54 protein-coding genes, 1 tRNA gene and 1 other RNA gene (2 of these 56 running past the window's edge) are annotated in these 57671 nt (G+C 37.2%); 26 read left to right on the top strand and 30 right to left on the bottom strand.

Going from position 1 to position 57671, the window contains the following annotated elements; translation table 11 throughout:
• Positions 1-32: the beginning of a carboxypeptidase-like regulatory domain-containing protein gene (locus RUH60_RS01965; RefSeq protein ID WP_313804617.1), read on the bottom strand. Its footprint begins 2437 nt before the window's first position; the window shows 32 of its 2469 coding nt (coding positions 1-32); it begins with the start codon at positions 30-32; its stop codon lies off the left edge, out of view.
• A 6-nt stretch (positions 33-38) separates the two neighbouring features.
• Positions 39-1736, bottom strand: a complete 1698-nt coding sequence (locus tag RUH60_RS01960; RefSeq protein WP_313804614.1) for a M23 family metallopeptidase — start codon at positions 1734-1736, stop codon at positions 39-41.
• A 191-nt stretch (positions 1737-1927) separates the two neighbouring features.
• Here RUH60_RS01960 and RUH60_RS01955 point away from each other — a divergent pair, with 191 nt between their 5' ends.
• From RUH60_RS01955 to rny, 4 genes are all read left to right on the top strand, one after another.
• Positions 1928-2218, top strand: coding sequence for a hypothetical protein (locus RUH60_RS01955; RefSeq protein ID WP_313804611.1), 291 nt, complete (start codon positions 1928-1930; stop codon positions 2216-2218).
• A gap of 3 nt (positions 2219-2221) precedes the next feature.
• Entirely contained in the window at positions 2222-2515 is a 294-nt protein-coding gene (locus tag RUH60_RS01950) for a cell division protein ZapA (protein WP_313804608.1), read from the top strand.
• A 53-nt stretch (positions 2516-2568) separates the two neighbouring features.
• Positions 2569-2674: non-coding RNA, 6S RNA (gene ssrS / locus RUH60_RS01945), on the top strand.
• 49 nt (positions 2675-2723) lie between these two features.
• On the top strand, positions 2724-4286 hold the full coding sequence (gene rny / locus RUH60_RS01940; RefSeq protein WP_313804605.1) for a ribonuclease Y: 1563 nt from the start codon (positions 2724-2726) through the stop codon (positions 4284-4286).
• A 56-nt stretch (positions 4287-4342) separates the two neighbouring features.
• On the opposite strand, the gene xerD is transcribed toward rny, so the two are convergent.
• Positions 4343-5245: a site-specific tyrosine recombinase XerD gene (gene xerD / locus RUH60_RS01935; RefSeq protein ID WP_313804602.1), complete on the bottom strand. Its 903-nt coding sequence runs from the start codon at positions 5243-5245 to the stop codon at positions 4343-4345.
• Between the two features lie 91 nt (positions 5246-5336).
• On the opposite strand from xerD, the gene RUH60_RS01930 reads away from it, so the two are divergent.
• A complete protein-coding gene (locus tag RUH60_RS01930; protein WP_313804599.1) occupies positions 5337-5933 on the top strand; it encodes a porin family protein in 597 nt (198 codons plus the stop codon).
• A gap of 46 nt (positions 5934-5979) precedes the next feature.
• On the opposite strand, the gene RUH60_RS01925 is transcribed toward RUH60_RS01930, so the two are convergent.
• Together RUH60_RS01925 and RUH60_RS01920 are read right to left on the bottom strand one after the other, a co-directional pair.
• Positions 5980-6537, bottom strand: a complete 558-nt coding sequence (locus tag RUH60_RS01925) for a porin family protein (RefSeq protein WP_313804596.1) — start codon at positions 6535-6537, stop codon at positions 5980-5982.
• Positions 6538-6684: 147 nt separating this feature from the next.
• Positions 6685-7299, bottom strand: a complete 615-nt coding sequence (locus tag RUH60_RS01920) for an outer membrane beta-barrel protein (RefSeq protein ID WP_313804593.1) — start codon at positions 7297-7299, stop codon at positions 6685-6687.
• A gap of 336 nt (positions 7300-7635) precedes the next feature.
• On the opposite strand from RUH60_RS01920, the gene aroQ reads away from it, so the two are divergent.
• Together aroQ and RUH60_RS01910 are read left to right on the top strand one after the other, a co-directional pair.
• On the top strand, positions 7636-8049 hold the full coding sequence (gene aroQ / locus RUH60_RS01915; protein ID WP_313804590.1) for a type II 3-dehydroquinate dehydratase: 414 nt from the start codon (positions 7636-7638) through the stop codon (positions 8047-8049).
• 54 nt (positions 8050-8103) lie between these two features.
• Entirely contained in the window at positions 8104-10587 is a 2484-nt protein-coding gene (locus RUH60_RS01910; RefSeq protein ID WP_313804587.1) for a DUF5686 and carboxypeptidase regulatory-like domain-containing protein, read from the top strand.
• 50 nt (positions 10588-10637) lie between these two features.
• Here the strand turns inward: RUH60_RS01910 and RUH60_RS01905 are convergent, their stop codons facing one another.
• From RUH60_RS01905 to RUH60_RS01880, 6 genes are read right to left on the bottom strand one after another with little or no spacing between them, the layout of a single operon-like run.
• Positions 10638-11081 (bottom strand): hypothetical protein, encoded by a 444-nt coding sequence (locus RUH60_RS01905; protein ID WP_313804584.1) that lies wholly within the window; start codon positions 11079-11081, stop codon positions 10638-10640.
• Positions 11082-11087: 6 nt separating this feature from the next.
• The gene (locus tag RUH60_RS01900; RefSeq protein WP_313804581.1) at positions 11088-11852 is read right to left on the bottom strand and encodes a TSUP family transporter; all 765 of its coding nucleotides are present in this window, start codon (positions 11850-11852) and stop codon (positions 11088-11090) included.
• Between the two features lie 46 nt (positions 11853-11898).
• Positions 11899-12339 carry a hypothetical protein gene (locus tag RUH60_RS01895; protein WP_313804578.1) on the bottom strand — a complete coding sequence of 147 codons (441 nt, stop codon included), beginning with the start codon at positions 12337-12339 and terminating at the stop codon, positions 11899-11901.
• 2 nt (positions 12340-12341) lie between these two features.
• A complete protein-coding gene (gene murA / locus RUH60_RS01890; protein WP_313804575.1) occupies positions 12342-13652 on the bottom strand; it encodes a UDP-N-acetylglucosamine 1-carboxyvinyltransferase in 1311 nt (436 codons plus the stop codon).
• 9 nt (positions 13653-13661) lie between these two features.
• Complete coding sequence (locus RUH60_RS01885) at positions 13662-14384, bottom strand: DUF4290 domain-containing protein (RefSeq protein ID WP_313804572.1); 723 nt, start codon at positions 14382-14384, stop codon at positions 13662-13664.
• An 8-nt stretch (positions 14385-14392) separates the two neighbouring features.
• Positions 14393-14677: a DUF493 family protein gene (locus tag RUH60_RS01880; protein ID WP_313804569.1), complete on the bottom strand. Its 285-nt coding sequence runs from the start codon at positions 14675-14677 to the stop codon at positions 14393-14395.
• A 149-nt stretch (positions 14678-14826) separates the two neighbouring features.
• On the opposite strand from RUH60_RS01880, the gene RUH60_RS01875 reads away from it, so the two are divergent.
• From RUH60_RS01875 to RUH60_RS01855, 5 genes are all read left to right on the top strand, one after another.
• On the top strand, positions 14827-15366 hold the full coding sequence (locus tag RUH60_RS01875; protein WP_313804566.1) for an AAA family ATPase: 540 nt from the start codon (positions 14827-14829) through the stop codon (positions 15364-15366).
• 27 nt (positions 15367-15393) lie between these two features.
• The gene (locus RUH60_RS01870) at positions 15394-17286 is read left to right on the top strand and encodes an ATP-dependent DNA helicase RecQ (RefSeq protein WP_313804686.1); all 1893 of its coding nucleotides are present in this window, start codon (positions 15394-15396) and stop codon (positions 17284-17286) included.
• A complete protein-coding gene (fmt, locus tag RUH60_RS01865; RefSeq protein ID WP_313804563.1) occupies positions 17286-18233 on the top strand; it encodes a methionyl-tRNA formyltransferase in 948 nt (315 codons plus the stop codon). The genes RUH60_RS01870 and fmt overlap by 1 nt, the downstream gene beginning before the upstream one ends.
• Positions 18234-18418: 185 nt before the next feature.
• Positions 18419-18697, top strand: coding sequence for an HU family DNA-binding protein (locus RUH60_RS01860; protein ID WP_026979330.1), 279 nt, complete (start codon positions 18419-18421; stop codon positions 18695-18697).
• Between the two features lie 159 nt (positions 18698-18856).
• Positions 18857-19417, top strand: a complete 561-nt coding sequence (locus RUH60_RS01855) for a YqgE/AlgH family protein (RefSeq protein WP_313804555.1) — start codon at positions 18857-18859, stop codon at positions 19415-19417.
• Here RUH60_RS01855 and RUH60_RS01850 read toward each other — a convergent pair.
• Entirely contained in the window at positions 19409-20248 is an 840-nt protein-coding gene (locus tag RUH60_RS01850) for an aminotransferase class IV (RefSeq protein WP_313804552.1), read from the bottom strand. The two genes, RUH60_RS01855 and RUH60_RS01850, sit on opposite strands and share 9 nt — an antisense overlap.
• Positions 20249-20299: 51 nt before the next feature.
• Positions 20300-20692, bottom strand: coding sequence for an START-like domain-containing protein (locus RUH60_RS01845; RefSeq protein WP_313804549.1), 393 nt, complete (start codon positions 20690-20692; stop codon positions 20300-20302).
• A gap of 163 nt (positions 20693-20855) precedes the next feature.
• On the opposite strand from RUH60_RS01845, the gene RUH60_RS01840 reads away from it, so the two are divergent.
• The 3 genes from RUH60_RS01840 to RUH60_RS01830 all read left to right on the top strand — a co-directional run bounded on the left by RUH60_RS01840 (position 20856) and on the right by RUH60_RS01830 (position 27334).
• A tRNA-Met gene (locus tag RUH60_RS01840) sits at positions 20856-20929 on the top strand.
• 694 nt (positions 20930-21623) lie between these two features.
• Complete coding sequence (locus tag RUH60_RS01835) at positions 21624-26579, top strand: LamG-like jellyroll fold domain-containing protein (RefSeq protein WP_313804546.1); 4956 nt, start codon at positions 21624-21626, stop codon at positions 26577-26579.
• A 77-nt stretch (positions 26580-26656) separates the two neighbouring features.
• Positions 26657-27334, top strand: coding sequence for a dienelactone hydrolase family protein (locus tag RUH60_RS01830; RefSeq protein ID WP_313804543.1), 678 nt, complete (start codon positions 26657-26659; stop codon positions 27332-27334).
• 31 nt (positions 27335-27365) lie between these two features.
• On the opposite strand, the gene hisS is transcribed toward RUH60_RS01830, so the two are convergent.
• Entirely contained in the window at positions 27366-28736 is a 1371-nt protein-coding gene (hisS, locus tag RUH60_RS01825) for a histidine--tRNA ligase (protein WP_313804541.1), read from the bottom strand.
• Between the two features lie 239 nt (positions 28737-28975).
• Between hisS and RUH60_RS01820 the strand changes: the two genes are divergently transcribed.
• Entirely contained in the window at positions 28976-30223 is a 1248-nt protein-coding gene (locus RUH60_RS01820) for an ABC transporter permease (protein ID WP_313804538.1), read from the top strand.
• On the opposite strand, the gene prmC is transcribed toward RUH60_RS01820, so the two are convergent.
• Together prmC and RUH60_RS01810 are read right to left on the bottom strand one after the other, a co-directional pair.
• A complete protein-coding gene (gene prmC, locus RUH60_RS01815; RefSeq protein ID WP_313804535.1) occupies positions 30224-31081 on the bottom strand; it encodes a peptide chain release factor N(5)-glutamine methyltransferase in 858 nt (285 codons plus the stop codon).
• A gap of 32 nt (positions 31082-31113) precedes the next feature.
• Complete coding sequence (locus RUH60_RS01810) at positions 31114-31599, bottom strand: GNAT family N-acetyltransferase (protein WP_313804533.1); 486 nt, start codon at positions 31597-31599, stop codon at positions 31114-31116.
• 27 nt (positions 31600-31626) lie between these two features.
• Here RUH60_RS01810 and ribD point away from each other — a divergent pair, with 27 nt between their 5' ends.
• Genes ribD through RUH60_RS01795 form a run of 3 tightly spaced genes read left to right on the top strand, consistent with a single transcriptional unit; the run spans position 31627 to position 33879 of the window.
• Entirely contained in the window at positions 31627-32667 is a 1041-nt protein-coding gene (gene ribD, locus RUH60_RS01805; protein WP_313804531.1) for a bifunctional diaminohydroxyphosphoribosylaminopyrimidine deaminase/5-amino-6-(5-phosphoribosylamino)uracil reductase RibD, read from the top strand.
• Complete coding sequence (locus RUH60_RS01800; RefSeq protein WP_313804528.1) at positions 32664-33263, top strand: HAD family phosphatase; 600 nt, start codon at positions 32664-32666, stop codon at positions 33261-33263. The genes ribD and RUH60_RS01800 overlap by 4 nt, the downstream gene beginning before the upstream one ends.
• Positions 33232-33879, top strand: a complete 648-nt coding sequence (locus RUH60_RS01795; RefSeq protein WP_409559644.1) for an IMPACT family protein — start codon at positions 33232-33234, stop codon at positions 33877-33879. Before RUH60_RS01800 ends, RUH60_RS01795 begins: the two co-directional genes overlap by 32 nt.
• A 2-nt stretch (positions 33880-33881) precedes the next feature.
• Here RUH60_RS01795 and RUH60_RS01790 read toward each other — a convergent pair whose 3' ends face one another.
• Entirely contained in the window at positions 33882-34286 is a 405-nt protein-coding gene (locus RUH60_RS01790) for a thioesterase family protein (protein WP_313804525.1), read from the bottom strand.
• A gap of 189 nt (positions 34287-34475) precedes the next feature.
• On the opposite strand from RUH60_RS01790, the gene dnaA reads away from it, so the two are divergent.
• The 3 genes from dnaA to RUH60_RS01775 are packed head-to-tail and all read left to right on the top strand — an operon-like array spanning position 34476 to position 37090.
• Entirely contained in the window at positions 34476-35903 is a 1428-nt protein-coding gene (gene dnaA / locus RUH60_RS01785) for a chromosomal replication initiator protein DnaA (protein WP_313804522.1), read from the top strand.
• Between the two features lies 1 nt (position 35904).
• Positions 35905-36372, top strand: coding sequence for a low molecular weight protein-tyrosine-phosphatase (locus tag RUH60_RS01780; RefSeq protein ID WP_313804519.1), 468 nt, complete (start codon positions 35905-35907; stop codon positions 36370-36372).
• Position 36373: 1 nt separating this feature from the next.
• Positions 36374-37090, top strand: coding sequence for an SAM-dependent methyltransferase (locus RUH60_RS01775; protein ID WP_313804517.1), 717 nt, complete (start codon positions 36374-36376; stop codon positions 37088-37090).
• On the opposite strand, the gene RUH60_RS01770 is transcribed toward RUH60_RS01775, so the two are convergent.
• The 5 genes from RUH60_RS01770 to dapF form a co-directional block, all read right to left on the bottom strand.
• Positions 37087-37728: a peptidoglycan-binding protein LysM gene (locus RUH60_RS01770; protein WP_313804514.1), complete on the bottom strand. Its 642-nt coding sequence runs from the start codon at positions 37726-37728 to the stop codon at positions 37087-37089. The genes RUH60_RS01775 and RUH60_RS01770 overlap by 4 nt on opposite strands.
• 98 nt (positions 37729-37826) lie before the next feature.
• Positions 37827-38747 carry a DUF2279 domain-containing protein gene (locus RUH60_RS01765; protein ID WP_313804511.1) on the bottom strand — a complete coding sequence of 307 codons (921 nt, stop codon included), beginning with the start codon at positions 38745-38747 and terminating at the stop codon, positions 37827-37829.
• Positions 38748-38749: 2 nt separating this feature from the next.
• Positions 38750-39790 carry an endolytic transglycosylase MltG gene (gene mltG, locus RUH60_RS01760; protein ID WP_313804508.1) on the bottom strand — a complete coding sequence of 347 codons (1041 nt, stop codon included), beginning with the start codon at positions 39788-39790 and terminating at the stop codon, positions 38750-38752.
• 3 nt (positions 39791-39793) lie between these two features.
• Positions 39794-40324: a GNAT family N-acetyltransferase gene (locus RUH60_RS01755; RefSeq protein ID WP_313804505.1), complete on the bottom strand. Its 531-nt coding sequence runs from the start codon at positions 40322-40324 to the stop codon at positions 39794-39796.
• 9 nt (positions 40325-40333) lie between these two features.
• Positions 40334-41116 (bottom strand): diaminopimelate epimerase, encoded by a 783-nt coding sequence (gene dapF, locus RUH60_RS01750; protein WP_313804502.1) that lies wholly within the window; start codon positions 41114-41116, stop codon positions 40334-40336.
• A 132-nt stretch (positions 41117-41248) separates the two neighbouring features.
• On the opposite strand from dapF, the gene RUH60_RS01745 reads away from it, so the two are divergent.
• The 3 genes from RUH60_RS01745 to RUH60_RS01735 all read left to right on the top strand — a co-directional run bounded on the left by RUH60_RS01745 (position 41249) and on the right by RUH60_RS01735 (position 44819).
• The gene (locus tag RUH60_RS01745) at positions 41249-42640 is read left to right on the top strand and encodes a S1C family serine protease (protein WP_313804499.1); all 1392 of its coding nucleotides are present in this window, start codon (positions 41249-41251) and stop codon (positions 42638-42640) included.
• A gap of 127 nt (positions 42641-42767) precedes the next feature.
• Positions 42768-44216 carry a glyceraldehyde-3-phosphate dehydrogenase gene (locus tag RUH60_RS01740; RefSeq protein ID WP_313804496.1) on the top strand — a complete coding sequence of 483 codons (1449 nt, stop codon included), beginning with the start codon at positions 42768-42770 and terminating at the stop codon, positions 44214-44216.
• Between the two features lie 78 nt (positions 44217-44294).
• Positions 44295-44819, top strand: a complete 525-nt coding sequence (locus tag RUH60_RS01735) for a GNAT family N-acetyltransferase (protein ID WP_313804493.1) — start codon at positions 44295-44297, stop codon at positions 44817-44819.
• On the opposite strand, the gene RUH60_RS01730 is transcribed toward RUH60_RS01735, so the two are convergent.
• From RUH60_RS01730 to RUH60_RS01710, 5 genes are all read right to left on the bottom strand, one after another.
• On the bottom strand, positions 44812-46170 hold the full coding sequence (locus RUH60_RS01730; protein ID WP_313804490.1) for a LysM peptidoglycan-binding domain-containing protein: 1359 nt from the start codon (positions 46168-46170) through the stop codon (positions 44812-44814). The two genes, RUH60_RS01735 and RUH60_RS01730, sit on opposite strands and share 8 nt — an antisense overlap.
• Before the next feature lie 108 nt (positions 46171-46278).
• On the bottom strand, positions 46279-48543 hold the full coding sequence (locus tag RUH60_RS01725) for an aconitate hydratase (RefSeq protein ID WP_313804487.1): 2265 nt from the start codon (positions 48541-48543) through the stop codon (positions 46279-46281).
• A 125-nt stretch (positions 48544-48668) separates the two neighbouring features.
• Entirely contained in the window at positions 48669-51440 is a 2772-nt protein-coding gene (locus RUH60_RS01720) for a bifunctional aconitate hydratase 2/2-methylisocitrate dehydratase (protein ID WP_313804484.1), read from the bottom strand.
• A 258-nt stretch (positions 51441-51698) separates the two neighbouring features.
• Positions 51699-52802, bottom strand: coding sequence for an acyltransferase (locus tag RUH60_RS01715; protein ID WP_313804481.1), 1104 nt, complete (start codon positions 52800-52802; stop codon positions 51699-51701).
• Positions 52803-52807: 5 nt separating this feature from the next.
• Positions 52808-53938 (bottom strand): acyltransferase, encoded by a 1131-nt coding sequence (locus tag RUH60_RS01710; protein ID WP_313804478.1) that lies wholly within the window; start codon positions 53936-53938, stop codon positions 52808-52810.
• Positions 53939-53972: 34 nt separating this feature from the next.
• Between RUH60_RS01710 and RUH60_RS01705 the strand changes: the two genes are divergently transcribed.
• Positions 53973-55112: a hypothetical protein gene (locus RUH60_RS01705; protein ID WP_313804475.1), complete on the top strand. Its 1140-nt coding sequence runs from the start codon at positions 53973-53975 to the stop codon at positions 55110-55112.
• Positions 55113-55144: 32 nt separating this feature from the next.
• Here the strand turns inward: RUH60_RS01705 and RUH60_RS01700 are convergent, their stop codons facing one another.
• The 3 genes from RUH60_RS01700 to RUH60_RS01690 form a co-directional block, all read right to left on the bottom strand.
• Positions 55145-56098, bottom strand: a complete 954-nt coding sequence (locus RUH60_RS01700) for a MoxR family ATPase (RefSeq protein ID WP_313804472.1) — start codon at positions 56096-56098, stop codon at positions 55145-55147.
• Positions 56099-56173: 75 nt separating this feature from the next.
• Positions 56174-57538: a peptidylprolyl isomerase gene (locus RUH60_RS01695; protein ID WP_313804469.1), complete on the bottom strand. Its 1365-nt coding sequence runs from the start codon at positions 57536-57538 to the stop codon at positions 56174-56176.
• A 33-nt stretch (positions 57539-57571) separates the two neighbouring features.
• Positions 57572-57671, bottom strand: the final stretch of a protein-coding gene (locus RUH60_RS01690) for a peptidylprolyl isomerase (protein ID WP_313804466.1). 1862 nt of this gene lie beyond the right edge of the window; 100 of the gene's 1962 nt are visible here — the last part of the coding sequence; its start codon lies beyond the right edge, outside the window — the gene reads right to left on this strand; it ends in the stop codon at positions 57572-57574.

The following is a 57671-nucleotide window of genomic DNA, read 5'->3' as shown; positions in this document are numbered from 1 at the left end:
ACTATGAAAAATACTTTATATGCGGATTTCAAACGATCTTAAGTTTTAGTTTTAAAAAAATGTGTCTCAAAGATAGTAGAATTTCCCATTTTATCAGAAACAACCACTTTTAATTCGTTCTTTTTATCATCAAAAACCGCATCGCTGAAAAAATGCACCAGTCTTTTGGTTTTATAATCGTAATCCATTAAAATCCATTTACCGTTTAAATAGGCGTTGTATTCCTTAATTCCGGAAAAATCATCACTGATATGAATGCTGATGGAATCTTTTTCATCTAAATTATCACCTTCTGTAAAATTCGGTCGGTAAATTTTAGGAGCAATCGTATCAATCGCTATGAAAAATTCTCCTAAATCTTTAGTTCTCGCAGAAAACAGGTTATCTTTTTTATACGTTGTAAAAAATTCTTTTTTAGCTCCGTCTTTTCTTGATATAAACGCTTTTTCCTTATTCAGTCCTGTCATATTGCTCACATCGAAAGTCACTGTAATATTTTTATGCACGGGAACTGTTTCATCGTGCAGGTAAAGCACATTGTCTTTCACCTCAAAATTCAGGTAAAAGTCGTCGTAAAAAGCATTCTCAGGAATAAAAACCGAGATGTTGTCTTTTGTATAACTGTTATCATTCTTTGCTTTAACAAAGTAGGGCGTTGTCACCAATTTATTCGTTGATGTCGGCAAAGCATCGGAATATTGAATCGGAACATTAATCATTCGTTTATTTCCGTGAAAATCAGAGATTTCAATACGATAATTGAAGGTTTGATTGGGCAAAACCCTAATCTGTCCGTCTTTCAGATTCTTGCTGATTAACGAAAATGGATATTTCTTCTTAAAAAACAAGCGCTGAACCGTTTGACGAAGCGTTTTATATCTGTGATAATCAATAAAATTGTTCACATAGCGAGTTTCATCAAAGGCGAAGCGGTCAAATTCATATCCGTAAAGTTTAGAGCCGTTTAAAAAGGTTTCTGCTTTGTGGATGCCGTTCCAATTATAGTTTTTATCGGATTGGTCATAAGTATTTACAGCAAAAGCGATATTTCCTTTGGCGGATATTTTTTCTGCGAGATAACTTCCATCATGTTGCAACGACAAACCAACCGGAATTGGTCTTTGGGTTTTATTTACAACCGAACTGTCTCCGATTGCATAAACCACCAACTCATTGATAATCGGAGTTTTGCTGTCAGGCATTAAAATATCGAAACCGAAATACATCGGATTGATAATTTCTTCTGTTTTAGAATCCCGAATTTCAAAGTGGAGATGCGGTCCGCCAGAACTTCCTGAGTTTCCTGATAACGCGATGGTTTCTCCTTTAGTAACTTTCAGCTCACCAGCCATCGGAAACAATTCAACTTCATAACTTTTTTGAGCATATTGTTTTCTGCGTATATAATCACCGATTGCACCTTCAAAACGCTTTAAATGGGCGTAAACAGACGTATAACCATTCGGATGCGTAATGTAAATGGCTTTTCCGTAACCGCCTTCTGAAATTTTTATACGGGAAACAAACCCATCAGCAGCAGCAAAAACAGGCAAACCTTCACGCTGATTCGTTTTTAAATCCAAACCGGAATGAAAATGATTCCCGCGAAGCTCCCCAAAAGAACCGGAAGCATACAACGGAATATTCAAGGGCGATTGAAAATAATCTTTAGGATAATTTTGATTTTGACCAAAACAAAAGGCTGATAATAAGGAAAATAAAACAAGGCGTATCATAAAATGGTAATTTTACGCGAAATTATAAAAAAAATCTTATAAATTTCAAAACATCGGATTACTACTATAACTAATTACATCACAATTTATTACAGCATACAATATACCAATTTTTAAAATTTAAAAGAAAAAATTGTTATTTTTCAAATGGAATACTAACTTTGTGAAATCATGAATTGTAGTATTCGCTAATGAAAGGATTAAATGAAATCATTGATTCTCTAGAAGTTAAGTTTCAAAAACTAAGCCAAAAACTGGATAGTTTAGAAGCTACGAACAGAGATTTAAAGATGGAAATGGAAAAATCCGCCGCTGTAATTGCAAAACAATCGGAAGAAATCGAAGTTTTGAAAAAACAAAGCGAATCGTTGCGAATGGCCAATTCATTATTAGGCAGTGACGAAAATAAACGAGAAACAAAGCTCAAAATAAATTCATTAATTCGCGAAATTGATTATTGTATAGCACAACTTTCGGACTAAACCATGAACGGCAAGCTTAAAATCAAAATATCAATTGCAGACCGAGTATATCCTCTAACGGTGGATTTTTCACAAGAAGAAGGATTACGAACTGCTTCCAAAAAAATTGATAGCATGATTAAGCAATTTGAAGAAAGTTACGCAGTACGGGACAAACAAGACGTTTTGGCCATGTGTGCTTTACAATTCGCCTCGCAGCTGGAACAGAAGCAAATCGACAAATCGGAAGATTTTGAAAGTGCTTTTCAGCGTTTGACCACAATTGATGAAAAATTGAACACAATACTCGCTAAATAACAACGTTCTTTACATAAATCAAGATACTGCCTACATTAGTACCTATTTGATAAACTCAACATTAACAAATTAAAATGGGTGAATCATCGCTTCTAAAGCAAACTGCCTTGAGCAGGTCCTTGAACAGCGAGTTAACTCAAAACTTGTCTTTACGAGTTTATGCAATACCCCTAATGTAGGCTTTTTTTATATATATTTTTAAACACTTATGGATACAGTAATTATAATTATTGGCTGCTTAGCCGGTATTGGAGTAGGATTTGGAATTGCGAAATACCTTGAAAAAGCAAACGTTTCCAATCTTATCAAAAATGCTAAGAAAGAAGCCGCTTCAATTTTGAAAGACGCAAAAGTTGAGGCCGAGTCAATTAAAAAAGATAAACTTTTACAGGCAAAAGAGAAATTTTTAGAGTTAAAATCGGAGCATGAAAAAGAGATTTTAGCCAAAGACAAAAAAATCGCTGAAGCTGAAAAAAGAACTAGAGACAAAGAATCGCAAGTTTCAAACGAATTAGCCAAAAGCAAGAAACTTAACGACGAAATCGAGCACAAAATCACTGACTACAACAACCGCGTTGAGCATGTTGAGAAAAAGCAACAGGAAGTTGAAAGACTTCATAAAAGTCAGGTAGAGCAACTAGAAACTATTTCTGGTTTATCGGCTGATGATGCTAAAGAGCAATTGGTAGAAAGCTTAAAAGCTGAAGCTAAAACCAACGCTATGGCTTACATTCAGGAAACGTTGGAAGAAGCTAAAATGACAGCACAGCAAGAGGCCAAAAAAGTCATCATCAATACCATTCAACGTGTTGGAACGGAAGAAGCAGTAGAAAACTGTGTTTCGGTTTTCAATATTGAATCGGATGATGTTAAAGGACGAATCATCGGTCGTGAAGGTCGTAACATTCGTGCTTTAGAAGCGGCTACTGGCGTTGAAATCATCGTAGACGATACTCCGGAAGCCATCATCCTTTCTTGTTTTGATCCGGTGCGTCGTGAAGTAGCTCGTTTGGCTTTACACAAATTGGTAACCGATGGTCGTATTCACCCGGCACGTATCGAAGAAGTAGTTGCTAAAACTCAAAAGCAAATTGAAGAAGAAATCATCGAAACTGGTAAACGTACAGTAATCGACTTAGGAATTCATGGCTTACATCCGGAATTGATTAAAATCGTCGGACGTATGAAATACCGTTCTTCTTACGGACAAAACTTATTACAACACTCGCGTGAAGTAGCTAAACTTTGTGGTATCATGGCTGCAGAATTAGGTTTGAACGTTAAATTGGCTAAAAGAGCCGGTTTATTACACGATATCGGTAAAGTTCCGGAAACAGAAAGTGAATTACCACACGCTATTTTAGGTATGCAGTGGGCTGAAAAATACGGTGAGAAAGAAGAAGTTTGTAACGCTATTGGAGCACACCACGACGAAATTGAAATGAAGTCGTTAATTTCTCCTATCATTCAGGTTTGTGATGCGATTTCAGGTGCAAGACCAGGAGCACGTCGTCAGGTGTTGGATTCATACATTCAACGTTTGAAAGATTTGGAAAACATCGCTTACGGCTTTAACGGTGTTAAAAATGCTTACGCTATTCAGGCGGGACGTGAACTTCGTGTAATCGTGGAAAGTGAAAAAGTAAACGACGATATGGTTAACTCGTTATCGTTCGACATTTCACAGAAAATCCAAACGGAAATGACTTATCCGGGTCAGGTTAAGATTACGGTAATCCGTGAAACCAGAGCGGTTAATATTGCGAAATAATACAATCGTTATAAAAATGAAAAGCGTGATTGAATTAACTTCTTTCATGCTTTTTTTTATTTATTTCTGGGATGATACGAATTTAATATTGCCGACAGATGTTTTCTGTCCAGATGCATATACACTTCCGTCGTCGTAATCGATTCATGTCCTAACATCATTTGTATGGAACGTAAATCGGCACCGTTCTCCAGCAAATGGGTTGCAAAGGAATGCCGGAAGGTATGCGGGCTAATTGTCTTATTCAAACTGATTTTAAGCGCTAAATCTTTAATAATAGTAAAAACCATCGCTCGTGTTAATTGCTTTCCTCTACGATTTAAAAACAGCGTATCTTCAAATCCTTTCTGAATACTCAGATGCGTTCGAATCTGTTCTTTGTACAACAAAATATATTTTTGAGTCATCGGACTTATCGGCACAAATCGCTGCTTACTTCCTTTACCCGTAATTTTAATAAAACCTTCCTCAAAAAACAAATCGGAAATTTTCAAACTAACCAATTCCGAAACCCGTAAACCGCAGCTATATAAGGTTTCAAGCATCGCTCGGTTACGTTCTCCTTCTTCTTTAGACAAATCAACCGCACTAATCAGTTTATCAATTTCTTCAACAGATAAAGTATCCGGAAGCTTACGACCTGTTTTAGGAACTTCAATTAATTCCATTGGCGTTGTGTTGCGGTAATCTTCAAAAATCAGATAATTGAAAAAACTTTTTAAACCGGAAATGATGCGTGCTTGCGATCTTGCATTCACCTTTTCGGAAATCGCATAAATAAAACCCTGCACTGTTTCTTCAGTAATTTGAACAGGAGATTCATCAATCGCGTTTTCTTCCAAATACAACATCAGTTTTTCCACATCCAAACCATAATTTTCAATGGTGTTAGACGACAAACCACGTTCTAATTTGAGGTAGTTTTTGTACTCTTTTAAATACGATTGCCAGGATTTCATCTACGTTAAAAAAAATCTAAAATTGCTATGCGCGGATACTAATCGGCATGATTTGTGGTTTTAAATATATGAAACAAAAAATCTAATATTTATGAAGACACTAAAATTTTTATTCGCAGGCATCATTTTAACTACAACAGCTACACTAACAGCCCAGGACAAAAATTCAGGCAATTCATCATTTGGAATCAAAGGTGGACTTAATTATTCAACAATCACAAAAGGTGATTTTGATGAAGGTCCGGACCCAAGAACAAGTTTCTATCTAGGTTTTGTGGGAGAAATTCCGGTGGTGGAAAATGTTTTTTCCATTCAACCAGAAGTTTTGTATTCCAGACAGGGATTTGAAGTAAATCAAACCATTTTGGGAACCAATTACAAAACCGAATACAAACTGGATTATATCAATGTTCCGGTTTTAGCTAAAATTCATTTGGGGAAAGTTTTCAGTATTGAAGCCGGTCCGCAGTTTGGATTGAAAATTAGTGAGAAATACGAAAACGAAGACAGTTCGATTGAAACAGACGATGTCAACGAATTCGATACAGCTCTAGCAGCCGGTGTTTCTTTGAATTTTGACGGTGGATTTTTCATCTCAGGGCGATTTACCCAAAGTTTAAATGAGGTTGTGAAAGACAGTGGTTCTAAAAACCAAGTCATTCAAGCCGGAGTCGGATTTAAGTTTTAAAAAAAGCCCTGCAAATTGCAGGGCTTTTTCTTTTCTTTATGAGCTATTAGAATTTATAACCTAATCCGATTTGAAAGCCGGTATTCTTATTGTCTCCAGCATCAGAATCATCGTTGATATTAGCCAGTCCAAGATTATAACGTGCTTCAATAATTAAACCCATTGGCAAATCGTAAGCCGCTCCAAGCCCTAAACCAAAGTCAGTAGATTTTGTAGCTTCATCAACAAAATCATTTTCAGTAGCTACTTTAAACCCAACATTTGGACCTGCCATCAAATTAAATCCTTCCGCTACGTAGTACTTAGCCATAATTGGAATACGGATATAATCGATACTAGCATCGTCAGCCCCTTCTGAAGAATATAAAACCTCTGGTTGCACGTGAAACTTTTCACTAATAGATATATCAGCAAAACCTCCAACAAAAAAACCAGTTTTCCCGTCAAAATCACCATCGCCAGTGAAATTTGTAAACGTAACTCCTGCTTTAGGACCAAATCTCACATCGTCAGCCATTCCTGAGCCACCCGATTTACCATCTTGAGCAAAAGACATTACACCAAAGCCCAAACTTGCAACTAAAATTAACATCTGTTTTTTCATAAAAAATTCATTTTAAATTAGTTACATTAAAGTTATTCGATATAATCACTTGAAAAAGTTAATCAAAAACGTAGATATCAACAATTTAATTAACAAAAAAAAGCCCCGCAATGCGGGGCTTTAATATGATATAATCTTTAATTCTAATTAGAATTTGTAAAGAACACCAAAGTTGATAGCTGACATGTCAACATTCAAACCGAATGTATTAGTAGCTTCAGCTCCATCAGCATCTGGTTTTGAAGAGTTGTACCCTAAACCAGCCCAATTAGCTTGTAAAGCCCAGTTGTTAGCTACGAAATAGTTTAATCCTAAACCAGCATTAACACCAAAAGAGTTAACTTTAGCTTCTTCAGCACCTTCAAATGCTTCAGTTTTTGCAGTTCCAAATCCAACTCCTAATTGAGCGAACATTGAGAATTGGCTAGCTGGAGTGAAATAGTAACGACCAAAAACCTCAGCACCAAAATTGTTAGTTTTGTAAGAATCAGAATAAGTATCAATACCTTCATTTTTAGCAGTACCAACTTCTAATCCAAGTCCTAAAGCGATGTTCTCAGTTAAAAAGTATCCTGCTTCTGGTTTGAAATAGAAATTACTTCCTTTTGCCTCATCCATTTTAGCAGAGTTGAAACCTACTGAACCAGATACAAACAAATCTCCTTTTGCAAATCCACCGTTACCAGCTTCTTTAGCCTCTTCTTGAGCGTTAGCAAATCCGAAAGCGAATACTGCAGCTACAGATAAAATAATTTTTTTCATGTTTAGTTTAAATTTTAAAAATTTACTCAGCAAATCTATAAAAAAACCAATCCAAAAAAATTTTTGCTTAAAAAATCTATTAACATTTCTCTGTTAATAGCGTAAGAAAAAACATAGATTGCTAATAATCAGCAGTTTAAGTATTGTTAAAAAAAGGTAAAAAATTACTCGTTTCGTTAAAAAAATGTCTTTTTTGAGTATTATTTTTCTTACAAAATTTAAAATAATTATTCATTTTGCACATAGCACCTGTCTAAAAGGATTAAAATCCACAGGAAAAAAACAGTTTAAAACCTATAAATAACCCTTGATTTTATACATTTACAGAAAAAGAAAATGAAGCTAATCATCATAAACGGCCCAAATTTAAATCTTTTAGGAAGACGCGAGCCTCAAATTTACGGAAGTGCATCCTTCGACGAGTACTTAAAAACATTACAAAACAACTTCCCGGAAATCACTTTAGAGTACTTCCAAAGCAATATTGAAGGGGAAATCATAACCAAAATACAAGAAGTTGGTTTTAATTACGACGGAATCATTTTAAACGCAGCAGCATATACACATACTTCTGTAGGAATTGGCGATGCTGTAAAAGCAATAACTACCCCAGTTGTGGAAGTTCACATCTCCAATACTTTTTCTAGAGAAGATTTTCGTCATGTTTCCTACATCTCACCCAACGCAAAAGGCATCATTCTTGGTTTTGGACTTGAAAGTTACAAACTAGCCGTACAATCTTTTTTATAATCCATACAACCTTTTTATAAACCCAATCGTCTATTATTGTATAAACCATAACCCATGAAATATTTCTTATCTACCCTAACGCTACTATTCTCAATTATCACATTTTCTCAAATTAGAGGAACCATTACCGACAAAACCGGCGCTCCCATTCCCTACGCCACTGTAATGATTGAAAACACTTATAACGGAACTTCTGCTAATGACAAAGGCGAATACGAGCTTTCCGTGAAGGAAAAAGGAAACTACACCGTAATCTTTCAGTCGCTGGGTTATAAGACTAAAAAAATCAGTAATAACATTCAAAATCTCCCTTTTACAATTAATGCGACTTTGGAAGATGAAAGTTTTACAATTGCAGAAGTAGTCATCGGACCAAAAACAGAAGACCCAGCATACGCAATCATCCGCAGTGCTATTAAAAACCGAAAAGTCAATTCTGCAAAAACCGATAAATACGAAGCTGATTTCTATTCCCGAGGTATTTTCAGAGCCAAAAACATTCCTAAAAAATTTATGGGTGTGGAAGTTGGCGATTTCGGCGGCGCATTAGATTCAACCGGAAGCGGTATTTTATATTTATCCGAAACCGTTTCAAAAATCGCTTATGAGAAACCTGATAAAATTAAAGAAGAAATTATCGCGTCAAAAGTCAGTGGTGACGATAACGGCTTCAGTTTTAATACAGCTCAAGGTACGAATTACGATTTCTACGAGAATTATGTCGAGATGGACATCAATATGGTTTCTCCAATTGCCGACAACGCTTTAAACTATTATAAGTACAAACTGGAAAGCTTTTTTACCAACGAACACAATCAGTTAGTCAATAAAATTAAAGTTATTCCGAGACGTGACAAGGAACCTGTTTTTGAAGGTTACATCTATATTATAGAAGACACTTGGGCAATTTACGCTATCGAATTAGGCAGTAAAGGCTACCGAATGCAACAACCAATTCTCGAAAACATTGATTTCACACAAAGTTATCACTACAACCCAACCACAAAAATCTGGACGAAAAACCAACAGACCATTGATTTCAAAGCTTCTATCTTCGGAATGGGTTTCACTGGTCGTTTTACACACGTATTCAGCAATTATGTTTTCAGGGATAAATTTGAAAAGAAAACCTTCACCAACGAAATTGCTAAAATTGTAACCGATGCCAATAAAAAAGACAGCACCTATTGGAATATCAACCGTCCTGTTCCGTTAACCGATGAGGAAATTGGCGATTATCATAAAAAAGACAGCATTCAAACTATCAGAAAATCGGAAGTTTATTTGGACTCTTTAGATGCCAAGCGCAACAAATTCAAATTACTGAAGCTAATTACCGGATACACCTACCGCGATTCTTATCACAATTGGTCATTTAACTATAAAGGACTTTTAAACTTCGCGTCTTTAGGTTTTAATACCGTTCAAGGATGGAATTTAGACTCCGGATTCTCTTTCTACAAACGCAATGATGAAAAAGGAAGCTATACTTATATGAATTCCGTTTTCAATTATGGCTTTGCCGAAGACCGATTGCGCGTAAACGGAAGTATTTCGCATCGTTTCAACAATACCAATTACAGAAGCGTTTTTGTGTCCGGCGGAAGCAGCATCAACCAATTTAACGGTTCCAATCCGATTTCGAATATTGTGAATTCTGTGAGTACGCTTTTCTTTAAAGACAATTACGCGAAATACTATAATAAAGAATTTATCCGATTGGGTTACAGTGAAAACGTCTTAAACGGCGTTACCTTAAGCGGAACTTTGGAATATTCCGCGAGAAAACCGCTTTTCAACAATACGGATTATGTTTTAATCAAAAACGATAAAGAATACACATCCAACAATCCGTTAGCACCATTAGACAAAAGTTTTGCAGCGATTGAAAAGCACAATTTAGTAAAAGCCGGAATTGGAGCAAGAATTCGTTTCGGAAACAAGTATATCACACGCCCTGACGGAAAAATTAATATTCCGAACAGCGATTATCCGACACTTACTCTTAATTACGAAAAAGGATTTGCCGGAAACGAAAGCCGATACAATTTCGACTACGTTCAAGGTTTAGTGGATTACGATAAAACTCTGGGCAACAAAGGTGATTTCGCTATCCGCATGAAAGCTGGGAAGTTTTTCAATGCCGATAATATTTCCTTCGTCGATTTCAAACATTTTAACGGAAACCAAACGCATGTTGGAACTTCAGACCGCTATCTGAATGTATTCAACATGTTACCATATTACACACATAGTACAAATGATGCTTTTTTAGAAACACATATCGAGCATAACGAAAAAGGGTATTTGATGAATAAAATTCCGTTATTGAATAAATTACAGTGGAATTTGGTTGTTGGATTTCATCAGTTGAATGTTCCGGATTTCAAACCGTATCAGGAATTCACGGTTGGATTTGATAACGTTGGTTTCGGTAAGTTCCGAATGTTGCGTGTGGATTATGTTCGTTCGTATCAGAGTGGCTTCCAGACAGATGGTATCGTTTTCGGATTGAAGTTTTTAAACATAATCGACTAATCACAGACATTATATAAAGGAAAAGCGTTGATATTACTTCAACGCTTTTTTTATTTTTTCATCTTGCCTTCCAACTCCTTATATTTTTCTGAAGCTATCGGAAGAAATTGAAAATTACTTTTTTTAAACTGAATACTTTTGGGAAAGTAATACGGAATTTCCAAATACGTATAGGTTGTACCACTTGCTTGTTTTAAAGTGTCTCCGCTTTTCAAAAGCAAAAAAGGTTTGACCGCGCGTGTTCCTCCGTAGGAAACATAGTTGAAAATTCCTCGTAGTGTATCACCAGCAACAATTCCTCTGACTTCACCGGAATCAACTACACCTTCAGCATATTGAATTTTACAATGTCCGTAAAATTGTCCGGCTTTAGATTGTACTTGTAACAATGCTGAATTTTCTTTGGCTGATGCCTGATAAAATTTCCATGCCGATTCTTCAGTTTCACAACTTGAAAAAAAAACTAAAATCAGAAAAACTACGATATATCTCATCATCCTCTATTTAAAAACATCATAAGCAAAACGGATTAAGGTTCCGACAACTACAACTAAAAAGAAGATTCTGATAAACGAATTTCCTTTACGGATTGCCAATTTTGCTCCAAAAAAACCGCCCAAAGCATTACAGACAGCCATTGGTAAAGCAATTGCCCAAATAATTTTCCCTTTCAACACAAAAAGACAGATTGAACCGAAATTCGTAGCCAGATTAACCATTTTAGCATTGGCGGAAGCGTGAAGAAAATCGAATCCTAAAATGGACACAAAAGCCACCACAAAAAAACTTCCGGTTCCCGGACCAATAAAACCATCGTAAAAACCAACTGTCATACTAATAATGACTGCATAAATTAATTGGTAACGGAATGAAAGTATCTTTTCCTGATGCTGTCCAAAGTTCTTCTTCACAAACGTATAAACAGCAAGCAACGATAATACAACCAAAAGCAATGGTTTCATGAAATCATTACTAACCTGCGTCAGCAAAGTGGACCCTGCAAATGCTGAAAGAAAAGCCACAACCGACATAACGACTAACAATTGCCAATTCATTTGTACTTTTTTCAAATACTGCTGAGCTGCAATAAGTGTTCCGCTAAAAGAAGGAATTTTCAATGAACCGATAACCGAAGCCACCGAATAATTCGGCAACAAAATAAGCGCAATCGGTGTCTGAATTAAACCACCGCCGCCTACAATAGCATCCACAAAACCTGCGAAAAATGCAGCAAGACAAAGAAAAACCAGAATATGAAGTTCCATAGGTTCAAAGAAAAAATCCCAATTTGCTATACAAATTGGGATTATATTATTTATAAGGTACATATTCATCTTTCCATTCTCGCCATATTATGCCGGCAAATTTTCCGTCATTTTTAAGCCAAATTCTAACCTCATTCACAAAATCATTTCTTTCAAAATTTGCCTTATACCTGTAAATTTTTGTTCCGTTTACATAGGTGTCATCAACAACCTCAACAAGTTCCATATCAATAAACTTTCCATTCCTTTCATCTAAAACATCACATGCGTGTTGCATTTCACTCAGTGATAGCTTAGCCAATCCTTGTGTAACTTCACGTTCACTCAATTGCACAAACTGTCTTGTCTTACATGTTTCAAGAATTCGCTTACCAAAATTGTAAACTTTTTGTTTTTCGGATTCGGTAATGTTGCCTAAATCTATCCTTCGATAAGTAGTTTTACATGACACAAACAAAAGAAAACAAAAAAATAACAGTCTTATCATAATTACGCACGAACAATATTCGCTCCTAAAGCTCTTAAACGCTCGTCAATTCTTTCGTAACCACGGTCAATCTGTTCGATATTTTGAATGGTACTCGTTCCTTTTGCGGTTAAAGCGGCAATTAACAACGAAATTCCGGCACGAATATCCGGCGAACTCATTGTGGTTGCTTTTAACTGTGAATTAAAATTATGCCCCATAACCACAGCACGGTGCGGATCACACAACATAATTTTTGCACCCATGTCGATTAATTTATCCACAAAGAACAAACGGCTTTCGAACATCTTCTGGTGAATCAAAACATCACCTTTTGCCTGCGTTGCCACTACCAAAACAATGCTCAATAAATCTGGCGTAAAACCTGGCCAAGGTGCATCAGCAATGGTTAAAATAGAACCATCAATATCTGTTTTTACTTCGTAACCGTTTTCATGTGACGGAATGTAGATGTCATCACCACGTTTTTCAACTGTAATTCCTAATTTTCGGAATACACTCGGAATCACACCTAAATTTTCCCAACTCACATTTTTAATGGTGATTTCACTTTTAGTCATCGCTGCCAAACCAATCCATGAACCGATTTCAACCATATCCGGTAAAATTCTGTGGTCGCAACCGCCTAGACTTTCTACACCTTCAATTCGCAATAAGTTAGAACCCACTCCGGTGATTTTCGCACCCATTGAGTTCAACATTTTACATAATTGCTGTAAATACGGTTCACAAGCAGCGTTATAAATAGTCGTTGTTCCTTCTGCTAAAACAGCCGCCATTACGATATTAGCTGTTCCGGTTACAGATGCTTCGTCTAAAAGCATGTATGCTCCTTTTAATCTTCCGTCGATTTCTACACCATAAAAGTGATCGGCTCTTTCGTATCGGAATTTAGCTCCTAAATTGATGAAACCTTCAAAGTGCGTGTCCAAACGACGACGTCCAATTTTATCACCGCCCGGCTTCGGAATGTATCCACATCCAAATCGTGCCAAAAGCGGCCCAACAATCATGATGGAACCACGCAAACTTCCGCCTTCTTTCTTGAAAGCTTCAGTTTTTAAGTAATCGACGTTTACTTCATCGGCTTGAAAGGTGAAATCTCCAGGGCCGTTTTTCTGAATTTTAACGCCTAAGTTTCCTAAAAGCGTAATCAGTTTATTAACGTCGATAATATCTGGTATATTGGTAATTCTTACTTTTTCAGAAGTCAACAACACAGGGCACAAAACCTGTAAAGCCTCATTTTTAGCTCCTTGTGGTTGTACATCTCCTTTTAATTTTATTCCGCCTTCAATTTTAAATGTTCCCATCGGCTTGTACTATTTTCGGTTAGTATTGTTTTGCTTTTTATTTTTTTGATTCGGGTTGTTGTTGTTGTTGTTGTTGTTGTGCTTTTTCTGCTTGTTATTATTGTTGTTGCTGTACTGCATTTTGTTCGATTGCTTTTTGTTCACCCGCATTAAATCTGTGGTGTTGGAAAGCTCTTCATCGGTGGCAGTCAGGTTGATTTTCCCATCTGACAATTCATACAAATGTTCAAAAATCACTTCATCTTTCACAGTATCTTTGTTCCAACTCAGATACGATTTTTTCATGTGATTGGCGATAACCTTAATAAGCACATTTTTCAAATCGCTGTCTTCCCATCCGTTAGCCACATCAATCATGTACTTGATGTTATTGCCGTAAAAACGGTACTTTGGAAAGTTTTGCGGATAATTCAAACGGTCTGGTTTCTGATGCAGAATTTCTTTACTTGGAATTGGATACGGAGAATCAACATCCAGTTTAAAATCCGACATGATAAAAATCTGATCCCATAATTTATGCTGAAAATCAGGCACATCTCGTAAATGCGGATTTAAAGTTCCCATTACAGAAATGATATATTTTGCTGCTTTGTTACGTTCGTCACGATCGGCAATTTCAGTAGCCTGATCAATCAATTTCTGCAAATGACGACCATACTCCGGAATGATTAAATGCGAACGTTCTGCGTTGTATTCTAAATGATGAATTGCTTCTTCTGGTGTAAACTGCATAAACTGTTTTATAATGAGATAATTCCTTCTACCTCAGACATTTCTATATATTTATCGATAACCGACTGCGCGCTGTTCATACGAACATTAATGGAAACGCTGGTATATTTTCCGGTTTTCGATTTGCTTGTATTGATAACTGCTCCCATTCCGTTAAAGGCATTTTCAATAACCATAATTTTATCGGAATCTGTTGGCACAATAAATTTAAACAAATATTCAGAAGGCCAGATTGTAGAATTAATCAATTCTTCTTTAAGTCTTTGGTAAAATTCTTCTGTTTTCTTATCCATTTCAAATCAAAAATAAAAGCAAATATACATTAGAGTTATGAATTATGAATGATGATTGTTCAGTTTTTAAACCAAACAACTCAGAAAATAAAAAAACTGTTTTACAGGTTGCTCAAAAAAATGTAAATTTGCCCCTTATTTCAAAAAAAGTGGCGAAAGAAATTGTTTTAATTATCGGCGGACCCGGCTCTGGAAAAACCACAGTTATTGACGGTTTAACCCAAAAAGGTTACGTGTGCTATCCTGAGGTTTCTCGTGAAGTAATCCACGAGGCACGCAAACAGGGAATTGAACAATTGTTTTTAGAAAAACCACTTTTATTCAGCGAATTATTACTGGAAGGCCGAAAAAGACAATTTCAAAGTGCCGAAAAAGAAGCCGATGATTTTGTATTCATTGACCGTGGAATTCCAGACGTTTTGGCTTACATGCATTACATTGGCGACGCATATCCGGCGTTTTTCGATCAAGCTTGCAAAGACCATAAATATTCGCAAATCTTCATTCTTCCGCCTTGGGAAGAAATCTATACCAGTGATGATGCACGTTATGAAACTTATGAGCAAGCTGTTTTGATTCACCAGCATTTGATTGAAACGTATGAAAAATACGGCTATCACTTAATTGAAGTTCCGAAAGACACTTTGGAAAACCGTGTGGATTTTATTTTAGAAAATCTTACAAAATAAGCTATCTTCGTAAGCGTATTTACTAGAATTTTGGACGCTTTATCACTACTTAAGAAATACTGGAATCACGATTCCTTCCGCGAACCGCAAGACCAAATCATTCAATCGGTTTTAGAAGGTCATGATACTTTTGCGTTGCTGCCAACCGGTGGCGGAAAATCTATATGTTTTCAGATTCCTGCATTGATGAAACCCGGAATTTGCCTGGTTATTTCTCCGCTAATTGCCTTGATGAAAGATCAGGTTGCTAATCTTCAAAAACGCGACATCAAAGCTATTGCGCTTACTGGAGGAATTTCAGCAGATGAAACTATTGATTTATTGGATAATTGTCAATTTGGAAATTATAAATTCCTTTACCTTTCACCGGAAAGACTACAATCGGATTGGGTTTTGGAGCGCATCAAAAGTCTTCCCATAAATCTTATTGCCATTGATGAAGCGCATTGTGTCTCGCAATGGGGCCACGATTTTAGACCGGCTTATTTGAAGATTGTCAACTTAAAAGAATTCTTTCCTAAAGTACCGTTTTTAGCTTTGACAGCATCGGCAACCCAAAGAGTTCAAGACGATATTTGCACCCAACTTCATTTACAGCAGCCACAAATTTTCAAGAAATCGTTTGCTCGCGAAAATATCGGTTATCGAATTGTGGATGCTGAAGATAAATTATACCGAATTCAGCAGATTTTAAAAAAATATTCGGAACCATCCATCATCTATGTCCGCAATCGGAAATCTTGTCTTGAAATTGCATCACAATTAAACACTTTAGGTTTTAGCAGCACTTTTTACCACGGTGGCTTGACTACCCGTGAAAAAGAAAAGAACATGAAGTCGTGGTTAAACGATGAAGTTCAGACCATTGTTGCCACCAATGCTTTTGGCATGGGAATCGACAAACCTAATGTTCGAACCGTAATTCATGTTCAGTTACCGGAAAATCTAGAAAATTATTACCAGGAAGCTGGTCGAGCTGGAAGAAACGGCGAAAATGCTTATGCCATACTTTTACTTGGTCCGTCAGATGTACAAATCACAAAAGCTCAGTTTTTGGATGTACTGCCTGACAAGCCGTTTTTAAAAGAAGTTTACATAAAACTGAACAATTTCTTTCAGATTGGTTATGGTGAAGGCATCAACGAAAGTTTTTCTTTCAATGTGAATCAGTTTTGCGGACAGTACAAATTTCCGGTTTTGAAAACCTTTAATGCGTTACAATTTCTGGACAATCAGGGAATTATTTCGCTTTCCAAAGAATTTTCCGAAAAGGTAACGCTTCAATTTTTATTGGACAGTCGAGAAATGCTTCGGTATTTGAGTCTGAATCCGGCTGATGAACATGTACTCACTACTATTTTGCGTACATATGCCGGCGTTTACGACATGCCTACAGCGTTAAATCTAAACTTAATCGCCAAAAAAGCGGCTGTTTCTGAAGATGAAGTTGTGACGATTCTCAAACGAATGCAGCAAAAAGAAGCCTGTACCTTAATTACGCAATCCAATGACAGTACTTTAACGTTTAACGAAGTTCGGGAAGACGACTTAACCATCAACCGAATTGCCAAATTTCTACAACAGCAAAACGAGCTGAAAGCCACGCAATTTGAAGCTGTAGTAGCATTTATTTCGGATAAGAATTCCTGTAAAAGCAAACTATTATTGGAATACTTCGGAGAACACAACACAAAAGAATGTGGAAACTGTTCGGTTTGTATTCAGAAAAAGAAAACGGCAAAAAGCCCCATTGAAATTGCTGAAAACATCATCGGTTTACTTCAAAAATCAGCTTTAACTTCAAGAGAAATTGAAAATATGCTGGATTTAACTTCGGAGGAAACTATCTTTGCATTGCGAATGCTGTTGGAAAATAACAAGATTACCATCAACAATCAGAATCAATATTCAATACTATAATGGAAAAGTTACGCATCGTTTTCATGGGAACTCCGGAGTTCGCCGTGGGAATTCTTGACACTATATATAAAAACAATTACGAAATCGTTGGCGTGATTACCGCTGCGGACAAACCTGCGGGTCGTGGCCAGAAAATCAAATATTCGGCGGTAAAAGAATATGCGCTGGAGAAAAATTTACGCTTACTACAACCTACCAATTTAAAAGACGAAAGCTTTCTTGAAGAATTAAAAAGTCTTAATGCTAATTTACAAGTAGTTGTGGCTTTCCGTATGCTTCCTGAAGTGGTTTGGCGCATGCCAAAATTCGGAACCTTTAATTTACACGCTTCTTTGCTTCCGGAATATCGTGGTGCGGCACCAATTAACTGGGCGATTATCAACGGAGAAACCAAAACCGGCGTGACTACTTTCTTCATCGATGATAAAATCGATACCGGAGCGATGATTTTAAGTGATGAAATTACTATCGGAAAAAATGAAACTGCCGGGGAACTTCATGACCGCTTAATGAATTTAGGAAGCACCACCGTTGTAAAAACATTAGAACGGATTAAAAATGGAAATGTGCAAACAACCATACAATCGGAAAACCCAGAAATTAAAACGGCTTACAAATTAAATCGGGAGAATTGCAAAATCGATTGGACGAAATCTGGAGTTGAAATTCACAATTTAGTACGTGGTTTGAGTCCGTATCCTGCCGCTTGGTGTTTCTTTAAAGACAACGAACAGGAATGGAATATTAAAATTTATGAAACTCTTTTTGAAGAAGAAAAGCATAATCATACTGTAGGATTGATTCTTTCCTCTAAAAAAGAAATGAAAATTGCCGTAACAGATGGTTTCATTAAAATTCTGAGTTTACAGTTTCCGGGCAAAAAAAGAATGACCACACAAGAGCTTTTAAACGGAATTGTACTGAGTGAAAAGGCTATTGCGCTGTAAGCCTTGCCAATAGTAGGCTCACAAAAATTCGAAAAAAGCAAGTCAGTTTGTTAACAAAGAGCCTAAGTTATCAACAATTTGAATGTTTTTTTGGTAAAAAACTGAAAAACACTTGTGTAATTGGGAAATTCATATAAATTTGTAGGACATTAATTAATTAATCAATCTATTAATAACTATTTATTATGAACAAATCAGAATTAATCGATGCAATCGCTGCAGACGCAGGTATCACAAAAGCAGCTGCTAAATTAGCTTTAGAATCTTTCTTGAAAAACGTAGAAGGAACTTTGAAAAAAGGTGGAAGAGTATCTTTAGTAGGTTTCGGATCTTGGTCAGTATCTAAAAGAGCTGCTAGAGAAGGAAGAAACCCTCAAACTGGAAAAACTATCAAAATTGCTGCTAAAAACGTAGTAAAATTCAAAGCAGGAGCTGAATTAGAAGGTTCTGTAAACAAAAAATAGTTTTAGACTAAACAATATTAGCCCCGATTAATCGGGGCTTTTTTTTTACTTTTCAACGATTTTCCGTGGATTTATTTTGGGCAGATTTATTTTTTTTGTTAAATTTAATTCTAAACTTCTGAGAAGGACTGTTAAATATTAACCTAAAACCTGCAACAGATGATTTCATTAAAGCCAAAAAAAGGGAATTTGCTCATCGCAGAACCTTCAATTATAGGAGACATTTCTTTCAACAGATCTGTCGTTTTACTTGCCGACCACAACAATGAAGGATCCGTAGGTTTCATCATGAACAAACCTTTACGTTACACCATACACGATTTAATTCCGGAAATCAACGCCAATTTTAAAATATACAACGGCGGACCGGTTGAACAGGATAATTTATACTTCATTCACAACATTCCGGAGCTCATTCCGAACAGTATTGAAATCTCAAGCGGTATTTATTGGGGCGGCGATTTCGAATACACCAAAGACTTAATCAACAAAGGACTCATCAAAAAGAATAATATTCGTTTCTTCTTGGGGTACACTGGATGGGATTCGCATCAATTAGAAGACGAACTGGAAGAAAACTCATGGATTGTTACCAAAAACAGTTATTCCAATAAAATTATCGGAAAGTCAGCAACTCATTTCTGGAAAGAAAAAATTATGGAACAAGGTGGTGATTACCTCATCTGGTCAAATGCGCCAGAAAATCCGATGTTAAACTAAGCGAAGTTGCACATTTAATTTAACCAATAGACTTTTTGAAAATTCTATACCGTAGCTTTTTTTACGGTATTGGGTTATCGGTTGGATACCCTGAATAACATTTGTCAAAAATAACTCGTCTGCTTTTTGCAAATCGAATGGTGAAATGGATTCTTCCACTACTTCCAGATTTTCAATTTTTCGGGCAATTGCCAAAATCTGTTTTCGCATGATTCCGTTCAGACAACCATCTGAAATTGGCGGCGTAACCAACTTATTTCCCATCAACATGAACAAATTGCTCTGCAATCCTTCCACTACATTCTTCTCATCGTTTAGTAACAAACAATTTTGATAGCCGTTTTCATCCGCAAAAACACTTCCGGTTATCTGAACCATTTTATTGTTGGTTTTGATTGTCGACAACAATTGTTTGGTTACGTAAAAATCTTTAAAAAGCTCAACCTCATAGGCTTCTTCAGAGATATGATACAAAGCATTTTCAAGTTCAGACGCGGTTACTACAAAATCAATGTGATTGGTTTTAGGTAGATAAAATCCTCCTGATTGGCGAAAAACCGTAAAACGAACTCTAATCGAAGATGTATTTTGTACAGTTGAAGTAATTTTCAGAATCTGCTCTTCAATGAATTCCATGGTGAAGTTCATCGGGATTTCCATTCGTACGATTCGCATCGAAGCCATTAATCTGAAATAATGATCTTCCAAAAATAAAACTTTACCGTCTAACACCTTAAGCGTTTCAAAAACAGCATCTCCAAATAAAAAACCTCTGTTTTCGTGCAATGCAATCGGTAAATTCTCAACCAACGAACCGTTATAATTAATCATAAAAAAAGCCCTGAAAAAATTCAGGGCAAATATAACCTTTATAAATTTAAATTAAACAGATCCGATAACATGTTTTAAGTCTGAAATCTGGTTCTCCCAAAGCTGTTTTGCTTCCGGTAAATCGTTTTCTTCAGCAAAATCTACTACCATTAAAGAAACGTCTTTAGTGATTTCGTCTTCTAATATTCGTAATTCAAAATAATATTCGGCATCTTTATTTTCTTCATCAACCCAGCGAAATTTTACTTTCTCTCCAGATTTTTTTGAAGCCAGACGTGCTCTTTCTTCAGAATCATTCCAAACAAATGTAAAAAACTCTCCACGAGAATTTACATTATCAGCAAACCATTCTTGCAATCCCGAAGGTGTAGATATATATTGATATAGTAGTTGAGGCGACGACATGATGGGGAATTCTAACTCGTATCTAACTTTACCTTCCATATTTTTAATTAAATTTTTCGAAATATATAGTAATTACCGTAATAAAAAAAGAAAATGACCAAAAAATGAAAAAAAATAATTTTTCAGAAAATATGTTTGGAAGCTATAAATTAAGTTTTATATTTGCACCCGCATTCAGCAAGGATGTGAGACCAACAAAAATGGCGAGGTAGCTCAGTTGGTTAGAGCGCAGGATTCATAACCCTGAGGTCACGGGTTCAACTCCCGTCTTCGCTACAAAAAGTAAACCCTAACTAATCAAATAGTTAGGGTTTTTTATTTTTAGATATCTCAACATTTCAAATCACACAATTCATTAAAATTCATTAACTGCAATTATTGCACTAAAATGCCCTCACACCAATAGACTTTTATTTACAGCAATTATTTACAACAATTTTAATTTACAGATGTAGCCTTGATTTAATTTCCAAAAGTTAAATACAAAACGCATCACTATTTAAATTGGAATAAAAACAAATGACTTGTTAAATAATTATTAAAAAAGATTTTTTATCGAATTGAGTGTAATCAAAATAAGACAATAATTTGTCGATTTTATCAAGCCCTTATTTTAAAATTCATCGTTTTACATCAAAAAAAAGACATTTTTATAACGATTTAATGAGTTGTATTTTTAATTATAACAACTCTTTTCTTACTGTTTCATTTTCGCTTCAAAACCTCTTTTTAAAACCTGTAAATAACACCTTATAAAACATCATCTTTTTGTTAAATAATATTCAATAAATTATCAATTTATTTAATTTTTTAACAAAAAGAGTTATTACGCATTTTTTAAACAAAACATCTATTTATAACACATAATCTATTATTTATGTTATTTTAACGATTTATTATTCACGCATAGTTTTTGTTAAAATTTTATTAATTACATTTACCATAGCTCTAACTCAAATACCTCAGAATTATGGAAAGAAAAACTACTCTAGTAATTCGCAACTTTATCGTAATCTTATTTTTAAACCTACTAAGTTGCTTTCAGGCAAATTCCCAAACATTAATCACCTATCAGGGTTTTGATTCAAAACCAGAGGACGTATGGGGATACACCAACACTCTTAACACCGGATCGATTGTTACAAACAACTCCGTATCTGTTTCTACTCCAAATTCATTACGTTTTGGAGGGTCGAACAATTCAGGATCTGGCGCATCCAACAATGATCCTTATACCACATTTAACAACGTTAATATAAGCGGTTATACAAATGTGGTCTTAAACTTGTCCATTTCATCTAACGGAACTCCCGATGACAGCGATGATTTGTATCTGGACATCTCATATAATAATGGTGTAAGTTACCCTACATCAATAAAATTAATTGACGGGAAAAACAATACCGCGCCAGACAATTTAGCATATACACACCCTGCTTCGCCTGGAAACACAGTTGGCTCTCCCTATTCTTTTAATATTCCTAACGGCAATACTCAGGTTCGTGTAAGAGTTCGTTTTGATGAACTTGACAACCAAAGCAACACTAGTGATAATTACTTTATTGACAACATTAGTCTTTATGGAGCTCCACTTGGAAATCACATTACAATAACAGGCGCCAACAATAACCCGGTACCGCACAATTCATTAGCAACCACTACTAATGGCACTGATTTTGGAACAACACAAATCATAACCGATCCTGTTATCAGAACATTCACTATCAGAAACATTGGTTCGAATGTAATCAACTTAACAGGAGCCCCCCTGGTTAACATCAGCGGTAGTGCAGATTTTGTAGTAATTACCAACCCTACTACACCAATTGCTTCTTTAAACACAACAACTTTTGATATACGCTTTATTCCAAGTTCAATCGGTATAAAAACAGCCACGGTTTCCATAGCGAGTAATGATAGTGACGAAAATCCATATATTTTTCAAATCAGAGGTGAAGGAATTCAAACCTTCTATGATAGTGATGGAGATGGAATTCTAGACAATGTTGATATCGATGATGACAACGACGGGATTAAAGATGATGTTGAAGAAAACAACTGTAGTGCTGCAAATGGTCCGAAAGTTAATTACAAGTTCTTAAACGAAACTTTTGGTACTGGAGGAAGAACAACAATCAACACTACTTACAATGCAATCACAACATATTGTTATGAAGACGGGTCCGGAGGTGTTGACACTCCTGAATGCCCTAATTTAAGCACAACTGATCTTAATGATGGAAAATACACTGTAGGATCTTCGGCACAAATCGCTTCTTGGGCAGCTTCATATTGGTATACAGGACCAGATCATACCACTGGCGACAACAACGGAAGAATGGCTTTATTCAATGCGTCTTATGACCCAGGAATTTTCTATACTGCAACTATATCAGGTGCTTTACCAAACATCCCAATTACTTACAGTTTTTGGGTAATCAACTTAGACAGAAGTAATGCTCCTGGAATAGCAACCCGATTAAGACCGGATGTTCGAGTGGAGTTTCGTGATATGAGTGATAATTTATTAACTGCAATAAACACAGGAGATATCACTCCAACTAACGCTGGAAATCCAAACGGGGATTGGTACAATTTTACAGCTAATTTAAACCTTAATGTAACAGCTTTTAAAGTAATTTTCATCAACAACGAAACTGGTGGAACCGGGAATGACTTAGCACTTGACGATATAGTAATTTCACAAACTCTTTGTGACCTAGACAGTGATGGTGTTGCAGATGTATTTGACTTAGACGCAGACAACGACGGTATCGAAGATATTATTGAAGTAGGTCTTGGAAATTTAAGCAACGGTAAAGGCCGTATGGATGTAGCTTGGGCTGATGGGAATGCTAACGGGCTTCATGATAGCGCTGAAGCACTAATTCCTGTAGATTCTGATGGTGATGGAGCCCCTAACTATATGGATTTGGATAGTGACAATGACACCCTTTTCGACGTTGACGAATCATGGGCAGGCAATATTCATGCTCCGGCAGGTTATGAAAATGGTGATGGCGACATAACAGGTGATGGTGTAGGCGATGGTCCGGAATCAGAAACTTTCAGAAATAAAGACACCAACGGAGACGGTACCACAGAAGGTTTCGGTGATGGTATCTTAGACATTTACGATTATGGAATTAACAGCTATGGAAACCTTGATCAGGGAACAAACGTTGCACCATTTTTAAACTATGTTTTAGACTCTGACGGAGACAACATTCCAAATTATTTAGATGTAATGTCTAACGGCACTAATTACGACATTTCTTTAGGTCTTTATGCTTCTTTAGACACAAACAACAATGGTATTATTGATGGAAATGCCGATGCAGACCACGATGGAATTTTAGATGCTTTTGATACCAATATAACACGATTTGGTTCACCAAGAAATTTAGAACGTAAATTGTACATTGAATTTGACGGAAGAAACGATTATGCAGCAGACATCAGTGTAATCGGAACTTGGCCAAACGCATCAATCATGGCATGGGTAAACCTTAACAGTACTTTTAATGCTGAAGGAATGGTTTTCGGGCAACATAATCTTAGAGTTGGTGTTGACGCACAGAAACGTTTCATGGTCGTTCATAATGGAACAGTAACTAAATACAACACTCCGTTAAACACTTCACAATGGATTCATTTAGCAGCAATATATGACAGTGCTAATGGCTTAATAAAACAGTACATTAATGGTGCTTTAGTAAATTCTGTTGCTGTTTCAGGAAGTTTATCTGCTACAACTACCTTGTTAACCATAGGGAAAAACTCAGTTACAAATGATCGTTATTTTAAAGGAAGAATTGACGAAGCACGTTTGTTTAATATCGCTTTAACTGATGCTCAATTACAAAAAATGGTGTATCAGGAAATCCGAAACTTTGGCGGTCAGGTTCGTGGTGAAATCATCCCTAAAGATGTACCTTCATTACCTTGGGCGAATTTAATCCGTTACTACAGACTGGACAATTACAAAGACGATGTTATTGACAATCATTCTACTGCAGCTATTGATGTAACTCCAGGCGCAAGAATTTACAATGTAAAAACCATCAAAGTTCAGGAAGCGCCTATGCCTTTCCTTACAGAACAAATCGGAAATTTTGCGACAGCATCTAATTCTGTTTCTAAACAAATTAGAGGTTTAGATGTTGATGATTACGATTGGTCAATCATCCATGTAAGACACAATATTACAGCTAATGCCAACAATATTGATTTAGGTATGCTAGTAGACCCAGGAGTGACTATTACAATGAACAACGACACTAAACTACACAATGATTGGTACTTAAAATTAGACGGTAAAATTGATTTGGTAGGTCGTTCTCAATTATTACAAACTACTGACAGTGATTTAGATGTAACCAGTACCGGTACTTTAGAAAGAGATCAGCAAGGAACTGGAAATCTATACAACTACAACTATTGGTCATCACCAGTAAGTACAGTTGCCAGTATTACAAATAACAACACAGGGTTTACAATTGCTAATGTTTTAAGAGATGGAACAAATCCTGCTTCTCCACAACCAATCACTTGGATTGGAGGCTACGATGGAGCTGCAAACCCAATGAGATTAGCTAGATTCTGGTTGTATAAATTCACCAATCTAAGTGATTCATATGCAAATTGGCAACAAATCAACGAGAATTCTACATTGCAAACCGCTCAGGCTTACACAATGAAAGGTAGTGGCATCGCAACACCACCGGCTGTTAATACTCAAAATTATGTTTTTGCTGGAAAACCAAATAACGGTCTGATTAACCATGCCGGAATTCAGGTTGGACCTAACAACCAAAACTTAATTGGAAATCCATATCCGTCAGCAATTGACGCAAATTCTTTTATCACAGACAATTTAACTGGAACAACAGGAACATTATATTTCTGGGAGCACTATCCATCAAACTCCTCACACAATTTAGCTGAGTATCAAGGTGGATATGCAGCAAGAAATTTAGTAGGCGGAACAATCCCTGTTTCTCCAGCAGAAGTTAGCGGATTAGGATCCAGTTCAAGAATTCCTGGCAGATACATTCCGGTAGGACAAGGATTTTTCATCAAAGGAAATGCAACAGGCGGACAGGTAACTTACCAAAACAGTCAAAGAAGATTCATCAAAGAAAACAACGTTGATTCTAATGTTATGTTCAGAAGCAATTCGAATGCAAACAATTCAGCAAACGAAAGCAATAATGACGATACAAGCGAAAGCGATTTGTTCAAAAAAATTCGTTTGGGTTACAATACAGCTTCTGGCTTACACCGTCAATTGTTAATTGGTTTTATGAATGAATATGCAGACGACAGCTATAACTTAGGATACGATGGTGAAATTCTTGATGTTCAGAACAATGATGCTTATTTTCAATTAGCAGATAAAAAACTTCAGATTCAAGGAGTAGGACATTTTAACGTTATGGCAATTTATCCGATAACTGTAAAAGCAAATGTAACCGGTAAAGTAGAATTCCTAATTGACGGATTGGAAAACTTCGATGGTACTCAGCAAATTTTCATTTATGATAATCTGAATAACCGTTACCATAACATCAGAAACGGAAAATATAAAGCAAAAATCACTGCTGGAGAAACTACTAATCGCTTTTCGCTTCGTTTCACAAATCATTATGCTCAAGCCAATGATACAGATGCTAAAGTAGAAGAAACTACAAATGCTTTTTACAACAGTGAAAATCAAACCGTGACTGTTTCAAATCTTGACAACGCCACTAAAATTATTGAAGTAACCTTATTTACTGTTCAGGGTCAAAAAGTAAAAACAATCACTAACTACTCTGATAATAACGTAATAATCGAAAAAGGAAATCTTGCTTCCGGAGTTTATATTGTGCAGATCAAAACATCAGATTCCAAAATACAGAGCAACAAAATATTGATTCAATAATTCAAAAAGCCCTTTTAAAAGGGCTTTTTTAGTTTTATACCGAATGAAAAAATACCTTTGCATTCTAATTTATCGGTATGAAAGCAATTATTTCTTTTCTGTTTATCATTTTCACGTCTTCCCTATTTGGGCAGCTTAAGACCATGGTTGGCGAAACCGATTATCCGTTTTGGATTCAGGTTCCTGAAAATGAAAAAACTGAAAAACAACCCGTTTTAATTTTTCTGCACGGCAAAAGTTTATCCGGTACAGATTTAAACCGCGTGAAACGTTATGGCGTTTTAAGAGCTATGGAGCGAGGGCGCAAAATACCCGGAATCGTTGTTGCTCCTCAATTGGCATCGGGCTCATGGAATCCTGACAAAGTGTTACAGCTCCTGGAATATGTCCAAAAAAATTACAATACGGATTTATCCCGCGTTTACGTTTGCGGTATGAGTTTGGGCTCGTACGGCACTTTACATTTCGCAGGAAAACACGCTGATAAAATTACTGCAGCTGTTGCAATATGCGGCGGTGGAAATGTATCCGATGGTTGTAAATTGGCCACGCTCCCACTCTGGATTCAACATGGCGATAAAGATTTTATAGTACGGTTATCCGAATCCAAAAAAGTGGTTGATGCTATAAAAAAATGTAAACCCGATGCCGATGTTACTTTCACGATTATTCCAGGCGGAAATCATAGCAACGTAGAACGATTATTTCATGAAGATGCCATGTACGATTGGCTTTTCAAACAAATAAAGCAATAAAAAAAGCTGTCAGTTACGACAGCTTTTCTATTTAATTCAGAATTTCTTTCAATTCTTCTAAACTCACTTTTTTCTGTTCTCCGGAAGCTAAATCTTTCAAAGCAAATTGGTTGTTGGCAATTTCGTCGCCACCCACAATTACCGCATAAGGAATGCCTCGTCTATCAGCGTGTTGGAATTGTTTTCCGATTTTGGCATTATCCGGATACATTTCTACTTTGACACCTGCTTTCCGTAATTCCGAAATCGCTTTCATGCAGTATAAGGCTTCAGCATCACCAAAATTTAAAAATAACGCTTTTGAAGTTGAAGTTACCGTTTCAGGGAAAAGATTCAATTCTTCTAAAACCAAATAAATTCGGTCTAATCCGAATGAAATTCCAACGCCGCTCATGTTTTTCAACCCGAAGATTCCGGTCAAATCATCGTAACGTCCACCACCACCGATAGAACCCATTGCTACCGTTTTTGGTGCCGCCACTTCGAAAATCGCTCCGGTATAATAGTTTAAGCCGCGAGCTAAGGTTACATCTAAATCTAAAATCGATTTATCTAAACCTAAAGCAGCAATGTTATCGCAAATGAATTTCAACTCTTCAACGCCTTTCAAACCTTCCTCTGATGCAGAAAGCAAAGCAGACAATTTTTCAATTTTCTCTGAAATTGTTCCCGTAAAGTTGAACAATGGCTGTACTTTTTCCAAAGCGGCTTCCGAAATACCTTTTTCAAGCATTTCTTTCTTTACGCCGTCTTCGCCAATTTTATCTAACTTATCTAAAGCAACCGTAAAATCGATTAATTTATCCGATGCGCCGATAACTTCAGCAATTCCGGAAAGGATTTTCCTGTTGTTGATTTTAATTGTCGTTCCTTCTAAACCTAAAGTCGAAAAAACACTATCATACAACTGAACCAATTCTACTTCCTGCCATAACGAATTGGAACCAACCACATCGGCATCACACTGATAAAATTCTCTGAAACGCCCTTTCTGTGGACGATCCGCACGCCAAACTGGTTGAATTTGGTATCTTTTGAACGGAAATTCAATTTCGTTTTGGTGCTGCACCACATAACGCGCAAACGGAACGGTTAAATCGTAGCGAAGCGCTTTTTCAGAGATTTGAGTTGTTAATTTCAAACTGTTTTTTTCAGTCAAAAATGTCTCATTTACTTTTGCCAAATAATCTCCTGAATTCAAAATCTTAAAAATCAAGCGGTCGCCTTCTTCACCGTATTTCCCCATTAAGGTTTCTGAATTTTCAAATGTCGGCGTTTCAATTGGCTGATACCCGAATTTTTCAAAATTAGATTTGATGATAGAAAAAATATAGTTGCGCTTTGCCACTTCTTGTGGTGAAAAATCACGAGTTCCTTTTGGAATGCTTGGTTTTTGAGCCATTTTAATTTTCGATTTGTTGATTGGGTTATTCGGTAACTTACCAAACAAACCAATAGTTTTTCTTCTAGCCCCGATTGCAGCAACTACCTTGTAGTGCGGAAAGCGGGAACTGCGTATCCTGATAAAAACCTGAAGTTTCGCTCCAAATACTTTGCAAATATCTTACTTTTTCAAGAATTTCGTAAATCTGTTGCAGGAAACTTGTAACAAAACGCCTAATTTAGTGACAAATTGCTATCATGGGAAAAGCCGGACTATTTAGAGAAAACACCAAAATTGCAATCGATTCCATCAGAACGAATTTATTGCGTACCATTTTAACCATTCTAATCATCGCTATCGGAATCACGGCTTTGGTGGGAATCTTGACTTTAGTTTCTGCTTTGGAGAACACCATTATGAAGGATTTTGCTTCGATGGGCGCCAACACGTTTTCCATTAGTCAGTATGATTTTTCGGCACAGATGCGTCAGGGTGATGGCGAGCAGAAAATCAATCCGATTATCAATTATCCGCAGGTTAAAGAATTTAAAGACAAATACGATTATCCGTTTACATCGACTTCGATTTCGTTTACCGCAACTTCTACAGCGGAAATTAAATATGAATCCGACAAAACCGACCCGAAAGTTTCCGTGGTTGGTGTAGATGAAGTTTTCCTGCCTAACAAAGGATTGGAAGTTACGAAAGGTCGAAATTTCACCGGTTTCGATGTCGAAAACAATAATTTCGTTTGTGTTTTAGGTTCGGATGTGGACAAGGATTTGTTCAAAGATGGAAATCCGCTGGACAAAACGATTTCAATTCGCGGCGCGAAGTTTAAAGTAATTGGTGTGTTGAAAGAAAAAGGCTCAACCTTTGGCAGCAGTCAGGATTTTAGGGTTTTGATTCCGATTCAGATTGCTCGTTCGTTGTTTTCGGCACCTAACATCAACTACGATTTGAGCATCATGATTGCCAATAAAGATTTGATGAATCAGGCTGTGGATAACGCTACCATTACCATGCGAAGAGTCCGAAAACTCAATCCGGTGGAAGAAAATAATTTTGGTGTAGAACGCAGCGATGAGTTAATCAACACCTTATTATCCAATACCGAAGTTTTAGGAATTAGCGCTTGGGTAATTGGAATTATTACCGTTTTCGGTTCCTCTATTGCTCTAATGAACATCATGTTGGTTTCCGTAACAGAGCGTACGCGTGAAATTGGCGTTCGAAAATCGCTTGGTGCAAAACGTACCACTATCGCTTGGCAATTTTTCACCGAAACCTTAGTGATTGGACAATTAGGCGGTTTGGTTGGAATTATCCTCGGCGTTTTAATCGGATTTGGATTGTCGGCTGCTATTGGATTTAGCTTCTCTATTCCTTGGATGGCGATTTTTGCGGCTGTGATTACATCTTTGGTAGTCGCCTTATTTTCAGGTTTGTATCCGGCGATTAAAGCATCGAAATTGGATCCGGTGGAAGCTTTGCGTTACGAATAATTAGAGTTTTCTTCCGAATAGCATTCGGTCGTTGCCGTAAATATCTTTTCGCAATTCAATCTGTCGAAAATTATTTTTTTGAAGTAATTCCACCATATCATTTCCCAAATACTGATTGATTTCGAAGTACAATTGTCCGTTTGTTGGAAGATTATTTGCAGCCAATTCTGTTATTTTACGGTAAAAAAGTAACGCGTCGTGATCTTCTACAAATAATGCTAAATGTGGCTCAAAATCCAAAACATTCTTTTCAATTTCCTCTTTTTCAAGGTTCCGAACATAAGGCGGATTGGAAACAATAATGTCGAACGATTGCAACAAATCTTCGGTTTCTAAAATGCTTTGGTGAAGAAATTCAATTGTCACTTCGTTGCGTTTGGCATTTTTTCGGGCAATTTCTAAAGCTTTTTCGGAAACATCCATCGCATAGACTTTTGCATTCGGAAGGTTTTTGGCTAACGAAATGGCAATACAACCGGATCCAGTTCCCACATCAAGAATCTTTAAATCTTTAAATTTTTCAATCTTTAAATTTTCGGTAATTATCCAATCAACTAATTCTTCCGTTTCCGGTCTTGGAATCAAGGTGTTCTCGTTCACATAAAATGGCAAGCCGTAAAATTCCGTTTCGCCTAAAATGTACTGAATTGGTTTTTGCTTTTTCAATTGATCCAGAACCGTTTCCCATTGTAACAACTGCATGCCGTCGAGTTCAAAATCGTGCTGAAGCACCAAATCGACACGTTTCATGTCGTGAAAAGCTTCCAAAAGAATATAAAAAAAACTATCGATTTCCTGTTCATCATAAACCGATTGAAGTTCCTGTTGAAAATTGAATTTATACTCTTTTAAAAGCATCGTTAAAACAAATTAGTTGGCAAAAATAAGAATTACAAGTCTTTTAGCATCCAAACCGGACAAGCGGAATGACCAGTAAAACCCATCGGCTTGTCCAAATAGGTAAATCCGGATTTCTGATACAATTGCTGAGCGGCAGTCATGTACGGCATGGTTTCCAAATAACATTGCTGAAAACCAATTTCTTTAGCTTTTTGTAGACAAAGTTCCATCATCTTTGCTCCTAATCCCAAACCGCGCGTTTCAGACAGGAAATACATTTTCTGCAACTCACAAACTTCTGAAGAACCATTAGCCAAAGGCGCAATTCCGGCACCGCCAATAATTTTCCCGTCTTTTTCCACTACAAAATAAGTCGATTTTGGTTCGGAATAGGTCTCAAACATGCAATCCAACTGCGGATCGGCATAAGCAGTTCCCACTTTCGGCACACCAAACTCCTCCAAAACACTTCGAATTACGGCAGCAACGGCTCTATCATCCGCTTTTTGTATTTCTCTTAGAATCACTTCGCTCATTGTTCAGAAATAACTTAATTTTGCACTGTGAAGATACATCAAAAATACATGAACCGCTGCATTGAACTGGCTAAAAATGGCTTGGGAACTACTTACCCGAACCCTTTGGTTGGCAGCGTAATTGTATATGATGGAAAAATCATCGGTGAAGGTTGGCACAAAAAAGCTGGTGAAGCACATGCCGAAGTAAATGCCATCAATTCCGTTGAAGACCAATCTTTACTTTCCAAAGCTACCATTTACGTGAGTTTGGAACCGTGTAGCCATTTCGGAAAAACACCACCTTGCTCGGATTTAATCATCAAGCATAAGATTCCTAATGTAGTTATCGGAACAATTGACCCGTTTGCGAAAGTCGCCGGGAACGGTATCAAAAAACTGATGGAAGCCGGTATCAACGTAACAGTAGGCATTTTGGAAGACGAATGCAACGAACTGAACAAACGCTTTTTTACCTTTCATCAACAGAAAAGACCTTACATTATTTTAAAGTGGGCCGAATCCGCGGATGGATTCATTGCTCCGAAAACAAAATCGGAACAAAAACCAGTTTGGATAACCAATTCTTATTCCCGACAACTGGTGCACAAATGGCGAAGTGAAGAACAGGCGATTTTAGTCGGAACGCAAACCGTTTTAGACGACAATCCTAAATTAGACACGCGCGACTGGCAAGGCAACAATCCCATTCGCGTTATTTTAGATCGGAGCGAAAAAATTTCAGACGATTATCAGGTGAAAGACAATTCCGTAAAAACGATTATTCTTACCGAAAATCGAAATTCTGAAAATATCGGATTGATTTTTTTTGAAAATTGTAACTTTGCTAATTCGCTGGCACACACAATTACAACTGTATTGTACAAACATGAAATTCAATCTGTAATTATCGAAGGCGGCAAACAAACACTTCAAACCTTTATTGATGCCAATTTATGGGATGAAGCCAGAATATTTAAAGGAAACCCGCTTTTTTCCGAAGGCACGCTTTCGCCTAAACTGCAGGGTAACTTAATACATAAAGAAATGATTCTTGATGACACGTTATTAATTTTCAAGAACTTATGATTGACACTATTATTTTTGATTTCGGAAATGTTTTCATCAATCTGAGCCAGGAAGCTCCGTTTGATCACATGCGTAAAATAGGCTTGGTTTGCTGGAATGAAGATCTAGACATGCTGAACAAACGATACGAAAAAGGAAAGATTGACGAAATCGATTTTTTTAAAGGATTTCAGCGCTACATCCCGGATCGGGAATTGGATGAAATCCGTGCGGCCTGGAATTCCATTTTATTGGATTTTCCGTTATACCGTTTGGAATTCTTGCAGCGTTTATCGAATAAATACCGTTTGTTTTTACTCAGCAACACCGACAAAACTCACATTGACCGATTCGAACACAATGTAGGCATGACCTTCAGTCGTGAGTTTTATCAATGTTTCGAAAAAGTATACTTCTCTTATGAAATCGGTTTGAGAAAGCCTGATCCTGAGATTTTTAACTACATCATTAACCGTCATAATCTGAATCCGAAGCAAACTTTATTTGTGGACGATAACCGACACAATACCGAAGTCGCTGCAAATTTAGGACTACAAGTCTGGAATTTAGAAGTAGGCAAAGAAGATGTTGTGGATTTGTTGGACAAAAACTGGTAAGATTCTCTTGGAACTGGATTCGTATAAAACATTAGCTTCCCCATCGGAAGAAGTACTCTATAAAGAAAAAAACAGCAAGTTTTTCGGTTATGCCTATCCGGTTACCTCGGAAGAAGAAATCAAAACCATTTTAGACGATTTAAGAAAGCAACATTTCTCGGCCAGACATTGGTGCTACGCCTTTCAATTAGGTACAGAAAAAATCCAATATCGTGCCAATGACGATGGCGAACCGAACAATTCTGCTGGCATGCCCATCTACGGACAAATTCAATCCTTTGAAGTTACCAATGTATTAGTTGTGGTTGTTCGTTATTTTGGCGGCGTAAAATTGGGCGTTGGCGGTTTGATTACAGCTTACAAAACCGCAGCACAGATGGCTTTGGAGATTTCAGACATCATCGAGAAAACCATCAACATTCATTATCTGATTCGTTTCGATTACAAAAACATGAATAAAGTGATGCGGGTCATCAAAGAAAAAAACCTGGATATCATTGCTCAAAAAATGGAAATGAGTTGCGAAATCGAAATCGCGACCCGAAAAAAAAATGCCGAAATGATTTTCGACACTTTTTCTAATTTGTATGAGGTGGAGATTCTAGTTAAAGAATAATTTTATACCAATGCACTTAACTTTTCTGTAATGTATTCGGGTGGTAAAATTGGACGTCCGGTTTTCATATCCACAAACACTAAAATTGAGTTCCCAATTGTTAATAACTCACCCTTTTCGTTAAGGATTTCATAGTCAAATTCTATCTTAACAGAGGTCTGACTTTTAAAGATGGTTCGCACCGTCAGCAAATCATCGTATCGAGCCGGTTTTTTATAATTCATGGAAAGCGAAACTACCGGAAGCATGACACCGTTTTCTTCCATCCATTTATAGGAAACCCCCAGATTTCTTAGCCATTCCACGCGTCCCATCTCAAAATACTGGGCATAATTTCCGTGATAAACCACTCCCATCTGGTCTGTTTCCGCGTAACGAACCCGCACCTGAAACTCGTAATTTTTCATATTAATTTTATGTTAATTTATTCTAAATAATTATTTAAAAACCCCTACAATTTTTTTTTATAAAAATCAATATCAAAATGATTTTTTTTTGAAAAAATTTGTCCACATATTTGTCTTCCCGAATCATGTTAAAGTAACCTCAAAAAACTTTTGTAGGATATTTAATAATCTAAATTTATGCTTGAATATATGAACAAAACTGCACAATCGGTATGGGATAACTGTCTTCTATTTATAAAAGACAATATTCAGGATCAGGCCTACAAGACCTGGTTCGAGCCGATAAAAGCAGTTGAGCTTACTGACAACACGCTGTATATTCAGGTACCAAGTAAATTCTTTTACGAATGGCTGGAAGAACATTACGTTAAATTACTTAAAGTAGCACTTACCAAAGAACTGGGACAAGGCGCAAAGTTACTTTATAAAATCAAAATGGAGAACAAACTTGGCAACAAACTTCCGTTTACGGAACAGTTACCAAGTAACAATCATGCTGCGGTAAAACCACAGGAAGTTGATGCTCCGATTCAGAACAAAAATCCGGAGTTGAAAAATCCGTTTGTGATTCCAGGAATCCGTAATGTTAAAATTGAATCTCAATTAAACTCGAATTACAATTTCGACAATTTCTTAGAAGGTGAATCCAACCGTTTAGCGCGTTCAGCCGGTATGGCAGTTGCGAATAAACCAGGAGGAACTTCTTTCAATCCGTTATTGTTTTTTGGTGGTGTAGGTTTAGGAAAAACCCACTTAGCACACGCTATTGGGGTTGACATTAAAGAAAAGCATCCTGAAAAAACGGTTCTTTATATTTCTGCCGAAGTGTTTACACAACAATACACCGATTCGGTTAAGAAAAACACAAGAAACGATTTCATCCATTTTTACCAATTAATTGATGTATTGATTATTGATGATGTGCAATTCCTTTCCGGAAAAGCAGGAACACAAGACGTTTTCTTCCACATCTTTAATTACTTACACCAAAACGGAAAACAGGTTATTTTAACTTCCGACAAAGCACCGGTAGACATGCAGGATATCGAACAGCGTTTGCTTTCCCGTTTCAAATGGGGATTATCTGCTGAAATTCAGCAACCGGATTACGAAACCCGTGTGGCAATTTTGAAAAACATTTTGTTCCGTGATGGTGTGGAAATGCCGGAAGATATTATCGAATACGTTGCTAAAAACATCAAAACCAACATTCGCGAACTGGAAGGTGCTATTATTTCCTTAATTGCCCAATCGTCGTTCAACCGTCGCGAAGTTACCATAGAACTTGCTAAGCAGGTTGTTGAGAAGTTCGTTAAAAATGTAAAACGCGAAGTTTCAATCGATTACATTCAGAAAATCGTTTCGGATTATTTCCAATTGGATATTGAAACGCTTCAGTCGAAAACTAGAAAACGCGATGTGGTTCAGGCGCGTCAGTTAGCGATGTTCTTTGCTAAGAAATTTACAAAATCATCTTTAGCAACCATTGGCTCACAAATTGGAGATCGTGACCACGCCACAGTGCTTCACGCTTGTAAAACTGTTGACAATTTAGTTTCGACTGACAAACAATTCAAAAAATACGTGGAAGACATCCACAAAAAGTTATCATTATAAAATGCCTGTAAAAATACTTATGGTCTGCTTGGGGAATATTTGTCGTTCCCCTTTAGCAGAAGGCATCTTACAATCTAAATTACCCTCCGAATTATTTTTAGTGGATTCTGCCGGAACCGGTGGATGGCACGCTGGCGAACAACCCGATAAACGTTCTATTGTAACTGCAAAAAACAGAGGCCTGGACATTTCCAAACAGCGAGCGCGTCAGTTCAAAAAATCTGATTTCGATTCCTTTGACTATATTTATGTGATGGATCGTTCCAATTATCAGAATGTAATTGCCTTGGCACCCAACGAATTGGCAAAAGAAAAAGTTTCGATAATTTTAAACGAATCGTTTCCCACTCAAAACTTAGAAGTTCCGGATCCCTATTACGGCGAACCCGATGGTTTTGAAAGCGTATTCGATTTATTAGACAACGTTTGTAATGTAATCGCGGAGAAACTAAAATCAAAACATCAGTAACATGAACACGTACGGAAAATTGTATCTTATCCCGACAACTTTAGGTGAAATGAACCCTGAAGAAGTATTACCGGTTACCGTAAAACGTACCATCGAACTGCTAGATGATTATATTGTTGAAAACGAAAAAACGGCACGTCGCTTTATCAAAAGTGTATTGCCTGAAAAAAAACAACCAGAATTAAAGCTTTTTGCCTTAAACAAACATACCGAAGAAAGCGAACATTATCAATTCATCAAACCTTTATTGGAAGGAAAAAACATGGGATTGATGAGCGAAGCCGGATGTCCTGGCGTAGCCGATCCTGGAGCTGTTATCGTAAAATTGGCGCACGAAAAAGGCATTCAGGTTGTTCCTTTGGTTGGCCCTTCTTCTATCCTTTTAGCCATGATGGCTTCCGGAATGAACGGTCAAAGTTTTGCTTTTAATGGCTATTTACCGATTGATAAATCCGAGAAGAAATCGGCCTTGAAACAACTGGAACGATTATCCTTTGAAAAAAATCAGTCACAATCTTTTATAGAAACGCCGTATCGCAATAACAAATTAGTAGAAGATTTATTGCAGATATTACAGCCTAACACGCATTTATGTATTGCTTGTGATATCACACTTCCAACCGAATTCATCAAAACGCTAACCGTGAATCAGTGGAAAAAAAATAAGGTCGATTTACACAACCGACCTTGTCTTTTTATCATTCACAAAATGAATTAATCTAGCCTTACTTTAGCTTTTGGATTGGCTAAGATATTGGAAGTATCATAACCTCCAAATCTTTTAATGTAACTTCTTAAGTTGGTTCCGAAACCATCCGTAAAGCCATTTCTACCGTTGCTTCGCAAATAACTTTTCACCGAACCTGCTCCACCTAAATGAGCTGCAGCCAACAATCCGGATTCTGTTATGCGTACGCCGTTGATAACTCTGCCTTCATAGCGACGAATTTCTTTTCGCAATTCCCATTTGTTACGGGCTAAAAGCGCTTTAAACGCTCTTTCCTGTAATTTTGGACTTTTTAGAAATTCATTGGTATTGTAAATTCCGATGGTTCTCAGTGTACTTTTCCCAAATTGGTATTTCCCCATATAACCAAAAGTATTCACTAATCTGTATTTTCCAAGAGATTCTTTAATCGCTATGGCTTGTTTAAACCCTACATACGATTTACCGGTAAATGGTAAATTGTAGTACACTTTTTCAGTTTCTTCTTTGGTAGGAACTAAATAATTAATAACCTCATCATCTCCTACGTGAAACCCTTCTAATTTTTCAGGCTCGAATGCTTTAAAACCAGAACTGATTAACGTAATAAGAAGTGTCAGTCCTAAAAAATAAGTCCATTTTTTTGTCATAAATTTGTTTTCTTCACCCGCTGTCACCGATGTGAAATTACACGCTGCAAAGATACGTTTTAAAAATTTAACCTGAAAATCAAGTAGTTAAAGTTTTACTAAAAGTAGATAAGGTGCCATTTTGTTCGTCCAAACGAACTGATTTCCAGAGTGGGAGCTGGAATTTTTACCGTATTAAAAATTGAAAAAACGGTCTTCAAAACGGAAGATTTTGTCTTAATTTTGGTCAAATCAACATCCAGACTGAGGTAAAATTGTCGAGTTCTGTGATTTTCTGCGAGTAATTCTTGTGGAATTGAGTCTTCATTTCCGGAAATCATGCCATCGGCACCGTAACCCAAAGCCACATTAAACCATTCTGGAATAAATTTAGCTTTTGTAAACGAATGTAAATTGACAGACAACCAATAGGTTTGTCCGTTGTAATCTTTCAGAAGTTCTTCATTGAAGCCATTTCCGAGAGCATCCGCTCGAAGTTTAGCATATCGGGTTCGGTGAAAAGAAAATTTCGAAACAATTCGTTGTTCATTCCAAAGCAATTCCTGAGAAACATACAGGCCGGTTCCGGTAGCATTAGCAATCACATCACCCCAAGATGCACCCCATTCTTGCGAAAATCCATCAAAAACCTCAACAGTTGTCAGAAAAGCAAATCCTAAAGTAGCTCCGTAAAGCAATTGTTCCCGTTCAGAAGCACCTGACCAAGCCAAAGTTTCTGCTCCAAATCGTCCGATATGATAGGTGGAATACAAATGTCCGATTTTATCCATCTGCAACCAATCATTGTTATCATTCTTAAAATGGAACGACGATTTCGGATAATCTTTGTACCAGATTTGATTGAGACCGATTAAAGTTCCGCCCAAAAGGACGCCTTCAGTTGCAAAAACTGCATTTTTTCTCGGCTGATTTAAAGAATCGGAAGGTGTAAAAAAAGATTCCAATTTCGACTGTGCCTTTAAGTCCCATGAAAAAAACAGAACTAAAAATGACACAATAAAAACTGGAATCTTATTCAAAACTATCGGTTAATCCCTAACTTACTTACCCACTCGGCATATTTTTTGGCATTCACCTGATGGGCTTCGTAGGTAGAGGCAAAATCATGGTAGCCAATTTTCTCCACGCTGGCACAGAAATAAATATAGTCGTGTTTTTCAGCATCCAAAACCGCATCAATAGCCGAAATATCAGGCATGGCAATTGGTCCCGGAGGCAAACCTGTGTGAATGTATGTATTATACGGAGAATTGATTCTTAGGTCATTAAACAAAACGCGTTTGATAACCTGATCAAAATCACCGGATTCTTTTTTCATAGCAAAAATAACCGTCGGATCAGCCTGAAGCGGCATGTCTTGTTTTAAACGGTTCAGGTATACTCCCGCTACTCTCGGGCGTTCGCTAACTTTAGCAGTTTCTTTATGAACGATAGCCGCCAATGTAGTAACCTGTTGTGAGGTTAATCCCAGTGTTGCAGCTTTAGCTGTACGTTCTTCATTCCAAAATTTTCTGTATTCTTTGGCTAATTTATCACGGAATTTTGTTGGCGAAACGTTCCAATAAAACTCATACGTATTTGGTATGAACATTCCTAAAACAGTTTCTTTATTGAAACCGTTTTCTGCCATAAAAGTTGAATCGGTAAAAACTTCAGTTAACGTTAAACTATCTGGTTCGATTTGAGATGACATGCGTTGCACCAACTTCCCTAATGATTCTTGGTTGTTGAATGATAATTTCACCGGAACATTATGACGTAAAGACGAAACGATACTAAACGTATTCATGCCTTTGGTAAGCAAAAATTTCCCAGGATTCACATTGGAAGCATAACCGCGACGTTCCGCCACAAAAGCAAACTTATCCAAATCAGCCACATAAGGTTTCACAATATTCTTTACATCTTCATAGGTAGAATTTGTTGGAATGTATACAAACACTTCCTCTTCGTTAAATTGCGTATTGGCTGTAAAAGCTTTCAGATACACCACTACTCCAAAAATCGTAGCCACTGCTAAAATAGCCACCGATATAAGCGAAACAAGTCTTTTCGGGTTCAAAATTTATTTGTCGTTAATTAGTTGATATAGTCCTTCGTCGGTGAAACGGTTCTGGAAACGCATCCAATCCTTTTTAACACCTACACATCGGAAGCCAAAATTAGTAAAAAGGTTGACACTTGCGACATTTTCAGTACCGATATTTGCATAAAGTTGATGCAATTGCAATTGTTTGAAGGAATAGTCAATTAGTAGCCCAAGTGCTTCTTTTCCAATTCCTTGATTTCGGTCTTCAGCATTTTGAATTACAATTCCGATTCCGGCTCTTTGGTTACTGGGGTCAAAGTCGAACAAATCAATCAGACCAACAGTTGCATTGGAATCACTTTTACAGATAGCCAGACGCAATTGTTTAGCTTCGTATATATCTTGCTGCGCATTTTCCAGATACTGTCGGATTAAAAATTTACTAAACGGTGTTTGCGTATTGCTCACTTCCCAAATGGATTCGTCGTTTTCAATAGTATAGACAAACTCCAAATCTTCCGGTTCGAGAGCACGCAGGTAAACTGTATTTCCTTTTAATGTTATCAATGGATTGTTTTATATTGTGATTTCTCCAAAATAAACAAAAGTAGCCGGCCCTTTTAGAAAAACATGGGTATAAAAGCCATTTTTCTCCGTGAAACTCACTTCCAAAGTCCCGCCTTCTACTTGCAATTCGATAACCGAGCTATTTGTTTTTCCAGTGGCTTTCATAGCGATGGCTACGGCTGTGGCTCCGGTTCCACAAGAAAGTGTTTCGTCTTCCACGCCTCTTTCGTAGGTTCGTAAGGCAAATTTATTTTCTTCTTTCTGCGCTACAAAGTTGATGTTACTTCCCGCTTTTCCGTATAATTCGCCGTAACGGATTTTGGCACCCTCGTTTCTTACATCGAAAATGTGTAAATCCTCCACCATCTGAACATGATGTGGAGAACCTGTATTTAAAAAGACATGATTCTCGCGCTGCTGAACCTCATCTACATCTTTCATCTGAAGTGAGATAATTCCCTGATCGTTAATCGTTGCGTAATGCAATCCATCCGTAGCGATAAAAGTGGTTTCGGTAGCGATAATTCCTAATTTTTTAGCAAAAGCCACCAAACATCTTCCGCCGTTTCCGCACATGGAACTTTCGTTACCATCGGAGTTATAATAAACCATACGAAAATCCGTCGACTCATCGTTTTCCAAAAGAATTAAACCATCGGCTCCGATTCCAAATCGTCTATCACACAATCTTTCAACGAGTTTGGTATCATTTTTGGGGAATTGTAAATCACGGTTGTCCAACATAACAAAGTCGTTTCCGGTTCCCTGATATTTGTAAAAGGTATAGCGCATCTGAATTTCAAATAAATACAAAAATACAAATATTAACAACACGTTAAACTCTGTTAAACGGGCGTTAAACCATTTTTTTGAATTGCGGAACTTTTTAATTTTACTGTTAAATAATTAAACATACTTTATATTATGAATAAATTTTCAAGCTTATTGTTGGTATCTCTGTTAAGCGGAACAATTACGCTTGGGGCATACAAATTGTTTTTTGACGAAAATTCAGGTTCAAAAAGCAAACTTTCTGTTGCTGCAGATAACTTTACCAGAAATGTTGGATTAGGTGCCGAATCAGTAGATTTTACAACTGCCGCCGAAAATGCCGTGCATTATGTGGTTCACGTGAAGAATGTTTCGGTTTCCGAACTTCCGTCCAATCCGATTATGGAATATTTTTACGGCTATCGCGGTGGACAACAGCAAACTCAGGTTGGAACCGGTTCGGGTGTGATTATTTCGGAAGACGGCTACATTGTAACCAACAACCACGTCATCCAAAATGCTACCGAATTAGAAATCACGTTGAACAACAACAAATCGTACAAAGCAAAATTGGTTGGAACCGACAGCAAAATGGATGTTGCGCTTTTAAAAGTTACCGCCGATGAAAAACTACCTTATGCTACTTTTGGAAATTCCGATAGCATGCGCGTTGGTGAATGGGTTTTAGCGGTTGGAAATCCGTACAACTTAAACTCGACAGTAACGGCTGGAATTGTTTCGGCGAAAGCGAGAAATTTAAGTAAAGACGGAATCCAATCTTTCATTCAAACTGATGCTGCTGTAAACCCTGGAAACAGTGGTGGCGCTTTAGTGAACACTCGTGGAGAATTGGTCGGAATCAATACGATGATTTCTTCTCCAACCGGAAGTTACGCAGGATATTCGTTTGCAGTTCCGTCCAATATCACCAGAAAAATCATAGAAGATTTAATGGAATACGGCAACGTTCAACGCGGTGTTTTAGGTGTCGAAGGTGGTGAATTGAACAGTATCGCTGCAAAAGAATTCGGGGTGAAACAGACACAAGGTTTTTACATCAATTCGGTTTCTAAAAATTCAGGAGCGGAACAAGCTGGTTTACGTAAAGGTGACATCATTGTGAAGTTAGACAATCAGGCTGTAAACGGTTATGCGGATTTAACTTCTTATGTAAATTCAAAACGCCCGAACGATTTGATTCAGGTTGGAATTCTTCGTGACGGAAACCAGAAAACGATTCCGGTACGCTTGACAAAACGCGAATTAGTTAACGTAGATTATAATGGTTTCGAATTTGAAGATTTGGATGCGGCCGACAAAAAACGCTTCCGTGTAAACGAAGGTGTAAAAATCAAAGACATCACCAATGAAAACTATCTGGAATATGCCGATGTATTGAAAGGCAGTGTGATTTTAAGAATTGATGGCGTAAAAGTAAATTCGATGGATCAGGCTTCAAGAATTCTGAATGCCAAATCCAACAATCAGAAGTTCCGTGTTGAAGTGATCACACAAGCCGGAGAACGACTTCAGATGATCCTTTAAAAACCTCAAACGATACAAAGTCAGCTTTTTCAGGCTGACTTTTTTATTTAATTTCACCACTATTTTTTCGGCAATCTGATTAAAAATCAATATTTTTGCACCAAATTTTAACAACACAAAATAACACATGAACAATTCCGCTTTATACGAAAAAGAATTGGCTTTTCAGGCAGACAGAAGAAGAGCCGGTGTAGAATTAATCAAGATTATCAGCGATTTATGGTATGATAAATCTATTGAATTGGTACTTTTCCGCAATCAGTTGATTGACCGCAATGTTAGTGACATCATCAATTTACACGAATATGCTGTGGAATTTGTTCAGAAACCAATCAATGTTTTTGATTCTGTGGAAATTGCTCGTGCCATTCAGGCTTTAGATTTACCGCCTTCAAGAATTGATATCGGTAAATTAACATACGAATACCATTTAGAAGACGACAAATACAACGATGCAACGGCTTTCGTTATTGACAAATTAAGATTGGCTAAAGACACTTCTGAAATCAAACCTAAAGATGTGGTTTTATACGGATTTGGTCGTATCGGACGTTTATTAGCTCGCGAAATGATGGCAAAAGTTGGAAAAGGACAACAATTGCGTTTGCGTGCTATCGTTACCAGAGATAAGAGTGATGCTGTTTTATTAGAAAAACGCGCGTCTTTATTACGTTACGATTCAGTTCACGGTGATTTCGAAGGTTCTGTTTCTGCAGATGTGGAAAACAACGCTTTGATTATCAACGGAGCTTCGGTTCATATCATTACAGCAAATTCTCCGGAAGAAATCGATTATACCGCTTACGGAATTAACGACGCTTTAATTATTGATAATACAGGTGCTTTCACAACGGAAGAAGCTTTAAGTCGTCACTTAACTTCAAAAGGTGCTGATAAAGTTTTATTAACAGCTCCAGGAAAAGGTGTTCCGAATATCGTTTACGGAGTAAATCACGAAAACTACAACCCGGATGAAGTTAAAATCTGGTCTGCAGCTTCTTGTACAACCAATGCCATTACGCCTGTTTTAGCTGCTATCGAAGAAACTTTAGGTGTTGTTAAAGGACATTTGGAAACTATTCACGCGTATACAAACGACCAAAACTTGGTTGACAACATGCACAAAAAATACCGTCGTGGTAGAGCAGCAGCGTTAAACATGGTAATTACGGAAACGGGAGCTGGAAGTGCTGTTGCAAAAGCATTACCTAGCTTAGCAGGAAAATTAACTTCCAATGCAATTCGTGTACCGGTTCCAAACGGTTCGTTAGTGGTTCTTAACTTGGAAGTAGGTAAAGAAACTTCAAGAGAAGATTTGAACGCCATCATGAAGAAATACGCTTTGGAAGGTAACCTTGTAGAGCAAATTAAATATTCTTTAAACAATGAATTAGTATCTTCAGATATCGTTGGAACTTCGGCTCCTGCCATTTTTGACAGCAATGCTACAATCGTTTCTGCCGATGGTAAAAATGTGGTAATGTATGTATGGTATGACAACGAGTATGGTTATAGTCATCAGGTTATCCGTTTGGCAAAATACATTGCTAAAGTAAGACGTTACATGTACTATTAATAGATACGATATCTCTAAATAATAAATCCGCTTCGAGAAATTGAGGCGGATTTTGTATTTTTAAACAAATGCTATTTTATGAATTTACAACCCATTTTAGAAAACGAGACTATACTATTGCCTCCGCTTAAAGAATCTGATTTTGAAGAATTGTTTCAAGTCGCTTCTGATCCATTAATTTGGGAGCAACATCCGAACAAAGACCGCTATAAAAGAGATGTTTTTCAAACATTTTTTGAAGGCGCAATAAAATCTGGCGGTGCTTTTAAAATTATTGACAAACATTCGAACGAAATCATCGGAAGCACACGGTTTTACGATTTCAATTCAGATGAAAAAAGCATTTTAATCGGTTATACCTTTTATGGAAGAAAGTATTGGGGTTCAACTTATAATCCGCAGGTAAAAAAACTAATGTTAGAGTACGCTTTTCAGTTTGTTGAAAAAGTTCATTTTCATATCGGCGCACAAAATATCCGTTCTCAAAAAGCGATTGAAAAACTTGGCGCTATAAAAACACGAGAAATTGAAGTAGCTTATCATGGCGAACCCGAAAAATTAAACTTCGAATACACCATCAAAAAAGAAGCTTGGGTTAATTAAGTACGCGGTTTATCTGCACAAAACGCTTCGCATAATACGCTTCTTTTGTAGAAGAAATTATTACTCCGGAACTTGTTGAAGAATGTATAAATTTAATTTCATCGTCTAAAACTTCCGTGACCATACCAACGTGACCAATTGCTCTTCCTCTTGTGGTAAAGAAAATCAAATCGCCTTTTTGCGCTTGACTTTTACTCACCTCAACACCTGCATTAGCCGCCATATCCGATGACGAACGCGGTAAGGTTATATCAATATTTTTATAAGTAACGAACATCAATCCGGAGCAATCAAAACCACTCCTATCAGTTCCACCACTTCGGTAACGAACGCCCATGTTTTCAGAAGCTTTGGCAATTAAAAAATCGGCTTTCTCGGCTGCATCTGCAGATAATGACAGAGAAGATGTTTCATCATTTGAATTACTTACAGATTCACGAACTTCTTCCTCTTTTTTAGATTCCGTTTGAACAACCTCAACTTGACTTTCAATTGGAGTAATTCCTTCTTTTACAACAAGTCGCTGACCAATTTCCAATCCGTTAGCGATGTGTGGATTTAACTTTTCCAATTGTGCGATAGAAATACCATAACGCTTTGAAATACCGTATTTGGTTTCTTTCGACACAACCTCATGAACAACTGCATTTTGATTCGCTAAATTATCCTTCTTAGATTCTGAAATGTCTGTCTTTTTGCTTTCAACAACACTTTCCTTTTCCTCTGCAATGTTTTCAGTTCCGGGGATAAAAATTATATCCTTTACATCTAATTTATTGTTTTCGATTTGCGGATTAACGCTTTTCAACTCATCAACAGAAACATTATACTTTCTAGCTATCACGTAAAATGATTCTCCTGAAGCGACAGTGTGTTTTTGTAACTTCTTCTGTAGTTTAGCAATCTTCTTTTTTTCTGTTTTAGAAAGTTGTTCTTCCTCTTGTTTTTTGATCCCTTTGGGCAAGGACAACAGTTCTCCTAATTGTAAATTATCGGAAATTAACTGCGGATTTACCTCGCGCATTTTATCAACCGAAGTATCATATTTCTTAGCAATACTGTACAACGATTCTCCCGAAACCACTTTATGGGAAGCACCGGACGAATTTTGTTTTTTAGAATCTTTCGTTGATTTTGCTGATTTTTTCGGAATATATAAAACCGTATTCAGAGCTAGAATTCCTTTAGCCTTGGGATTTTCTTCAAAAATATCGGCTTCCGAAACATTGTACTTTTTTGCAATACTGTAAACCGATTCACCACTAACAACAACGTGCTTGATTTTCTCCTGAGAAAAAACCATTGTAGAAACCAGTAAAAACAATATTGTAAAAAATCTGAACAACTTCATCTGCTTATAATTGAGGGAACCGAAATTCCAATTTTCGAAAGGTTTGGCAAGATAAAAAAACTCCCAACAAATGTGGGAGTTTTAACTTTATTTTAATCGTAAAAATGTTTACGCTTTACCGGCCGCAATCAGATTCAAAGCAGAACCCGCTACAAACCAGCCAATTTGACCTTCATTGTAAGTATGATTCGCCTTGATAACATCTTTTGAACCATCTGCGTGAATAAACTCCAAGGTTAATGCTTTTCCAGGTGCAAACTCGGTTAAATCCAAAAAGTTAATTGTGTCATCTTCCTGAACTTTATCATAATCTGCTTCGTTCGCAAAGGTTAAGGCTAACATTCCTTGTTTTTTCAGGTTGGTTTCATGGATACGCGCGAAGGATTTTACCAAAACCGCTTTCACTCCTAAGAAACGTGGCTCCATAGCGGCATGTTCACGAGAAGAACCTTCTCCGTAATTATGATCTCCAACTACTATTGATGGAATTCCGGCTGCTTTATAGGCTCTTTGCACTTTCGGCACTTCATCATACGAACCATTCAACTGATTTTTAACCGAATTCGTTTTATGATTGAAAGCATTTTCCGCTCCGATTAACATATTATTGGAAATATTATCCAAATGACCACGGAAACGCAACCAAGGACCTGCCATTGAAATGTGGTCGGTGGTACATTTTCCGAAGGCTTTGATTAGCAATTTGGCTCCGGAAATATTTTTCCCGTCCCACGGTTCAAATGGCGCTAACAACTGCAAACGATCCGAAGTGGGTGAAACAATTACCTGAACTGAAGAACCATCAGCCGCAGCTGGCTGAAAACCATCGTCTTCCACATCGAAGCCTTTGGTTGGCAATTCATCTCCTTTTGGCGGTAACAATTTCACTTCTTGTCCGCTATCGCTTAAAAGTGTATCAGTAATCGGGTTGAAATCCAATCGTCCTGAAATTGCTAAGGCAGCCACCATTTCCGGAGAAGTTACGAAAGCATGTGTATTCGGGTTTCCGTCGGCTCTTTTGGAGAAATTTCGGTTGAAGGAATGGACGATTGTATTTTTTTCTTGTTTATCGGCACCTTCTCTGTCCCATTGTCCGATACACGGGCCGCAGGCGTTGGTAAACACTTTGGTTCCCATTTTTTCAAAAACCGCAATGATTCCATCCCTTTCAATCGTATATCGAATTTGTTCCGAACCTGGATTGATTCCGAATTCTGCTTTTGGAGTGATTCCGTGTGCGACAGCTTGTTCTACGATAGATGCAGCTCTAGACATATCTTCGTAGGATGAATTGGTACATGAACCGATTAAGCCCCATTCTACTTTGATTGGCCATCCGTTAGCTGCTGCTTCCGATTTCATTTTAGAAACTGGCGTTCCTCTATCTGGCGTGAATGGTCCGTTAATATGTGGTTCTAATTCAGATAAATTGATTTCGATTAATTGGTCGAAATATTGTGCCGGATTCGCATATACTTCAGCATCAGCAGTCAAATATGACGCTACTTTATCCGCAGCGTTTACTACATCCTGACGACCGGTAGCCGCTAAATATCTTCGCATGGAATCATCGTAACCAAAAGTAGAAGTTGTGGCGCCAATTTCGGCACCCATATTACAAATGGTTCCTTTTCCGGTACACGACATCGACTCTGCACCTTCTCCGAAATATTCAACGATAGCACCGGTTCCGCCTTTTACGGTTAGGATATCGGCTACTTTTAAAATTACGTCTTTTGGTGCGGTCCATCCGTTTAATTTTCCGGTCAGTTTTACACCGATTAATTTCGGAAATTTCAACTCCCAAGACATTCCGGACATCACATCTACTGCATCGGCACCACCAACGCCAATAGCTAACATTCCCAAACCTCCGGCGTTAACCGTGTGTGAATCGGTACCAATCATCATTCCGCCCGGAAACGCATAATTTTCCAAAACAATTTGGTGAATAATTCCCGATCCAGGTTTCCAGAACCCAATCCCATATTTATTCGACACCGAGGAAAGAAAATCAAAAACTTCTTTGGATTGCGTATTGGCAACCGCTAAATCTGTTTTCGCGCCGACTTTGGCTAAAATCAAGTGATCGCAATGTACCGTTGTAGGAACAGCCACTTTGCTTTTTCCGGCGTGCATGAATTGCAACAGAGCCATCTGAGCCGTTGCGTCCTGACAAGCCACTCGGTCTGGTGCAAAATCTACATAATCTTTCCCTCGAACAAAAGCTTGCGTAGGAGTTTGTTCCCACAAATGGGAATACAATATTTTTTCAGAAAGTGTTAGCGGTCGACCTACCAATTCGCGCGCTTTATCCACACGAGCAGCCATAGTCGCATACACTTTTTCTATCATTTCTATATCAAAAGCCATAAGAATACTAGAATTACTGTTATACTATTCCGTTAAAATCATCCCCAATTTACAAAAAAAAGACGAGGTATAAAAAAGCCTAAGTCAATAAACTTAGGCTTTAGAATTATTTAACAGTTCTGTTATTATTTCACTAACAACTTGTGTGAAGGAGCAAATTTGGTCAGGTTGATTCCGTTTACTGCTTCTGTATACTCTTCGATGGTTGGCGTTCTTCCTAAAATTGTAGAAAGTACTACCACCGGAGTTGAAGACAACAATGACTCTCCTTTTTTCTCCGCAGAATCTTCTACAACACGACCTTGGAACAAACGCGTTGATGTTGCCATAACCGTATCTCCTTTTGCTGCTTTTTCCTGGTTACCCATACAAAGGTTACAACCCGGACGCTCTAAATACAACATATTTTCGTATTCTGTACGTGCAGCACCTTTTGGCGCATCATCGTTAAATTCGAAACCTGAATATTTTTGTAATACTTCCCAGTCACCTTCTGCTTTCAACTCGTCAACGATGTTGTATGTTGGAGGAGCAACTACTAAAGGTGCGTTGAATTTAACTTCCCCTTTTTGCGCTTCCACGTTTTTAAGCATTTGCGCTAAAATTTTCATATCGCCTTTGTGAACCATACACGATCCGATGAAACCTAAATCTACTTTTTTAGTTCCTCCGTAGAAAGAAAGTGGACGAATAGTATCGTGTGTATAACGTTTTGAAACATCAGCGTTGTTTACGTCTGGATCGGCAATCATTGGCTCAGCGATTACATCTAAATCAACTACAACCTCAGCATAATATTTCGCGTTCGCATCTGGTCTCAATGCAGGTTTTTCACCCGATTTAATTTCTGCAATACGCTTATCTGCTTTATTGATTAAGCCTTGAAGGACTTGCTTATGGTTGTCCATTCCTTTATCAATCATGATTTGGATACGGCCTTTCGCAATTTCCAATGATTCTACCAAAGTATCATCTTCCGAAATGCAGATAGACGCTTTTGCTTTCATTTCCGCAGTCCAGTCAGTAAATGTAAACGCTTGGTCAGCTGTTAAAGTTCCGATGTGAACTTCAATAATTCTTCCCTGGAATACGTTTTCACCTCCAAATTGGTGCAACATTTGTGCTTGCGTAGCGTGAACCACATCACGGAAATCCATGTATGATTTCATATCGCCTTTGAAAGTCACTTTTACAGATTCTGGAATTGGCATGGAAGCTTCTCCTGTTGCCAAAGCCAAAGCCACAGTTCCTGAATCGGCACCGAAAGCAACACCTTTTGACATACGAGTGTGAGAATCTCCACCGATAATGATTGCCCATTCATCAATCGTAATATCATTCAACACTTTATGAATAACGTCAGTCATGGAGTGGTAAACGCCTTTCGGGTCACGTGCTGTGATTAATCCGAAATCGTTCATGAATTTCATCAATTTCGGAATATTCGCTTGTGCTTTTTTATCCCAAACCGAAGCGGTGTGACAACCTGATTGGTACGCTCCGTCAACTATTGGAGAAATCGTAGTTGCCGCCATTGATTCTAATTCCTGAGCGGTCATCAATCCTGTAGTGTCCTGAGAACCTACGATGTTAACCTCTACTCGAACATCGGAACCGGAATGCAATACTTTTCCTGGCGTTGTTCCAACTGCGTTTCTGTTGAAGATTTTCTCCACCGCAGTTAAACCTTGCCCTTCGTGAGAGATTTCTTTTGAAGGTGCAAAAACAACCGGTACTTCAACACCTAACGTTTTACCAGCAAATGTTTGTAATTTTTTACCGAATACAATCGCGTAAGATCCACCTGCTTTGATGAATTCCATCTTTTGCGGCGTGAACGCTTTGGCGATATCGATTAATTCTTTATCTCCGTTGTATAATTTTTTAGTTTTGGTATTGATAGTCAAAACCGTTCCAGTTGCTACAGAATAAGCTTCTTCTAAAATTGGCTCTCCGTTTTCGTTGCGAACCAATTCTCCGTTGGCATCTGTTTTTTTAACCCAGTTTTTAAGGTCTAAACCGATACCTCCCGTTACATCAACCGTTGTTAAGAAGATTGGGGAAATTCCGTTAGTTCCTCCTACAATTGGAGCAAAATTTACAAACGGAACGTACGGACTTGCTTGTTTACCGGTCCAAAGTGCTACGTTGTTTACACCCGACATACGTGAAGAACCAACTCCCATCGTACCTTTTTCAGCAATTAGCATTACTGATTTGTCTGGATGTTGTGCTTGAAGTGCTTTGATTTCTTCCTGAGCTTCCGGTGTGATCATACATTTTCCGTGTAATTCACGGTCGGAACGCGAGTGTGCTTGGTTTCCTGGTGATAATAAATCGGTTGAAATATCTCCTTCACCAGCGATGAATGTTATCACTTTAATTTCTTCAGCTACTTCCGGAAGTTTGGTGAAGAATTCCGCTTTTGCGTAGCTTTCTAAAATTTCTTTTGCAATCGCGTTTCCGCTGTTATACGCTGCTTTTAAACGATCCGTATCTGCTTCGTATAAGAAAACCTGAGTTTTTAAAACATCCGCCGCTTGTTTAGCGATATCCGAATCATTTCCTAAAGCCAAATCCAACAATACTTCGATTGATGGACCACCTTTCATATGAGACAACAATTCAAAAGCAAAAGCAGTTGAAATTTCGCTTACTATTGCTTCTCCCAGAATGATCTCTTTTAAAAATTTTGCTTTTACACCAGCCGCAGGTGTAGTTCCCGGCAAAGTGTTATAAATGAAAAAGTTTAAGGAATCTGCTCTATTTGTATTATTTGCATCTTTAATTTGCACAATGATTTCGCTTGTCAATTCTGCACCATCGATAGGTTTAGGATGAAGTCCCTGACCTTTTCTCTCTTCAATCTCTTTGATATAATCGCTGTAAATACTCATTGGAATTTTATTTGAATAAGTTATGTTATTATTTGTTTTTCCTTAAAAGTTGCACAAATTTATACAATCAAATTCAAATTAAAAAATATTTAGCATTTCTTTAATTTCAGAAGAATATTATTTATAAAGATTCTATTTTAATGAATATATTTTATTAAAATTAGAAAAAACAGTGATTATATTACGATTTCTTAATTTTTAAAAAATATTTTAGCAATTCTCAAAAAAAGGGCTGTCAAAATTGATAATTCGGCAGTTTTAGTAGCGGTCACGCAAATCCATAATGGGTTTTTCGAAGTAGCGATAAAGCAAAAAACTCAGCAAAAAAGTAATTAACAAATAGGCGAACGTAAATCCGTGCAACATCGAAGTTGAGAAAGCCTCAGTTGAAATAAAATACTTCATCAACTGCAAAACCACACCATAATGCAATAAATATATGGAATAAGAAATTTTACTAGTAAAAGTGATTGAATTTGTCAGCCAATTACTTTCTGCTTTCCATTCCGATAAAAAAGGTAAAAACAAAGAAAAAGTTATCGAGGTAAGTGGTAAATACAACACATTCCAGAAAAACGGATGCGTGTCAATCAACAATCTGAAAAAGCCGACGCCAACATACATAAAACCAACGAAAACTAATCCAATCAAAGCAAACAAGAATCGTTTCGACTTCCAAATATCAACAAAAACCATACTGAACCAAGCCGCAAGAACGCCAATCAAAATCGAATCAATTCGGTAGATCACCACAGCTTTTAAGGACAAATTCCACTGATTAATATCGATATTTTCAGTAGTGAGCTGATATGCTAATTTGAAGATTAAAAACAAGAGCGTCAGAATAAAAACGATTATAAAAAAAGCTCTCGATTTATTTTTCGGTCTCACTAAAAAACTACAGAACAAGAAGGCTAATGGTAAAAACAAATATGCAAATTCTTCAACCGAAAGGCTCCAGGATTCTGTAAAAAAAGGCTTCATCGTCCAGGCGAAATTCTGTAAAAAGAACGGATAGAAAACTACATCCTTAAGCGAAGTTCCGATGATGAGTGCTATGACGATATTCAGCAGAAGTACCAAATAATAATTCGGCAAGGTTCTAAACCAGCGGCGTTTCAGAAAATAAAACATCGTCTTCGTTGTAAAATCTTCTTTCAGATATAAACGATACAATATTCTTCCGATTAAAAAACCACTCAACACAAAGAAAATTTCAACGCCCCAAAAACCGAACAACTTAAAAATTTCAACCAAAAAACCTTTGCTTTCAGGATAAATCCACAAAACGTGTGAACACAAAACCATTATAATAGCTGCAGCGCGCATCAGGTCTAATCCGAAAATTCTATTCTGTTCCAATTTCTTTACAATTTATACGTTGACAATCTATAGCTATTGATGGGTTTTTCAAAATAACGATAAAACAAATAACTGAGCCCTATCGTCAATGCCAAATAACCAAAGGTAAACAGATTCAGTTCTAATGACGAAAAACTTTTTAAATCAAAGATTTGCATCAACAGAAAAAGCACAATACTATAATGAATCAGATACACCGAATACGAAATATCACAAAAGAATTTCACCGGTTTTTCTAAAACGATTGAACCTTTCTCCCAATGAAGCAACATCGGAAAAAACAACAAAACAATGAGTGAGGCAAACGGAAGCACAAAAACATTCCAAAACCAGGCTGCATTCTCAAGACGTAATCCAAAATAGGCTAATCCTAAAATAAAAAGTACGAAAAACAGAAATCCAAGGACCACAAAAAGCAAACGATGATTTTTAAAAAATGCTGGAAATTCTAAATAAAAACATCCGAAAAGCACACCGAACAATACCGAATCCAACCGATAAAGCACTACCGAACGAACCGATTGACTCCAAACGGCCAAACTCAAATTATCTGAATTAAAATGATAATATATTTTAGCCAAAAAAGAAATGCTAATCAAAAAAGCAATAACGATAAAAAACAATTTCTTCCGGCTTAACCGTGAAAAAATCAGCAATACAAGCAGTAGCAGAGCTAAAGCAATTACATAACCGATTTCCTTAACCGGCAAACTCCAAGATTCCGGAAAAAAGGCAGGAATCGGACGGTTGATGTTCTGCAACAATAAAAAATATTTCCAGATTTCATCAATCGAGAAAGAAAACCAAAGGAAAATTCCGAGGTTGATTAAAAGTACCAAATAATAACTCGGTAAAATTCGGAACAAGCGTCTCAGCAAAAAATCTTTCACATCCCGAAACCGATATTCTCCGTAAACAAACAATTTAAACATCGAACTTCCGATTAAAAAACCGCTCAATCCGAAGAAAAGTTCAATTCCGAAAAAACCACTCAAATCTTTCAATTTTGACAAAACGCCATGACTTTCAGGATAAATCACAGAAGAATGCGAAAACAAAACCATCATAATAGAACCCGCACGCAAAACATCCAACCCGAAAATTCGATTTGATGTATTTCTTGGAGTGCCATTCATTCTTTTGTTTACTTTTGTGATTATGGTTTCGAAAATGAGAAAATCAAAGATATACAAATATTTAGGAGTTGCTTTATTGTTAGGAATAATTGGCGGCGGAATTTGGTATAGCCAGCTCACCAACAGACATAAGGCTATTGTCAAAACGTTTTTCATTCATAAAACCGGATTGGTGGACAACGATTGGATTGTAGACAACAACCAACAGCAATACCGAATGGTATCACCCACTTTTCTTATTGACGGGATTTACAAATCGATGGAAGGTCCGAAAGCGTCACGTTACATTCAATTAGAAAATTCAGATAAGCTACTTTGGATTACAGGTTTTGACGTGGAAGCAATTGATGCTAAAACCAATGAAGCACTTTCCAACGATTTCATTTGTCATATGAATGTCGATATCAATGACACACAATATTACACCCAATGGGATTTGAAAGACCGCATCGGGAAACAATATCCGCGAATGACTTCTCTTTCACACGGTTTGGAACATTTTGATTTCCCAAAAGGTTATGGCGTACCGATAGTGGGAAAAGATTTCCTGTTTGTAACAACGCAAACCTTAAACCACAACCAACCCAAAATTTTCAAAAAAGTAAAACACGAAATTGGCGTGAAATACGAAGCCTACAACAAAACGCAAAAACCTTTAATGACCCGAACGGTTTACATTCAGTTACCTTTTGATAAAAATGACCCTTTCAAAGGACCGCTCGATCCGGCAAGCAATCAGTGTATTCCGGTGGAAACTAAAAATCATACATATTGTGACAAAGCCGGCAATATGCTTTCCGGCCACTGGGTAATTCCGGTTGGCAAAAAAAGCTACAGAAGTTCTATCACGGAACAATTACAGATTAAAGACAGCTTGCGTTTGCATTTTTCGGCTCCGCATGTACATCCGTTTGCCACTTCAATCAGTGTTTTTGATAAGTCGGAAAACAAAATGGTATTTACCTGTAACGTAAAAAACTATATAGACAGAATCGGCCTAGAGAAAATTGATACTTTTAGTTCAAAACAAGGTATTTGGCTATACAGTAATCACGAATACGAACTGGTCATGACCTGTGACAACACTTCGAAAATCGATCAGGACATGATGGGCAGTATGTTTTTGTTTTTCTACGATAAAGAATTGGACGACAAAATTCAAAAACGATTATAAAGAAAAAGGCTCATAAAACTGAGCCTTTTTTATTAAAACAATTTCTTGATTATCGTTTCTTCTGAAATTCCCTCCGCATCCGCTTTGTAGTTTTTAATAATACGATGACGAAGAATCCCGGTTGCTACTGCTTGCACATCTTCAATATCCGGAGAAAACTTCCCATTCAAGGCTGCATGAGTTTTAGCGGCTAAAATTAAATTTTGAGACGCACGTGGTCCTGCTCCCCAATCCAAATAATTTTTAATAAAGTCTGTTGCTAAAGCATTATCAGGACGGGTTTTAGACACTAAAGTAACCGCATATTCAATCACATTGTCTGCCACAGGAATACGACGAATTAAGTGTTGAAAATCGATGATTTCCTGAGCCGAAAACAACGGATTCACTGTAACCGAATAATCCGTAGTAGTCGATTTCACCACTTGCACTTCTTCTGCAAAACTTGGATAATCCAATTTGATGGCGAACATGAAACGGTCTAACTGTGCTTCCGGCAACGGATACGTTCCTTCCTGCTCGATTGGGTTTTGTGTTGCAAGTACAAAAAACGGTAAATCTAATTTGTAATGCTGACCGGCAATCGTAACAGCTTTTTCCTGCATGGCTTCCAGCAAAGCGGCTTGGGTTTTAGGTGGTGTACGGTTGATCTCGTCGGCTAAAATGATATTGGAAAAAATGGGTCCTTTGATGAATTTAAACGAACGATTTTCATCCAAAATTTCACTTCCCAAAATATCGGAAGGCATCAAATCGGGTGTAAACTGAATGCGTTTAAAATCCAAACCTAAAGCTTGTGAAATCGTATTTACCATCAACGTTTTGGCCAATCCCGGAACCCCAACCAACAACGCGTGTCCGCCGGAAAAAATACTCAATACAATTTGATTGACCACTTCATCCTGACCTACAATTACTTTGGCAATTTCTGCTTTAAGGGCTTTCTGTTTCTCAACAAGGTGCTGAATCGCTGCAACGTCCGACATGATTTATCTGTTTAATTAAAAAGAGTTAGTTCTATCATTTCATAAAACTAACTCTTTTACTGATTTTTTAAAAATTTATTTTTTTAACCAATTGCTCGCAAACTCACAGTCTCTGTATTCGCCATTAATCTTAATGTACGTTTCATTGATTTTTTCTTCCGTCCATTTTGCAACTGCTTTAAGCTGTTTTTCTTTCAAAGCCAATTCTTTGATTTTCATATAATCGGTTGAAAAATCTGCGGTGTGCTCTTCGAATCGGTTTGTAACAGTTACCAGTTTGTATCGTCTACTTCCGTTTTGTTCCTGATCGATTAACGGCAAGGACACCTCTCTATCTTTTAAATCTGAAACCTGACTGTATAAAGAAGGATCCATTTTAGTAAGCTCAAAACGAGTTTCCATCGTTCTCGGATTCATTAACAATCCACCGCTGTTTTTGGTTTCTTTCTCATCTGAAAACTGACGAGCCGCTTCAGCAAACGAAATTTCTCCGTCAACAATTCGCTTACGAATACCTTCAATTTTAGTCTTTGCTTCAGCCATAGCTTCCGGGGTAACTTTTGGAGACATTAAAATATGACGAACGTCTAATTCTTGTCCGCGAACTTTTTCAAGATAAATGATATGGAAGCCATACTCTGTTTCAAAAGGCTCTGAAATTTCACCTTCCTGCAAACTGAACGCTACATCTTTGAATTCTTTTACAAACTGAGTCTTTTTGGTCATTTTGTAATAACCTCCGTTGGATTTCGATCCCGGATCTTCAGAATATAAAATCGCTCGGCTAAAGAAACTTGAACCTTCCTGTACTTCTTTTTTAATTTCCTTCAACTTATCGATTACTTTTTGTTTTTCAACATCCGAAACGGCTGGCTTCACAACAATTTGCGCTACTTCCATTTCAGCACCGAAAACCGGCAAATCTTCTTTTGGAATTGCCTTAAAAAAGGTACGAACTTCGTCTGGTGTAATACTTACTTCATCAAAAATCTTACGTTGCATCTGCGAAGTAAGTTTATTCAATTTGATAATATCGAAAAGAGCCGTTTTAAATTCTTCAACATTCTTTTTATTATAAAACTTAACTACTTTATCAATACTACCCGCTTGTTCAACCATTTGATCAATTTGGTTATTCATTATCTCATTGACTTCAGAATCAGTAACTACAACACTATCCTGAATCGCCTGATGTGCATACAAACGATTTTCAAGAAGTGTACCGATCATCTCGCAACGGGTAATATCTGTAGTCGATATTCCCTGAGCCTCCATTTCTACAAAGGTTTTATCGATATCTGAATCTAAAACCACATAATCACCCACTACGGCAACCACTCCATCAATCTTCTTTTTCGAGCTGGGTTGAGCATACATCTGACTGATAGACAACAACATCAGACCAAAAACATACACTGCATTTTTTGACAATATTCTCATTCTTATTTATTTATTAAGCTAAGCTTCTTCTAATTATTTTAATTCGTTTTTTACTTTGGCAAAAGTAGCATCATTTACCTTAATTGAAAATTCCTTCTTCAATTCTTCAACCCAATGCTGCTCTAAATATTGC

The sequence above is a fragment of the Flavobacterium sp. genome (assembly GCF_032153895.1).
Taxonomy (GTDB): Bacteria; Bacteroidota; Bacteroidia; order Flavobacteriales; family Flavobacteriaceae; genus Flavobacterium.
This window is presented reverse-complemented; position numbering and strand designations above follow the sequence as displayed.

Bases quoted from the DNA above. Each gene is read 5' to 3' on its own strand.
- RUH60_RS01960 (WP_313804614.1), bottom strand. From the start codon at position 1,736: ATGATACGCCTTGTTTTATTTTCCTTATTATCAGCCTTTTGTTTTGGT.
- RUH60_RS01955 (WP_313804611.1), top strand. From the start codon at position 1,928: ATGAAAGGATTAAATGAAATCATTGATTCTCTAGAAGTTAAGTTTCAA.
- RUH60_RS01950 (WP_313804608.1), top strand. From the start codon at position 2,222: ATGAACGGCAAGCTTAAAATCAAAATATCAATTGCAGACCGAGTATAT.
- rny (WP_313804605.1), top strand. From the start codon at position 2,724: ATGGATACAGTAATTATAATTATTGGCTGCTTAGCCGGTATTGGAGTA.
- xerD (WP_313804602.1), bottom strand. From the start codon at position 5,245: ATGAAATCCTGGCAATCGTATTTAAAAGAGTACAAAAACTACCTCAAA.
- RUH60_RS01930 (WP_313804599.1), top strand. From the start codon at position 5,337: ATGAAGACACTAAAATTTTTATTCGCAGGCATCATTTTAACTACAACA.
- RUH60_RS01925 (WP_313804596.1), bottom strand. From the start codon at position 6,537: ATGAAAAAACAGATGTTAATTTTAGTTGCAAGTTTGGGCTTTGGTGTA.
- RUH60_RS01920 (WP_313804593.1), bottom strand. From the start codon at position 7,299: ATGAAAAAAATTATTTTATCTGTAGCTGCAGTATTCGCTTTCGGATTT.
- aroQ (WP_313804590.1), top strand. From the start codon at position 7,636: ATGAAGCTAATCATCATAAACGGCCCAAATTTAAATCTTTTAGGAAGA.
- RUH60_RS01910 (WP_313804587.1), top strand. From the start codon at position 8,104: ATGAAATATTTCTTATCTACCCTAACGCTACTATTCTCAATTATCACA.
- RUH60_RS01905 (WP_313804584.1), bottom strand. From the start codon at position 11,081: ATGAGATATATCGTAGTTTTTCTGATTTTAGTTTTTTTTTCAAGTTGT.
- RUH60_RS01900 (WP_313804581.1), bottom strand. From the start codon at position 11,852: ATGGAACTTCATATTCTGGTTTTTCTTTGTCTTGCTGCATTTTTCGCA.
- RUH60_RS01895 (WP_313804578.1), bottom strand. From the start codon at position 12,339: ATGATAAGACTGTTATTTTTTTGTTTTCTTTTGTTTGTGTCATGTAAA.
- murA (WP_313804575.1), bottom strand. From the start codon at position 13,652: ATGGGAACATTTAAAATTGAAGGCGGAATAAAATTAAAAGGAGATGTA.
- RUH60_RS01885 (WP_313804572.1), bottom strand. From the start codon at position 14,384: ATGCAGTTTACACCAGAAGAAGCAATTCATCATTTAGAATACAACGCA.
- RUH60_RS01880 (WP_313804569.1), bottom strand. From the start codon at position 14,677: ATGGATAAGAAAACAGAAGAATTTTACCAAAGACTTAAAGAAGAATTG.
- fmt (WP_313804563.1), top strand. From the start codon at position 17,286: ATGGAAAAGTTACGCATCGTTTTCATGGGAACTCCGGAGTTCGCCGTG.
- RUH60_RS01860 (WP_026979330.1), top strand. From the start codon at position 18,419: ATGAACAAATCAGAATTAATCGATGCAATCGCTGCAGACGCAGGTATC.
- RUH60_RS01855 (WP_313804555.1), top strand. From the start codon at position 18,857: ATGATTTCATTAAAGCCAAAAAAAGGGAATTTGCTCATCGCAGAACCT.
- RUH60_RS01850 (WP_313804552.1), bottom strand. From the start codon at position 20,248: ATGATTAATTATAACGGTTCGTTGGTTGAGAATTTACCGATTGCATTG.
- RUH60_RS01845 (WP_313804549.1), bottom strand. From the start codon at position 20,692: ATGGAAGGTAAAGTTAGATACGAGTTAGAATTCCCCATCATGTCGTCG.
- RUH60_RS01835 (WP_313804546.1), top strand. From the start codon at position 21,624: ATGGAAAGAAAAACTACTCTAGTAATTCGCAACTTTATCGTAATCTTA.
- RUH60_RS01830 (WP_313804543.1), top strand. From the start codon at position 26,657: ATGAAAGCAATTATTTCTTTTCTGTTTATCATTTTCACGTCTTCCCTA.
- hisS (WP_313804541.1), bottom strand. From the start codon at position 28,736: ATGGCTCAAAAACCAAGCATTCCAAAAGGAACTCGTGATTTTTCACCA.
- RUH60_RS01820 (WP_313804538.1), top strand. From the start codon at position 28,976: ATGGGAAAAGCCGGACTATTTAGAGAAAACACCAAAATTGCAATCGAT.
- prmC (WP_313804535.1), bottom strand. From the start codon at position 31,081: ATGCTTTTAAAAGAGTATAAATTCAATTTTCAACAGGAACTTCAATCG.
- RUH60_RS01810 (WP_313804533.1), bottom strand. From the start codon at position 31,599: ATGAGCGAAGTGATTCTAAGAGAAATACAAAAAGCGGATGATAGAGCC.
- RUH60_RS01800 (WP_313804528.1), top strand. From the start codon at position 32,664: ATGATTGACACTATTATTTTTGATTTCGGAAATGTTTTCATCAATCTG.
- RUH60_RS01795 (WP_409559644.1), top strand. From the start codon at position 33,232: ATGTTGTGGATTTGTTGGACAAAAACTGGTAAGATTCTCTTGGAACTG.
- RUH60_RS01790 (WP_313804525.1), bottom strand. From the start codon at position 34,286: ATGAAAAATTACGAGTTTCAGGTGCGGGTTCGTTACGCGGAAACAGAC.
- dnaA (WP_313804522.1), top strand. From the start codon at position 34,476: ATGAACAAAACTGCACAATCGGTATGGGATAACTGTCTTCTATTTATA.
- RUH60_RS01780 (WP_313804519.1), top strand. From the start codon at position 35,905: ATGCCTGTAAAAATACTTATGGTCTGCTTGGGGAATATTTGTCGTTCC.
- RUH60_RS01775 (WP_313804517.1), top strand. From the start codon at position 36,374: ATGAACACGTACGGAAAATTGTATCTTATCCCGACAACTTTAGGTGAA.
- RUH60_RS01770 (WP_313804514.1), bottom strand. From the start codon at position 37,728: ATGACAAAAAAATGGACTTATTTTTTAGGACTGACACTTCTTATTACG.
- dapF (WP_313804502.1), bottom strand. From the start codon at position 41,116: ATGCGCTATACCTTTTACAAATATCAGGGAACCGGAAACGACTTTGTT.
- RUH60_RS01745 (WP_313804499.1), top strand. From the start codon at position 41,249: ATGAATAAATTTTCAAGCTTATTGTTGGTATCTCTGTTAAGCGGAACA.
- RUH60_RS01740 (WP_313804496.1), top strand. From the start codon at position 42,768: ATGAACAATTCCGCTTTATACGAAAAAGAATTGGCTTTTCAGGCAGAC.
- RUH60_RS01735 (WP_313804493.1), top strand. From the start codon at position 44,295: ATGAATTTACAACCCATTTTAGAAAACGAGACTATACTATTGCCTCCG.
- RUH60_RS01730 (WP_313804490.1), bottom strand. From the start codon at position 46,170: ATGAAGTTGTTCAGATTTTTTACAATATTGTTTTTACTGGTTTCTACA.
- RUH60_RS01725 (WP_313804487.1), bottom strand. From the start codon at position 48,543: ATGGCTTTTGATATAGAAATGATAGAAAAAGTGTATGCGACTATGGCT.
- RUH60_RS01720 (WP_313804484.1), bottom strand. From the start codon at position 51,440: ATGAGTATTTACAGCGATTATATCAAAGAGATTGAAGAGAGAAAAGGT.
- RUH60_RS01710 (WP_313804478.1), bottom strand. From the start codon at position 53,938: ATGAATGGCACTCCAAGAAATACATCAAATCGAATTTTCGGGTTGGAT.
- RUH60_RS01705 (WP_313804475.1), top strand. From the start codon at position 53,973: ATGAGAAAATCAAAGATATACAAATATTTAGGAGTTGCTTTATTGTTA.
- RUH60_RS01700 (WP_313804472.1), bottom strand. From the start codon at position 56,098: ATGTCGGACGTTGCAGCGATTCAGCACCTTGTTGAGAAACAGAAAGCC.
- RUH60_RS01695 (WP_313804469.1), bottom strand. From the start codon at position 57,538: ATGAGAATATTGTCAAAAAATGCAGTGTATGTTTTTGGTCTGATGTTG.